The 56,293-nt window shown below is 67.8% G+C and carries 51 protein-coding genes and 1 tRNA gene (1 of these 52 cut by a window edge); 22 read left to right on the plus strand and 30 right to left on the minus strand.

Going from position 1 to position 56,293, the window contains the following annotated elements; translation table 11 throughout:
• Together DIE12_RS15720 and DIE12_RS15725 are read right to left on the minus strand one after the other, a co-directional pair.
• The coding region (locus DIE12_RS15720) for an efflux RND transporter permease subunit (RefSeq protein WP_124551297.1) at nt 1–2,684 on the minus strand (2,684 nt) is incomplete at its 3' end.
• 15 nt (nt 2,685–2,699) lie between these two features.
• On the minus strand, nt 2,700–3,977 hold the full coding sequence (locus tag DIE12_RS15725; protein ID WP_124486935.1) for an efflux RND transporter periplasmic adaptor subunit: 1,278 nt from the start codon (nt 3,975–3,977) through the stop codon (nt 2,700–2,702).
• A 398-nt stretch (nt 3,978–4,375) separates the two neighbouring features.
• Here DIE12_RS15725 and DIE12_RS15730 point away from each other — a divergent pair, with 398 nt between their 5' ends.
• Nucleotides 4,376–5,017: a TetR family transcriptional regulator gene (locus tag DIE12_RS15730; protein ID WP_124486934.1), complete on the plus strand. Its 642-nt coding sequence runs from the start codon at nt 4,376–4,378 to the stop codon at nt 5,015–5,017.
• A 5-nt stretch (nt 5,018–5,022) separates the two neighbouring features.
• Here DIE12_RS15730 and DIE12_RS15735 read toward each other — a convergent pair whose 3' ends face one another.
• Nucleotides 5,023–5,676 (minus strand): cysteine hydrolase family protein, encoded by a 654-nt coding sequence (locus DIE12_RS15735; RefSeq protein WP_124486933.1) that lies wholly within the window; start codon nt 5,674–5,676, stop codon nt 5,023–5,025.
• Between the two features lie 152 nt (nt 5,677–5,828).
• Here DIE12_RS15735 and DIE12_RS15740 point away from each other — a divergent pair, with 152 nt between their 5' ends.
• On the plus strand, nt 5,829–6,830 hold the full coding sequence (locus DIE12_RS15740) for a helix-turn-helix domain-containing protein (protein ID WP_124521101.1): 1,002 nt from the start codon (nt 5,829–5,831) through the stop codon (nt 6,828–6,830).
• 73 nt (nt 6,831–6,903) lie between these two features.
• Here the strand turns inward: DIE12_RS15740 and DIE12_RS15745 are convergent, their stop codons facing one another.
• The 6 genes from DIE12_RS15745 to DIE12_RS15770 form a co-directional block, all read right to left on the minus strand.
• Nucleotides 6,904–7,614, minus strand: coding sequence for a CoxG family protein (locus DIE12_RS15745; RefSeq protein WP_124521099.1), 711 nt, complete (start codon nt 7,612–7,614; stop codon nt 6,904–6,906).
• Nucleotides 7,615–7,642: 28 nt separating this feature from the next.
• The gene (locus DIE12_RS15750; RefSeq protein ID WP_044844491.1) at nt 7,643–8,002 is read right to left on the minus strand and encodes a DUF427 domain-containing protein; all 360 of its coding nucleotides are present in this window, start codon (nt 8,000–8,002) and stop codon (nt 7,643–7,645) included.
• Nucleotides 8,003–8,140: 138 nt separating this feature from the next.
• Nucleotides 8,141–8,578 carry a carboxypeptidase-like regulatory domain-containing protein gene (locus tag DIE12_RS15755; protein WP_124521097.1) on the minus strand — a complete coding sequence of 146 codons (438 nt, stop codon included), beginning with the start codon at nt 8,576–8,578 and terminating at the stop codon, nt 8,141–8,143.
• Between the two features lie 93 nt (nt 8,579–8,671).
• Nucleotides 8,672–10,156 (minus strand): DegQ family serine endoprotease, encoded by a 1,485-nt coding sequence (locus tag DIE12_RS15760; RefSeq protein WP_044844493.1) that lies wholly within the window; start codon nt 10,154–10,156, stop codon nt 8,672–8,674.
• A 120-nt stretch (nt 10,157–10,276) separates the two neighbouring features.
• The gene (locus tag DIE12_RS15765) at nt 10,277–11,623 is read right to left on the minus strand and encodes an ATP-binding protein (RefSeq protein ID WP_124486929.1); all 1,347 of its coding nucleotides are present in this window, start codon (nt 11,621–11,623) and stop codon (nt 10,277–10,279) included.
• 3 nt (nt 11,624–11,626) lie between these two features.
• Nucleotides 11,627–12,289 (minus strand): response regulator, encoded by a 663-nt coding sequence (locus DIE12_RS15770; RefSeq protein ID WP_044844495.1) that lies wholly within the window; start codon nt 12,287–12,289, stop codon nt 11,627–11,629.
• A 183-nt stretch (nt 12,290–12,472) separates the two neighbouring features.
• Here DIE12_RS15770 and dacB point away from each other — a divergent pair, with 183 nt between their 5' ends.
• The 3 genes from dacB to DIE12_RS15785 all read left to right on the plus strand — a co-directional run bounded on the left by dacB (nt 12,473) and on the right by DIE12_RS15785 (nt 16,605).
• Nucleotides 12,473–14,008 carry a D-alanyl-D-alanine carboxypeptidase/D-alanyl-D-alanine-endopeptidase gene (gene dacB / locus DIE12_RS15775; RefSeq protein ID WP_124486928.1) on the plus strand — a complete coding sequence of 512 codons (1,536 nt, stop codon included), beginning with the start codon at nt 12,473–12,475 and terminating at the stop codon, nt 14,006–14,008.
• A gap of 441 nt (nt 14,009–14,449) precedes the next feature.
• Complete coding sequence (locus DIE12_RS15780; protein ID WP_124521095.1) at nt 14,450–15,364, plus strand: sterol desaturase family protein; 915 nt, start codon at nt 14,450–14,452, stop codon at nt 15,362–15,364.
• Nucleotides 15,365–15,459: 95 nt separating this feature from the next.
• Nucleotides 15,460–16,605 carry an SGNH/GDSL hydrolase family protein gene (locus DIE12_RS15785; protein WP_124486926.1) on the plus strand — a complete coding sequence of 382 codons (1,146 nt, stop codon included), beginning with the start codon at nt 15,460–15,462 and terminating at the stop codon, nt 16,603–16,605.
• A gap of 91 nt (nt 16,606–16,696) precedes the next feature.
• Here DIE12_RS15785 and DIE12_RS15790 read toward each other — a convergent pair whose 3' ends face one another.
• From DIE12_RS15790 to pyk, 6 genes are all read right to left on the minus strand, one after another.
• Complete coding sequence (locus DIE12_RS15790; protein ID WP_044844499.1) at nt 16,697–17,725, minus strand: L-threonylcarbamoyladenylate synthase; 1,029 nt, start codon at nt 17,723–17,725, stop codon at nt 16,697–16,699.
• An 11-nt stretch (nt 17,726–17,736) separates the two neighbouring features.
• On the minus strand, nt 17,737–18,930 hold the full coding sequence (locus DIE12_RS15795; protein ID WP_044844500.1) for a 5-(carboxyamino)imidazole ribonucleotide synthase: 1,194 nt from the start codon (nt 18,928–18,930) through the stop codon (nt 17,737–17,739).
• An 88-nt stretch (nt 18,931–19,018) separates the two neighbouring features.
• Nucleotides 19,019–19,540 (minus strand): 5-(carboxyamino)imidazole ribonucleotide mutase, encoded by a 522-nt coding sequence (purE, locus tag DIE12_RS15800; RefSeq protein ID WP_044844501.1) that lies wholly within the window; start codon nt 19,538–19,540, stop codon nt 19,019–19,021.
• Nucleotides 19,541–19,557: 17 nt separating this feature from the next.
• Complete coding sequence (locus DIE12_RS15805) at nt 19,558–20,448, minus strand: phosphoribosylaminoimidazolesuccinocarboxamide synthase (RefSeq protein ID WP_124521093.1); 891 nt, start codon at nt 20,446–20,448, stop codon at nt 19,558–19,560.
• Between the two features lie 231 nt (nt 20,449–20,679).
• Nucleotides 20,680–21,744: a class II fructose-bisphosphate aldolase gene (gene fba / locus DIE12_RS15810; protein ID WP_044844503.1), complete on the minus strand. Its 1,065-nt coding sequence runs from the start codon at nt 21,742–21,744 to the stop codon at nt 20,680–20,682.
• Between the two features lie 312 nt (nt 21,745–22,056).
• Nucleotides 22,057–23,493, minus strand: coding sequence for a pyruvate kinase (gene pyk, locus DIE12_RS15815; RefSeq protein WP_044844504.1), 1,437 nt, complete (start codon nt 23,491–23,493; stop codon nt 22,057–22,059).
• On the opposite strand from pyk, the gene DIE12_RS38635 reads away from it, so the two are divergent.
• A complete protein-coding gene (locus DIE12_RS38635; protein ID WP_257773798.1) occupies nt 23,492–23,620 on the plus strand; it encodes a hypothetical protein in 129 nt (42 codons plus the stop codon). The genes pyk and DIE12_RS38635 overlap by 2 nt on opposite strands.
• 157 nt (nt 23,621–23,777) lie before the next feature.
• Here the strand turns inward: DIE12_RS38635 and DIE12_RS15820 are convergent, their stop codons facing one another.
• The 3 genes from DIE12_RS15820 to DIE12_RS15830 all read right to left on the minus strand — a co-directional run bounded on the left by DIE12_RS15820 (nt 23,778) and on the right by DIE12_RS15830 (nt 26,329).
• Nucleotides 23,778–24,974 carry a phosphoglycerate kinase gene (locus DIE12_RS15820; protein ID WP_124521091.1) on the minus strand — a complete coding sequence of 399 codons (1,197 nt, stop codon included), beginning with the start codon at nt 24,972–24,974 and terminating at the stop codon, nt 23,778–23,780.
• Between the two features lie 279 nt (nt 24,975–25,253).
• Nucleotides 25,254–25,577 carry an AzlD domain-containing protein gene (locus DIE12_RS15825; protein ID WP_124486924.1) on the minus strand — a complete coding sequence of 108 codons (324 nt, stop codon included), beginning with the start codon at nt 25,575–25,577 and terminating at the stop codon, nt 25,254–25,256.
• Nucleotides 25,574–26,329 carry an AzlC family ABC transporter permease gene (locus tag DIE12_RS15830; protein WP_124486923.1) on the minus strand — a complete coding sequence of 252 codons (756 nt, stop codon included), beginning with the start codon at nt 26,327–26,329 and terminating at the stop codon, nt 25,574–25,576. The genes DIE12_RS15825 and DIE12_RS15830 overlap by 4 nt, the downstream gene beginning before the upstream one ends.
• 207 nt (nt 26,330–26,536) lie before the next feature.
• On the opposite strand from DIE12_RS15830, the gene DIE12_RS15835 reads away from it, so the two are divergent.
• The 6 genes from DIE12_RS15835 to DIE12_RS15860 all read left to right on the plus strand — a co-directional run bounded on the left by DIE12_RS15835 (nt 26,537) and on the right by DIE12_RS15860 (nt 31,115).
• Nucleotides 26,537–27,460 carry a branched-chain amino acid transaminase gene (locus tag DIE12_RS15835; RefSeq protein ID WP_047898927.1) on the plus strand — a complete coding sequence of 308 codons (924 nt, stop codon included), beginning with the start codon at nt 26,537–26,539 and terminating at the stop codon, nt 27,458–27,460.
• 50 nt (nt 27,461–27,510) lie between these two features.
• A complete protein-coding gene (locus DIE12_RS15840) occupies nt 27,511–27,705 on the plus strand; it encodes a zinc-finger domain-containing protein (RefSeq protein WP_006749970.1) in 195 nt (64 codons plus the stop codon).
• 141 nt (nt 27,706–27,846) lie between these two features.
• Nucleotides 27,847–28,884, plus strand: coding sequence for a lipopolysaccharide heptosyltransferase II (gene waaF / locus DIE12_RS15845; protein WP_044844509.1), 1,038 nt, complete (start codon nt 27,847–27,849; stop codon nt 28,882–28,884).
• Between the two features lie 115 nt (nt 28,885–28,999).
• Nucleotides 29,000–29,446: a nuclear transport factor 2 family protein gene (locus DIE12_RS15850; protein WP_006749968.1), complete on the plus strand. Its 447-nt coding sequence runs from the start codon at nt 29,000–29,002 to the stop codon at nt 29,444–29,446.
• Nucleotides 29,447–29,479: 33 nt separating this feature from the next.
• Entirely contained in the window at nt 29,480–30,517 is a 1,038-nt protein-coding gene (locus DIE12_RS15855; protein WP_044844510.1) for a hydrolase, read from the plus strand.
• Nucleotides 30,510–31,115, plus strand: coding sequence for a DUF2946 family protein (locus DIE12_RS15860; protein WP_044844511.1), 606 nt, complete (start codon nt 30,510–30,512; stop codon nt 31,113–31,115). The genes DIE12_RS15855 and DIE12_RS15860 overlap by 8 nt, the downstream gene beginning before the upstream one ends.
• Nucleotides 31,116–31,145: 30 nt before the next feature.
• On the opposite strand, the gene DIE12_RS15865 is transcribed toward DIE12_RS15860, so the two are convergent.
• Nucleotides 31,146–32,840, minus strand: coding sequence for a M48 family metalloprotease (locus tag DIE12_RS15865; RefSeq protein WP_124521089.1), 1,695 nt, complete (start codon nt 32,838–32,840; stop codon nt 31,146–31,148).
• A 275-nt stretch (nt 32,841–33,115) separates the two neighbouring features.
• On the opposite strand from DIE12_RS15865, the gene moaC reads away from it, so the two are divergent.
• The 4 genes from moaC (at nt 33,116) to DIE12_RS15885 (ending at nt 38,597) form a co-directional block, all read left to right on the plus strand.
• Entirely contained in the window at nt 33,116–33,604 is a 489-nt protein-coding gene (gene moaC, locus DIE12_RS15870; protein ID WP_044844513.1) for a cyclic pyranopterin monophosphate synthase MoaC, read from the plus strand.
• 215 nt (nt 33,605–33,819) lie between these two features.
• A complete protein-coding gene (locus DIE12_RS15875; RefSeq protein WP_124521087.1) occupies nt 33,820–36,507 on the plus strand; it encodes a type VI secretion system Vgr family protein in 2,688 nt (895 codons plus the stop codon).
• Nucleotides 36,500–37,369 carry a hypothetical protein gene (locus tag DIE12_RS15880; RefSeq protein ID WP_124521085.1) on the plus strand — a complete coding sequence of 290 codons (870 nt, stop codon included), beginning with the start codon at nt 36,500–36,502 and terminating at the stop codon, nt 37,367–37,369. Before DIE12_RS15875 ends, DIE12_RS15880 begins: the two co-directional genes overlap by 8 nt.
• Before the next feature lie 79 nt (nt 37,370–37,448).
• Nucleotides 37,449–38,597, plus strand: coding sequence for a glycosyl hydrolase (locus DIE12_RS15885; RefSeq protein ID WP_124521107.1), 1,149 nt, complete (start codon nt 37,449–37,451; stop codon nt 38,595–38,597).
• Between the two features lie 82 nt (nt 38,598–38,679).
• On the opposite strand, the gene DIE12_RS15890 is transcribed toward DIE12_RS15885, so the two are convergent.
• The 9 genes from DIE12_RS15890 to recA form a co-directional block, all read right to left on the minus strand.
• Nucleotides 38,680–39,030, minus strand: a complete 351-nt coding sequence (locus DIE12_RS15890) for a TonB family protein (protein ID WP_124487000.1) — start codon at nt 39,028–39,030, stop codon at nt 38,680–38,682.
• A 416-nt stretch (nt 39,031–39,446) separates the two neighbouring features.
• Nucleotides 39,447–41,225, minus strand: coding sequence for a Wzy polymerase domain-containing protein (locus tag DIE12_RS15895; protein WP_124521083.1), 1,779 nt, complete (start codon nt 41,223–41,225; stop codon nt 39,447–39,449).
• 171 nt (nt 41,226–41,396) lie between these two features.
• Entirely contained in the window at nt 41,397–41,993 is a 597-nt protein-coding gene (locus DIE12_RS15900; RefSeq protein ID WP_124521081.1) for a pilin, read from the minus strand.
• Nucleotides 41,994–42,090: 97 nt separating this feature from the next.
• Nucleotides 42,091–42,795, minus strand: a complete 705-nt coding sequence (locus tag DIE12_RS15905) for a TerC family protein (RefSeq protein WP_044844520.1) — start codon at nt 42,793–42,795, stop codon at nt 42,091–42,093.
• Nucleotides 42,796–42,961: 166 nt separating this feature from the next.
• Nucleotides 42,962–43,843, minus strand: coding sequence for a succinate--CoA ligase subunit alpha (gene sucD / locus DIE12_RS15910; protein ID WP_006477916.1), 882 nt, complete (start codon nt 43,841–43,843; stop codon nt 42,962–42,964).
• Nucleotides 43,844–43,911: 68 nt separating this feature from the next.
• Nucleotides 43,912–45,078: an ADP-forming succinate--CoA ligase subunit beta gene (gene sucC, locus DIE12_RS15915; RefSeq protein ID WP_006755512.1), complete on the minus strand. Its 1,167-nt coding sequence runs from the start codon at nt 45,076–45,078 to the stop codon at nt 43,912–43,914.
• Nucleotides 45,079–45,146: 68 nt separating this feature from the next.
• Nucleotides 45,147–45,755, minus strand: coding sequence for a DUF2889 domain-containing protein (locus tag DIE12_RS15920; protein ID WP_044844521.1), 609 nt, complete (start codon nt 45,753–45,755; stop codon nt 45,147–45,149).
• 146 nt (nt 45,756–45,901) lie between these two features.
• Complete coding sequence (recX, locus tag DIE12_RS15925) at nt 45,902–46,771, minus strand: recombination regulator RecX (protein ID WP_124521079.1); 870 nt, start codon at nt 46,769–46,771, stop codon at nt 45,902–45,904.
• A complete protein-coding gene (gene recA, locus DIE12_RS15930) occupies nt 46,771–47,841 on the minus strand; it encodes a recombinase RecA (protein ID WP_044844523.1) in 1,071 nt (356 codons plus the stop codon). Before recA ends, recX begins: the two co-directional genes overlap by 1 nt.
• A 190-nt stretch (nt 47,842–48,031) precedes the next feature.
• Between recA and DIE12_RS15935 the strand changes: the two genes are divergently transcribed.
• From DIE12_RS15935 to DIE12_RS15955, 5 genes are all read left to right on the plus strand, one after another.
• Entirely contained in the window at nt 48,032–48,760 is a 729-nt protein-coding gene (locus tag DIE12_RS15935; RefSeq protein WP_124486916.1) for a response regulator transcription factor, read from the plus strand.
• Between the two features lie 17 nt (nt 48,761–48,777).
• Nucleotides 48,778–50,331, plus strand: a complete 1,554-nt coding sequence (locus tag DIE12_RS15940; protein ID WP_124486915.1) for a sensor histidine kinase — start codon at nt 48,778–48,780, stop codon at nt 50,329–50,331.
• A gap of 238 nt (nt 50,332–50,569) precedes the next feature.
• Complete coding sequence (locus DIE12_RS15945) at nt 50,570–52,228, plus strand: MFS transporter (RefSeq protein WP_124486914.1); 1,659 nt, start codon at nt 50,570–50,572, stop codon at nt 52,226–52,228.
• A gap of 124 nt (nt 52,229–52,352) precedes the next feature.
• Nucleotides 52,353–52,429, plus strand: a tRNA-Met gene (locus DIE12_RS15950).
• Nucleotides 52,430–52,846: 417 nt separating this feature from the next.
• Entirely contained in the window at nt 52,847–53,557 is a 711-nt protein-coding gene (locus DIE12_RS15955) for a hypothetical protein (protein ID WP_124521077.1), read from the plus strand.
• A gap of 110 nt (nt 53,558–53,667) precedes the next feature.
• On the opposite strand, the gene DIE12_RS15960 is transcribed toward DIE12_RS15955, so the two are convergent.
• Both DIE12_RS15960 and DIE12_RS15965 read right to left on the minus strand, forming a co-directional pair.
• Nucleotides 53,668–54,642, minus strand: coding sequence for a LysR family transcriptional regulator (locus DIE12_RS15960; protein ID WP_044844527.1), 975 nt, complete (start codon nt 54,640–54,642; stop codon nt 53,668–53,670).
• A 197-nt stretch (nt 54,643–54,839) separates the two neighbouring features.
• A complete protein-coding gene (locus DIE12_RS15965; RefSeq protein ID WP_124521075.1) occupies nt 54,840–55,808 on the minus strand; it encodes a GlxA family transcriptional regulator in 969 nt (322 codons plus the stop codon).
• A 116-nt stretch (nt 55,809–55,924) separates the two neighbouring features.
• Between DIE12_RS15965 and DIE12_RS15970 the strand changes: the two genes are divergently transcribed.
• A protein-coding gene (locus DIE12_RS15970; protein WP_124521073.1) for a DJ-1/PfpI family protein crosses the window boundary here: on the plus strand, nt 55,925–56,293 show its 5' portion. It continues 315 nt past the right edge of the window; the window shows 369 of its 684 coding nt (coding positions 1–369); it begins with the start codon at nt 55,925–55,927; its stop codon lies beyond the right edge, outside the window.

The raw sequence follows: 56,293 nt of genomic DNA on the forward strand, positions 1-56,293 counted from the left end.
GACCAGCTTTCATACAGTGCCGCGAGACACAGGAACACGACGAGGATCGAGATCGCGTACAGGATCGGCGCCTGCGAGCCGGACTGGATTTCCTGGAACGACAGGCCGGTCCACGAATAGCCGATACCGACCGGCAGCTTCTTCGCGAGCCCTTCCATCGCGGTCATCGCCTGACCGGTCGACTTGCCCGGTGCGGCCTGACCCTGGATTTCCATCGCCGACACGCCGTTGTAACGCTCGAGCTTCGGCGAACCGTACGTCCAGTGACCGGTCGCGAACGCGCTGAACGGCACCATCCCGCCCGACCCGTTGCGCACGTACCAGATGTTCATGTCCTCCGGCGTCATCCGGAACGGCGCATCCGACTGCACGTACACCTTCTTGATCCGGCCGTCGGTGTCGAGGAAGTTGTTCACGTACTTCGACGCCCACGCGATCGAGAACGTCTGGTCGATCGCATCCGCCGTCACGCCGAGCGCATTCGCCTTCTCGCGATCGATGTCGACCTTGTACTGCGGCGTATCGTTCAGCCCGTTCGGACGCACGCCCTGCAGCGTCGGATCCTTCGAGGCCATCCCGAGCAGCTGGTTACGTGCGGCCATCAGCGCGTCGTGGCCGAGACCGGCGTTGTCCGTCAGCTCGAAGTCGAAGCCGGCGGCGGTCCCGAGTTCCGGAATCGACGGCGGGTTGAACGGGATCACGATCGCGTCCTTGTAGCCCGAATAGCGCCCGAACATCCGGCCGATCAGCGCCTGGACCTTCTGGTTCGCGTGCTGGCGCTGCGAGTAGTCCTTCAGGCGCACGAACACGAGACCCGAGTTCTGGCCGCGGCCGGCGAAGCTGAAGCCGTTGACCGTGAACGCCGATTCGACGATTTCCTTCTCGTCCTTCAGCAGGTAGTCGGAAATGTTCGCGAGCGTCTTCGCGGTCGTTTCCTGCGTCGAGCCCGACGGCGTCTGCACGATCACGAACATCAGGCCCTGGTCTTCATCGGGCAGGAACGACTTCGGCAGGCGCACGAACAGCAGGCCGACCGCGACGATCACGACCAGGTAGATGATCAGCCAGCGGCCCGAGCGCTTGATCACGTGGTGCACGCCGACGTGGTACTTGTCGCGGCTGTTGTTGAACGTGCGGTTGAACCAGCCGAAGAAGCCCTTCTTCTCTTCGTGATGGCCCTGCGGGATCGGCTTGAGGATCGTCGCGCACAGGGCCGGCGTCAGAATCAACGCGACCAGCACCGACAGCACCATCGCCGACACGATCGTCAGCGAGAACTGACGATAGATCGCACCGACCGACCCGCCGGAGAACGCGACCGGCACGAACACCGCCGACAGCACGAGCGCGACGCCGACGAGTGCGCCGGTGATCTGGCCCATCGCCTTGCGGGTCGCCTCCTTCGGCGACAGCCCCTCTTCCGCCATCACGCGCTCGACGTTCTCCACCACCACGATCGCATCGTCCACCAGCAGGCCGATCGCGAGCACGAGGCCGAACATCGACAACGTGTTGATCGAGAAGCCCACCAGCGACATGATCGCGAACGTGCCGAGCAGCACGACCGGCACCGCGATCGTCGGGATGATCGTCGCCCGCAGGTTCTGCAGGAACAGATACATCACGAGGAACACGAGCACGATACCTTCGAGCAGCGTCTTGACCACTTCCTCGATCGACAGCTTCACGAACGGGGTCGTGTCGTACGGATACTTCACGACGAGGCCGTGCGGGAAGAACGGTGCGAGCTCGTCGATCTTCGCGCGCACGGCCTTCGCGGTCGCGAGCGCGTTCGCGTTGGTCGCGAGCTGGATACCGAGTGCCGCGGTCGGCTGACCGTTGTACTTCGTGTCGAAGTTGTAGTTTTCGCCGCCGAGGCCGATTTGCGCGACGTCCTTCAAGCGCACCTGCGAGCCGTCCTGGTTGACCTTCAGCAGGATGTTGCCGAACTGCTCGGGCGTCTGCAGCAGCGTCGATTCGGTGATCGTCGCCTGCAGCACGGTGCCCGGCTTGGCCGGCGTGCCGCCGATCTGGCCGCCCGCGATCTGCACGTTCTGCGCGGTGATCGCGCTCGTCACGTCGACCGGCGTGAGGCCGTAGTTCGTCAGGCGGGTCGGGTCGAGCCAGATCCGCATCGCGTACTGCGAGCCGAACAGCGTGACGGTACCGACGCCGTTCAACCGGCTGATCGGATCCTTCACGTGCGACGCCACGAAGTTCGCGAGGTCGTACTTGTTCATGCTGCCGTCTTCGGAGTTGAAGGCGAGCACCAGCAGGAAGCTGCTGCTCGACTTCGTCACCGACAGACCGAGCTGCTGCACGACCTGCGGCAGAACCGGCGTCGCGAGCGACAGCTTGTTCTGCACCTGGACCTGCGCGATGTCGGCGTTGGTGCCCGGCGCGAACGTCAGCGTGATCGTGGCGTTGCCCGAGTCGTCACTCGTCGACGACATGTACAGGAAGTTGTCGAGACCGCTCATCTGCTGCTCGATCACCTGCGTCACCGTGTCTTCCACCGTCTTCGCGGAAGCGCCCGGGTAGTTCGCGGTGATCTGGATCGATGGCGGCGCGATCGTCGGATACTGCGCGATCGGCAGCGTGAAGATCGCCGCAACCCCGGCCAGCATCAGGATGATGGCGATCACCCACGCGAAGATCGGGCGATCGATAAAAAACTTTGCCATGAAACAGGCTCCCTGTTATTGCGCGCTCGAAGCAGCGGCGGCGCTCGCCGGCGCTGCGCCCGATGCGGCGGCGCCGGACGCGGCGGCGGCGCCGGAACCGGCGGCAGCCGGCGCGGCGGTGGCAGCGGCGACACCCGATGCGGCACCGGCCGCCGGTGCGAGTTGTGCCTCCACCGACTTCACGGTCGCGCCCGGACGCACCTTCTCGCCCCCCTGCACGATCACGTGGTCGCCCGCCTGCAGACCGCCTTCGACGATCCAGTCCTGGCCGCGCATGCCCGCCGTCTTCAGCGGACGCGGCTCGACCTTGTTGCTCGCGTTCACCACCATCGCGATCGCCTGGCCCTTCTGGTCATGCGTGACGCCGATCTGCGGCACCAGGAACGCGTTCTCGTTCACGCCTTCCTCGATCCGTGCGCGCACGAACATCCCCGGCAGCAGCACGCGGCCCGGGTTCGGGAAGACCGCGCGGATCGTCACCGAGCCGGTGGCCTGGTCGACCGTCACGTCGGAGAACTGCAGCTTGCCGGCTTCGGAGTACGTCTTGCCGTCTTCCAGGATCAGCGACACCTTCGCCGCGCCCGGGCCGCTCGTCTTCAGGCGGCCGCTCTGCACGTCCTGGCGCAGCTTCAGCCCGTCGAGGCTCGACTGCGTCAGGTCGACATAGACCGGATCGAGCTGCTGCACCGTCGACATCAGCGTCGCCTGGCTCGCCTGCACGTACGCGCCCGGCGTCACCTGCGAAATGCCGACGCGGCCGGTGATCGGCGAGACCACATCCGTGTAGCCGAGATTGATCTGCGCGGTGTCGACCGCCGCCTTGCCGGCCGCGACGTCCGCCGCGGCCTGCCCTTGGGTGGCCACCGCGTTGTCGTAGTCCTGCTTGCTGACCGCGTTCGCGGCCACCAGCACCTTGTAGCGCGCGACCAGCGCGTTCTGCGTGACGAGGTTCGCCTGCGCCTTCGCGAGCGTCGCCTTCGCGCTGTTCAATGCAGCGAGGTACGGCGCCGGATCGATCTTGTACAGACGTTGGCCGGCCTTGACGTCGGTGCCTTCGGTGAATTCACGGCGCAGCACGATGCCGTCGACCCGCGCGCGGACCTGCGCAACGAGGAATGCGCTGGTACGGCCCGGCAGTTCGCTGTAGACCGGCACGGCTTGCGGCTGGACGGTGACGACGCCGACTTCCGGCGTTTGCGGCGGCGGTGCCGATTCTTTTTTTCCGCATGCAGCCAGGAAAACCGCGGCTGCCGCGACAGTGATCAAGCGGTATGGAACCCGTTCGACGCGCATGGAGCGACCTCTGTGTGTAACCAATGGAATGAGTGCGGCGCACGGACGGAGCGCCACACGGATGCGCCTCGCGGCGCAGATCGAACACCTGAATTACTGGACTACTGGATACAGCAAGTCGGCACGAGACCTCCATGCCGACGAGATGCCGCGAACTGCGGACTGGTACTTTGGCGGGAATCAGCAGAGTGGGATATTAACTGATTGCCACTTTGGTCATTCGATCGTAGGGTGGTATTGTATATACATTCACGAATGTATGTAAAAAGCCCGCTCGTCCGTCGCCAACCGCCAAGTCTTACGAATTATTACCAGTCGCAAGCATAGCCCGTCCGCACAGCCGCGACGAGGGTTACGGACCCTATATTCACCTACGATCGATCCATTCAGGCCTGCACATGGTCAGACGCACCAAGGAGGAGGCGCTCGAGACGCGCAACCGCATTCTCGACGCCGCCGAACACGTGTTCTTCGAGAAGGGCGTGTCGCACACGTCGCTCGCGGACATCGCCCATCACGCCGGCGTGACGCGCGGCGCGATCTACTGGCATTTCGCGAACAAGAGCGAGCTGTTCGACGCGATGTTCGACCGCGTGTTCCTGCCGATCGACGAACTCAAGCGGATGCCGCTCGATGCGCCCGGCGGCAATCCGCTGGAGAAGATCCGCAAGATCCTGATCTGGTGCCTGCTCGGCGTGCAGCGCGACTCGCAGTTGCGGCGCGTGTTCAGCATCCTGTTCATGAAGTGCGAGTACGTCGCGGACATGGAGCCGCTGCTGCAGCGCAACCGCGCGGGGATGAGCGAGGCGCTGCACGCGATCGATGCCGATCTCGCGGGCGCCGTGCGGCTCAAGCTGCTGCCCGAGCGGCTCGACACGTGGCGCGCGACGCTGATGCTGCACACGCTCGTCAGCGGTTTCGTGCGCGACATGCTGATGCTGCCCGACGAGATCGACGCCGAGCAGCATGCGGAACAGCTCGTCGACGGCTGCTTCGACATGATGCGTTACAGCCCGGCGATGCTGAAGACGGGCGACTGACCGGCTCAGGCCGCCTTCGCGCGTTGCGCGCGGGCCCGCCGGTTCGACGCGGCCACCGAATCGCGCGTCGGCATCGCCGCGCCGCCGAGTCCCGCGATCCATGCGTCGGTCGACATCACGGCCGCGAAATTCGACTGGAACACCACCGTGTACGCGCGGTGAATCTCTTCGGCGCTCGCCGCGCCCGCTTCGTTCGCGTACGGCAACGCGCCGGTCGCGTCCGCCAGGTATTCGACGGCGAGCCCCGCGTGGGCCGCGTGATAGACCGTCGACGCATTGCAGTTGTGCGTCATGTAGCCGGCGACCGCGAGCGTATCGATGCCGTGCGCGTCGAGCCACGCGGCGAGATCGGTGCCGGCGAACGAACTGGCCTGCGCCTTCACGACGAGGTGCGCATACGGCCGGTCGGCGACGACCGGATGCAGCGCGACACCGTCGGTGCCCGGTGCGAAGATCGGCGCGCCCGCCGGCGCGACGTGCTGGACGACGATCACCGGCACGCCGGCCGCGTGCGCGGCGTCGATCGCGCGGCCGATGTTCGCCAGCGACGCGTCGACGGGCGGATATTCGATCGGCAGGTTGCCGGTCACGTATTCGTTCTGGACATCGATCACGATCAGGGCACGGCGGGAAGCGGAAGACGATACGGCGTTCGACATGGCAGGCTCCGGGTTCGGCCGCGCCGCCCCGCTCCGGAACGGGGCGGACAGCAGCGCGATGCGATGCATTGTCGGATTGCATCGCGCCGGCGGACAGTGGCCCGATAGCCATTCTTCGATAGAATCGGGCCATCGCCACCCCGGAGCCCGTCATGCGCGCCGCTGCGTCGTCCGTTGCCCCCGCCTCGACCGTCGTCGCCGTGATCGCGTACGACGGCATCAGCCCGTTCCACCTGTCGGTGCCGTCCGTCGTGTTCGGCAAGGAGCGCGATGCGGCCGCGATGCCCGCGTTCGAGTGCCGCGTGTGCTCGGCCGAGCGCGGCCCGCTGTCGACGACGGGCGGCTTCACGATCACCGCGCCTTACGGGCTCGACGCGCTCGACGACGCGGACATCGTGATCGTGCCGGCATGGCGCGATCCCGACGAAGCGCCGCCGGACGTGCTGGTCGATGCGGTACGCGCGGCCGCCGCGCGCGGCGCGCAGGTGGTCGGCCTGTGCCTCGGCGCGTACGTGCTCGCCGCGGCCGGGCTGCTCGACGGGCGCCCGGCCACGACACACTGGGCGTGGGCCGACGACTTCGCGCAGCGCTTTCCGCGCGTGAAGCTCGACCCCGACGTGCTGTACGTCGACGACGGCAACCTGATGACGTCGGCCGGCACGGCCGCGGGGCTCGACTGCTGCCTGCACGTCGTGCGGCGGCGCTTCGGCTCGGACGCCGCGAACCGGATCGCGCGGCGTCTCGTGATCCCGCCGCACCGCCAGGGCGGCCAGGCGCAATACGTGCCGCAGCCGGTCGCCGCGCATCCGCGCGACGCGCGCCTCGCGGGCCTGCTCGACTGGGTGCGCGCGCATCTCGACGTCGCGCACAGTGTGGATTCGCTCGCAGAACGCGTGCTGATGAGCCGGCGCACCTTCACGCGCCACTTCCGCCAGGCGACGGGCACGACCGTCACCGCGTGGCTGCAGGCCGAGCGGCTCACGCGCGCGCAGCATCTGCTGGAAACCACCGGACAATCGATCGACGCGATCGCGCAAGCGGCCGGCTACGGCTCGAGCGTGTCGCTGCGCCAGCATTTCGCGGGCGCGCTCGGCACGTCGCCGTCGGCATATCGGCGGGAATTTCGCGGCGCCGGGCCCGACGCCCGACGCTAGCGGCGGCCGCACCGCCGACGAACGGCCGGCGACCGGCCGGACAATGAGACAGCGCGGCGGCGCGCGCAGGCGCTCAGGTGCCGTTGATCCAGCGCGCCGCGTACAGCAGCAGCGCCACGAACACGACGATCGCGGCCCACGCCCAGACGGGCAGCGGACCCGATTCGCGATGATGCACGGCGCTCGCGGCGCGGCCGCCGAGCGCCCCGCCGAGGTGCGGCGGCAGCGGACGCTTCGCCGCGGCCATCAGCGACGCCGGCCGCAGGAACACATGCTGGCGACGCTGCGGGCTCGAGCGCGCGCGGTTCGGCACGAGACCGTGCTTCGCCTGCACGACCGCGCAGAATTCGCGGAAGAAATCGTCCGTCCACTCGTGCAGCGCGTTCTCGATCTGCCGCGCCGGCAGCTCGGCGAGCGGCCCGCTCGCCGTCGCCCACACCACGTATTCGATGCACGTCTCGGCCGTGTCGTCATCGTCCGGCCGCAGCACGAGCTCGACCTGCCCGCGCAGCGCGCCGAGGCCGTCGGCCCGCGCCTTGAAGTTGAGCACGCGGCGCGGCTGCCCTTCCGCGTCGCCCTGCTCGCTCGCCGAATGCGCACGCACGTCGTAGCGCGCGCGCAGCGGGCCGAGCGGCACCGTGATGGTCAGCGCGAACTCGCCGCGCGCGAGCTTCACGAACGATTCGCAATGATCGAAGCTCGCCCGCAGCAGCGCGAGATCCTCGAGCGCCGCCCGCACGACGGCCGGCGCGAGCGGTACGCGTAACGTGTCGTTCAGTTCCATGATGCCTCCCCGATGAACACGCGCCGCATCAGGACGTCTCGACGAGACTGTCGACCCGTGCGACGTCGAAGGCGACGTAGTGCGCAAGCGCGGACGCGGTCGCCCCCGGTTCCTCGTAACTCCATGCGGCGTTCTCGATCACGCCGTCTTCGGTCTGCAGGTCGAAATACACGGCCCGGCCCCTCAGCGGACAGTCCGTCGTGACGCTCGACTTCACGAGCCGGTGCATGTTCACGTCGCCGCGCGGCAGGTAATGGATATCCGGCAGGCCCGTTTCGCGCACGGTCAGCGCGCCGTGCGAATCGGCATACGTGATGCCGCGATGGATCACGCGCACGCGATGGCGGTTCGGCACGATTTCGAGGCGAGGGTCGGCGGCATCGGACATCGTTTCTCCTCCGGGCGGCGGTCCCGGCGCGCAAGCCGCGGGCCGGAAACGAAAAAGCCACGGCACAAGTGCCGTGGCCTTCATTATGGGCGAAACTGGGCCCGATTGCGCGGCCCGGCCGGGCCTGCGCGCGACGCGCTACTGCGCACTCCACTGAAACGCGACCTTCGCGCCGCCCTTCGCGCCGACCGTGACCGCGCGCGATTCGTCGCTGCCCTGGTACGACGCGTGCACGGTGTAGCGCCCCGGCGGCAGCTTCACGAGCATGTACGGCCCGCGCGCGTCCGTCGCCAGCAGCTCGGTGCCCTTGCCGTCGACGATCCGCACATGGACGTCGGCCAGGTATTCGCCGCCCTTGCCGGTGAACCGCAGCGCCAGCGGCCACGCCGCCTCGTTGCTCTCGAATGCCGTCGATTGATCCTTGCCGATGCCGCCCGACACGTAGCTGACATCGCCCTGCTGGCTCGCCGCGGGCAAGCCGTCCGATTGCGCGTACGCGCCGGGCACGGCGGCGGCGAAGCCGGCGGCCAGCGCCGCCGCGACGGCAAATCGGGACACGTTGCGTAGATATTGCATGGCTCCCTCCTTTCGGGTCGGAACACAGCACCACGGGCCGAACGCCGGCGACGCCCGTCGGGGCCGGCCAGGCCGGCCCGCAACGGCCGCCGGTCAGCTCAGGTCGACCGGCACGAAGATCTGTGCATTATCCCGCTGGATCAGGAGAGCAAGACTGTTGCCTGCTCCCTTGACCGCGTCGCGCAACTGCTCGGGGCTCGTGACCGGGCGGCCGTTGACCGCGAGGATCACGTCGCCGGGCTGGATGCCCGCGCTGGCTGCCGGCCCACCGGCCTGCTGCACGATCAGCCCGTGCGACAGGTTGGCGGCACTGCGCTCCTGCGGCGTGAGCGGACGCACCGCGACGCCGAGGCGCCCCTGCTCGACGGGGCCGCCGTCGTTCGATGCCAGCTTCGCGTCGGTCATCGCGCCGAGCGTCACGCTGATCGACTTCGTCGACTTGTCGCGCCACACCTGCAGGTCGGCCTTCGAGCCCGGCTTCAGGTTCGCGATCTGCGCGGGCAGCGACGTGGAGTCGGCCACCGGCGAGCCGTTGACCGCGAGGATCACGTCGCCCGGCTGCAGGCCGGCCTTCGCGGCCGGGCCATTCGGGTCGACCGAGCTGACGAGCGCGCCGTCCGGCTTCTGCAGTCCGAACGAGCTCGCGAGCGTCTGGTTCAGCCCCTGCACGGCGACGCCGAGGCGACCGCGGCTCACGTGGCCGGTCTTCACGAGCTCGTCCTTGACCTTGATCGCCTCGTTGATCGGGATCGCGAACGACAGGCCCTGGAAGCCGCCCGTCTGCGAGTAGATCATCGAGTTGATGCCGATCACCTCGCCCTGCAGGTTGAACAGCGGGCCGCCCGAGTTGCCGGGGTTCACCGGCACGTCGGTCTGGATGAACGGCGTGTAGTTCTCGTCGGGCAGCGCGCGCGATTTCGCGCTGATGATGCCGGACGTGACCGTGTTGTCGAAGCCGTACGGCGAACCGATCGCGACGACCCACTGGCCGACCTTGCTCTGTGCCGGGTCACCGATCTTCACGGTCGGCAGGCCGCTCGCGTCGATCTTCAGCACCGCCACGTCGGACTGCTTGTCGGCGCCGACGACCTTCGCCTTGTACTCGCGCTTGTCGGTCAGCTTGACCGTAACGACGTTCGCGCCGTCGATCACGTGCGCATTGGTGAGGATGTACCCGTCCGAGCTGACGATGAATCCCGACCCGAGGCTCGCGCTCGGCTGGTCGTCCGGCTGCGTGTCGCCGCCCATGCCCGGCACCTGGCCGTAGAAGTGCTTGAAGAACTGGTAGAACGGATCGCTCGGATCCATCGGCAGCTGCGGCTGCGGCACGCGCCGCGACACCTGCTTCACGACGTGCTTTGCGCTGATGTTCACGACCGCCGGGCCGTAGGTTTCGACCAGCCCGGAGAAATCGGGAATGCCGGTCTTCGCCGCGGCCTCGGCCGGCATCAGCGCGGCGGCCTGCGCGGGCGTGATGATCTGCGGATCGGCGCGGCGGGTGCCCGCGACATAACCGGCGGACAGGGCGGCCGCCACGGCGACCGCGACGGCGCCGCGCGCAAGGAATCGGGTGTTCATCGTAGGACCTCCTCGTTGTTAGGACGCAGCGTAACGACGCTGACTTAAAGGAGGCTTAATCGACCTTAAGCGGGGCTTAGGCCGCCGCTACCGCGCGGCGCCCGCGCGGTGTGCCGTTCGTCATACGGATTCGGACGCCTGCGGCGCCGGCTGCGGCAGCTCGGCATCGCGGAACACGACGCTCACGAGCAGGCCGCCCGCGGCCGCGTCGCCGAGCGTCACGGTCGCGCCCTGCTGAGCCGCCACGCGCTTGACGATCGCGAGCCCCAGCCCGCTGCCCGACACGTCGGCCCGCGCCCGCGCGGAGCTGTCGCGGTAGAAGCGGTCGAACACGCGCTCGCGCTCTTCGGCCGGGATGCCGGGGCCGCTGTCGCCGATCTGCACGCACGCGCGGCCGGCCGCGTCGCGCGTCAGCGACACGTCGATGCGGCCGCCGTCCGGCGTGTACTTCACCGCGTTGTCGAGCAGGTTGCCGAACATCACGCGCAGCGCGCCGACGTCCGCGACGACGGTCGCCGCGCGCGTCTCCTCGAAGCCGAGATCGATGCTGTGCCGTTGCGCGAGTGGTGCATGCGCGGCCACGCATTCGACCAGCAGCGCCTGCAGGTCGACCGGCTCGCGCATCGTCGCGCCGTCCGGTTCGGCGCGCGCCAGCGCGAGCAGTTGCTCGGCGAGGCGCGTCGCGCGCGTGACGCCGTCCTGCAGATCGGCGAGCGCCTCGCGGCGCGAAGCGTCGTCCTTCGCGCGCGCGACGAGCTGCGCCTGGATCTGCACGGCCGCGAGCGGCGTGCGCAGCTCGTGCGCGGCATCGGCGACGAAGGCCTTCTGCGTGTCGAGCGCGGCCGCGAGCCGCGCGAGCAGCCCGTTCAGCGCGCGCACAAGCGGCTGCACCTCGAGCGGCAGGCGCGCATCGGGCAACGGATCGAGCGCTTCCGGCCGGCGCGCCTCGACCGCGCGCGTGAGGCGCTCGAGCGGCGCGAGCCCTTGCCCGACGATCATCCAGACCGCCGCGCCGAGAAACGGCAGCAGCACGATCAGCGGCCACAGCGTGCGCAGCGCGACGTTCGCCGCGAGCCGGTTGCGCACCGACAGCGGCTGCGCGAGCTGCACGACGTTGTCGCCGACGATCGCGCCGTACACGCGCCATTCGCCGCGATCGGTGCGCTCGGTCGAGAAGCCGAGTTCCGCGCGCGGCGCGATCGGCGCGCGCGGATGCGAGAAGTACATCAGCACGCCGTTGCGGTTCCAGATCTGGATCACGATGCCTTCGTCGCCGTTGGTGCGCGAACCGAACACCTGCGAAAACGGCTCGGACGGCAGCGCCGCGGCGATTTCCTGCAGCTGGTAGTCGAACAGCTCGTTCGCTTCGGCGAGCGCCTGCCGGTAGATCAGCCAGCCCGCGGCGCCCACGCCCGCGACGACGATCGCGAGCAGCCAGATCAGTAGTTGATGACGAATCGACCGCACGCGTCAGCTTTCCTTGACGACCATGTAGCCGAGCCCGCGCACGTTGCGGATCAGGTCCGAGCCGAGCTTCTTGCGCAGCGCGTGGATGTAGACCTCGACCGTGTTGCTGCCGATCTCCTCGCCCCAGCCGTACATCTTTTCCTCGAGCTGGCTTTTCGACAGCACCGCGCCGGGCCGCGCGAGCAGCGCCTCGAGCAGCGCGAACTCGCGCGCGGACAGCGCGACGGGCGCGCCGTCGAGCGTCACCTGGTGCGACGCGGGGTCGAGCGTCAGCGCGCCGTGGCGGATCAGCGACTCGCTGCGCCCCGCCTGGCGGCGGATCAGCGCGCGCATCCGCGCGCCCAGTTCGTCGAGGTCGAACGGCTTGACGAGGTAGTCGTCGGCGCCCGCGTCGAGCCCCTTCACGCGATCGGCCACCGCATCGCGCGCGGTGACGATCAGCACCGGCAGCGACTGCCCGCGCGCGCGCAGCGTGCGCAGCACGTCGATGCCGTCGCGCTTCGGCAGGCCGAGGTCGAGCAGCAGCAGGTCGTACGTCTCGCCGCCGAGCGCCGTGAGCGCGGCGTCGCCGTCCTGCACCCAGTCGACCGCGAAGCCGTCGGCGCGCAACGCCTTGCGTACGCCCTCGGCGATCATTCGATCGTCTTCAACAAGCAGAATCCGCATCGGAACCGGAACCCATCTGACGAGTAAGACATGGCGACCATTGTAGCGCCGCGAATCGGGTGCGCCGCCTGCAATGCAACAGAAAGGCGGATTGCAAGGGGCGTGTGCGCACTTGTCTCTACAATGTGCGCTCCGGCGCCGCGCGCGCCCTGCCCGAGCCCGATGCTTTTCCCGTATTCGCCCATGCCGATTTCCGATTTTTCCGCCCGGTTCGCCCCCCGCGCCCGCCCCTTCCTGCGGGCGGCCGCCGTCGTCGCCACCTGCACGGCCCTTGCGTTCGCACCGTCCGCGCAGGCCCGCAAGAAGTCCCACAAGGAAGCGCGCAAGACCGCCGTGGTGTCGCCCGCCGCGCGGGCGGCCGGCCTGCCGGCGTCCGTGCTCGTCGCACTGCAGCGGGCGAAGGTGCCGGCCTCGGCGATGAGCGTCGTCGTCGAGCGCGTCGGCGATCCCGAGCCGCTGATCGCGTGGAACGCGAGCCGGCCGATGATGCCGGCGTCGACGATGAAGCTCGTCACGACCTTCTCGGGGCTGTCGATCCTCGGCCCCGACTTCCGCTGGCGCACCACCGCGTACGCGGACGGCCCGGTCGATCCGGACGGCACGCTGCAGGGCAACCTCTACATCAAGGGCACCGGCGATCCGAAGCTCGTACCGGAGGAACTGATCGACCTCGTCGACAAGATCCGCAAGGCGGGCATCAAGCGCGTGGCCGGCGGCCTCGTGCTCGACAAGAGCTATTTCGCCGCGTCGACACGCGACCTGCCGTCGTTCGACGACGACGTGAGCGCGCCGTACAACGTCGGCCCCGATCCGCTGTTGTATGCGTTCAAGGCCGTGTCGTTCACGGTGACGCCGGGCGACGACGGCAAGATCGCCGTCGACGTGCTGCCGCCGCTCGCGAACCTGTCGATCGACAACCAGCTGGTCGAAGGCACCGGGTCGTGCGGCGCGGCGGCCGCGGCCGCGCGTCCGACGTTGTCGGCGGGCGGCGGCGGCATAATGACCGCCTCGTTCGCCGGCGACTATCCGCTGCGCTGCGGCGCGCACACCACGAACCTCGCGATCCTCGATCACACGACGTTCTTCGCACGCGGCTTCCTCGCGCTGTGGCAGCAGGACGGCGGCACGATCGCGGGCCCCGTCAGCGAAGGCAAGGTGCCAACCACCGCACGGCCGCTCGCGGTCCATCACAGCCCCGTGCTCGGCAGCATCGTCTACGACATCAACAAGTTCAGCAACAACGTGATGGCGCGCAACCTGTTCCTGACGATCGGCGCGGTCGCCGGCAAGCCGCCCGCGACGCCCGAGCAGTCGAGTCGCGCGATTCGCGCGTTCCTGCAGAAGAGCGGGATCGCGATGCCCGACCTCGACCTCGAGAACGGCTCGGGCCTGTCGCGCGAAGAACACGTGAGCGCGCAGTCGCTCGCCGCGCTGCTGCAGGCGGCGAACGCGAGCCCCGTCGCGCAGGCGTTCATCGATTCGCTGCCGATCGCCGGCATCGACGGCACGATGAAGAACCGTCTCACCAACGCCGGCGTGCTCGGCAACGCGCACATCAAGACCGGCACGCTGCGCGACGTGCGCGCGATCGCGGGCTACGTCGCGGGCGCCGACGGGCAGAGCTACATCGTCGTCAGCTTCATCAACGACGATCGCGCCGAAGGCGCGCGTGCCGCGCACGACACGCTGCTCGAATGGATCTACGCGGGCGCGCACTGACGACGCACGCGCCGCGAAGCGGCGCACGCATGCCGCGCTGCCGGCTTGCGTCGATCGCGGGCGGCGCCACATGTCGGGGCGCCCCGCACCCCGGGCGTTCTCGCCGCGCGGTTTGAAACGGTCCCGGCCGCCGGCGCGCCGCGCAGCGCCCGCCAGCCGTGCCCATGAAACGGGGCCGCACCGCGCGGCCCCGTTCCGCATGGCTTCCGTAGAAACCCTGTCCTCAAGAAAACGCCGGGCCGCCCCCAGGTTTTCCGCCCCGCACGACGCCCCCTCGGCGGCCTGGCGCGAAGCGACCGGTTTGGGCCGCTCAGAGGGAACCCTCTACGCTACCCCCTCGCCTAGCGCGTGCCGATTGCGTAGGCTGTTGGCCTGACCGATATCTACAACGGGCCATACGCCCGGCCTCACGGCTTGCAGGGGAAAGGAGGAGACACGTCCATGCGATTCGACGTCGAATTGCTTCTGCTCGCGCTGGCGCCCGTCTTCCTGCTCTGCATCGCGTGGGAGGCCTGGCACCTCGCCCGCACGCGCGCGCAGGATCATCTCTATGCGTGGGGCGACACGCTGTGCAATGCGGCGCTCGCGCTGATGCACCAGGCCGCCGACAAGCTCGCGTGGCTGTTCGTGATCCCCGTTTATGCGTACTGCTACGCACATTTCCGGCTGTTCACGTGGCACGACGGCTGGCTGTCGTTCGCCGTGCTGTTCGTCGGCCAGGATCTCCTCTACTACGGGTTCCATCGCGCGAGCCATCGCGTGCGCTGGCTGTGGGCCGCGCACGTCGTGCACCACTCGTCCGAGCGGATGAATTTCTCGACCGCGTTCCGGCAGAGCCTGATGTATCCCGTCGCGGGCATGTGGGCGTTCTGGCTGCCGCTCGCGTTCCTCGGCTTTCCGCCGCAGCAGATCGTCGGCGTCGTGCTGATCAACCTCGCGTTCCAGTTCTTCGTGCATACGCAGGCGATCGGCAAGCTCGGCTGGCTCGAATACGTGCTCAACACGCCGTCGATCCATCGCGCGCACCATGCACGCAACCCGCGCTACATCGACCGCAATTACGCAGGTGTGCTCGTGATCTGGGATCGCCTGTTCGGCAGCTACGTCGAGGAGTCGCCCGACGATCCGCCGCAATTCGGAATCGTCGAGCCGCTCGGCTCGAACAACCCGCTCGTCGCGACGTTTCACGAGTGGGTGTCGATGGCGGCCGACGCGTTGCGCGTCCATGGATGGCGCAACAAGCTGCGCGCGATTTTCGGCCCGCCCGAATGGGCGAGCGCTTATCATGCGCAGATCGCCGAGGCCGCAAACCACGATCCGCGCACCACGCCGCTCGCGGCCGTGCGCGACCAATAATCCGCTTCAGCCAACGGCCGCCGCGCAGCCAGTACCGGAGGAGACGCGCGGCAGATGCACAATACATCAGGCCATATCTACGAGGAGATCCATCGATGCAGTCACGACAACACACTCCGTCGCGCAACCGCCAACGCCTGCTGCGCACCGCGCAAGTCGCGATCGCGGGCGCCGCGCTCGCCTTGCTCGCCGCATGCGGCGGCGGTGACGACAACAACAGCAGCAGCGCGTCGAACACGCCGCCGTCCGGCGTGAAGATGCAGATCGTATCGTTCGGCGACAGCCTGTCGGACGCCGGCACCTACTCGCAGATCAAGCTCGGCTTCGGCGGCGGCCGCTTCACGACCAACCCCGGCCAGGTGTGGACCCAGGATGTCGCGCAGTACTACGGCGACACGCTGCAGCCCGCGAACCAGGGCGGCTTCGGCATTCCGCTGCAGGCGACGGGCGGCCTCGGCTATGCACAGGGCGGCTCGCGCGTGACGCTGCAGCCGGGCATCGGCCACGCGGACGCGAGCGTGCCGAACGCCGACTACGCGCAGGCGACCACGACGCCGATCGCCGATCAGGTCAAGCAGTACCTGACGCAGCACGGCAGCTTCAACGCCGGCCAGATCGTGCTGGTCAACGGCGGCGCGAACGACATCTTCTACCAGGCGCAGGTCGCGCAGGCGCAAGGCAACACGCCGGCCGCGCAACTCGCGGCGGCGCAGGCGATCGGCCTGGCCGCGCAGCAGCTCGGCGGGATCGTCCAGCAGATCGTCGCGGCGGGCGCGGCGCACGTGTACGTGTCGAACGTGCCGGACATCGGCGGCACGCCGCTCGCGCTGCAGGGCGGCGCGCAGACGCAGGCCGCGTTCACGCAACTGTCGGGGCTGTTCAACCAGACGCTCGCCGGCACGCTGGCTGCGCTGAAGGTCGACACGACGAAGGTCGCGTTGCTCGACACGTTCACGTGGCAGGACGGCATCGCGGCCAACTACCAGGCGAACGGCTTCAGCGTGTCGAACACCGACACCGCGTGCAACCTGAAGGCGATGGTCGCGGCCGCGACGCAGTACGGCGTCGCGAACGCGACCGCATTCGGCTCGTCGCTGTTCTGCTCGCCGCAGACCTACACGGTCCCGAACGCGGACCAGACCTACATGTTCGCCGACACGGTCCACCCGACGACGCGCCTGCACGCGCTGTTCGCACAGTTCGTGGAGAAGCAGATCGCGGCTTCGGGCGTCGGCAAATAAGCCGCCCGCCACGCGCGCAAACAATAACGCCCGACCGGTTCGCCGGTCGGGCGTTGTTTCATTCCGGAGCGGACGGCGTCGGAAAGCCGCGTCAGTCGCGCGCTTCGAACGCCGCGGCCGCACGACCGAGACGATCGTTGACCGCGATCCACTCGACGGTCTCGGGCAGCTTCTCGACGAGAATGCGGGCGACCTGCGCACGATCGAGCGCGCGCAGCATCCCGTACAGATCGCGCGCATATGCCTGCGGATCTTCCGGCGCCGCGACGAAATGCACGCCGTCGGCCTGCGCCCAGCGTCCCGCGCGCGACGCGCGCGCGACGAGCGCGACGCGTTCGCCGTCGGTCTGCGCGGCCGCGAGCAGCGGCTCGAGCGCGTCGAACGGCAGCAGCGCGAGCGGCGTGCGCGGCGCGTAATGCGCCTTCAGCGTGCCGGACGCGCGCGGCGCGGTCGCATCGCTGCCGTCGGGCAGGCGCGGCGCGCGGCCGAGCACGTCGGCGATCTGCTGCGGCGTCACGTGGCCCGGGCGCAGCAGCGCCGGAAAACCGCGCGACAGGTCGAGGATCGTCGATTCGATGCCGACTTCCGACGGACCGCCGTCGAGCACGTGCACGGTGTCGCCGAATTCTTCGCGCACATGTTGAGCGGTGGTCGGGCTCACGTGGCCGAAGCGGTTCGCGGACGGCGCGGCGACGCCGCCGTGGCCGCCGCGCCGCGCGCTGAATGCGGCCAGCAGCGCCTGCGCGACCGGATGCGACGGACAGCGCAGGCCGACCGAATCCTGGCCGCCGCTCACGGCATCCGGAATGCGCGCATGACGCTTCAGGATCAGCGTCAGCGGGCCCGGCCAGAATGCATCGATCAGCGCCTGCGCATCGGCCGGCAGGTCGTCGGCCCAGTAGCCCGGGTCGCCGCCGGGCGGCAGATGCACGATCACCGGATGGTTCGCCGGCCGCCCTTTCGCCGCATAGATGCGCGCGACGGCCTCGGGATTCGCCGCGTCGCCGCCGAGCCCGTACACGGTTTCGGTCGGGAATGCGACGAGTTGCCCCGCGTCGAGCAGCGCGGCAGCCGCGTCGATCTGCGCGGGCGTCACGGTGTTCGGGAGATCGATGGACATCGGCCGGTGCCTCAGTCGAGCGGCACGCGCAGCAGCTGCGCGCACGCGGTGGCCGCGGCAACCGCGTCGTCGCGCGTCTCGGCCGTGAAGTTCACATGACCCATCTTGCGGCCGACGCGCGCTTCTTCCTTGCCGTACAGGTGCAGGTGCGCGGCCGGCATCGCGGCGACCGTGTCCCACGGCGGCGTGACTGCCTCGGCCGCACCGTTCGGAAACCACACGTCGCCGAGGATGTTCAGCATCGCGGCGGGCGAATGCTGGCGCGGGTTGCCGAGCGGCATGCGCGTCATCGCGCGCACCTGCTGCTCGAACTGGCTCGTTGCGCACGCATCGACCGTGTAGTGGCCGGAGTTGTGCGGGCGCGGCGCCATTTCGTTCGCGACGAACGAGCCGTCTTCCAGCACGAAGAATTCGACGCACAGCACGCCGACGTAGCCGAGCGTATCGGCGATCCGCACGGCTGCCTGCTGCGCCTCCTCGACGCGCGCGGCATCGGCGGCCGGCGCCGGCACGACCGTCAGCGCGAGGATGCCATTGTGATGCACGTTCTGCGCGAGCGGGAACGCGGCCGAGCGGCCGTCCGCGCCGCGCGCGATCAGCGCGGACACTTCGTATTTCAGCGGCAGGCGCTTCTCGAGCACGCACGGCACGCCGCCGAGCGACGCATGCGCGTCGCGCGCTTCCCGCGCGGTGCTCACGCGCACCTGGCCCTTGCCGTCGTAGCCGAGGCGCGCCGTCTTCAGGATGCCCGGCAGCACCGCGTCGAGCGCGGCATCGTCGAGCGCGGCGAGCGCCGCCGCCGATTCGATCACGACGTGCGGCGCGACCGGCACGCCCGACGCCTCGATGAAACGCTTCTCCGCGATCCGGTCCTGTGCGACCGCGACGCAGCGGCCGGCCGGCGCGACGAACGTCGTGCGTGCGAGGAAATCGAGGCTCGCGGCCGGCACGTTCTCGAATTCCGTCGACACGGCATCGCACAGTTCGGCCAGTTCGGCGAGCGCGGCTTCGTCGTCGTAGGCCGCGCGCAGGTGACGGTCGGCGACCGCGCCGGCGGGGCTCGTCGGATCGGGATCGAGCACGGCGACGCGATAGCCCATCGACTGGGCGGCAAAGCAGAACATGCGGCCGAGCTGGCCGCCGCCGACCATGCCCAGCCACGCGCCGGGCAGGATCGGGGAAACGGAATCAGGAGTTGCGGTCATGTCAGTGGTCGGTCGCAGCGGGCAACGCCCGCCGCAGTGGGGAGGATCAGGCGGCCGCTGGCATCGCAGTGCGGCCGCCGGTGCGCCGTCACGCGAGCGGCGGCAGCACCATCGCGTGCGCGGCTTCGTTCTGGCGCACGCGGAACGCGGCGAGCCGGTTCGCGTAGTCGACCGAGTTGCCGGACAGGATCGACACCGCGAACAGCGCGGCATTCGCGGCGCCGGCCTCGCCGATCGCGAACGTCGCGACCGGCACGCCCTTCGGCATCTGCACGATCGAGTGCAGCGAATCGACGCCCTTCAGGTACTTGCTCGCGACCGGCACGCCGAGCACCGGCACCGTGGTTTTCGCGGCCAGCATGCCGGGCAGGTGCGCGGCACCACCGGCGCCCGCGATGATCGCGCGCAGCCCGCGCTCGCGCGCCTTCTCCGCGTAGTCGAACATCTCGTCGGGCATCCGGTGCGCGGACACGACCTTCGCTTCGTACGGCACGCCGAATTCCTGCAGGATCGCGACCGCGTTCTTCATCACGTCCCAGTCGGAACTCGAACCCATCAGCACGCCGACGAGCGGCGCGCTGTGCGTGTGGGCAGTCTGGACTTCACTCATTTCGTGCGTTCCTTCGTTCAGGCGAGCGGCTGGCCGGTGATGCGCTCGAGCGCTTCCTGGTACTTCGCGGCCGTCTTCTCGACGACGTCGGCCGGCAATGCCGGTGCCGGCGCGGTCTTGCCCCACGGCTGCGCCTCGAGCCAGTCGCGCACGAACTGCTTGTCGAACGACGGCGGGTTGGTGCCGACCTGGTACTGGTCGGCCGGCCAGAAGCGCGACGAATCGGCCGTCAGCACTTCGTCCATCAGGTACAGCTTGCCGTGGTTGTCGAGGCCGAATTCGAACTTCGTGTCGGCGATGATGATGCCGCGCGTCGCCGCGTAGTCAGCTGCTTCCTTGTACAGACGGATCGAGATGTCGCGGATCGTCGCGGCCAGCTCGGTGCCGATGCGGCGCTCGGTTTCCTCGAACGTGATGTTCTCGTCGTGCTCGCCGAGCTCGGCCTTCGCGGCCGGCGTGAAGATCGGCTCGGGCAGCTTCTGCGCGTTCTGCAGGCCTTCCGGCAGCTTGACGCCGCACACGGCGCCCGACGCCTGGTATTCCTTCCAGCCGCTGCCGGCCAGGTAGCCGCGCACGACCGCCTCGATCATGATCGGCTCGAGGCGCTTGACGACCACGGCGCGGCCCTTGACCTGCTCGACCTCGTCGGCCGCGACGACCGCTTCCGGCGTGTCGCCCGTCAGGTGGTTCGGCACGATGTGCGCGAGCTTGTCGAACCAGAAGTTCGCCATCTGGTTCAGCACGCGGCCCTTGTTCGGAATCGGCTCGCCCATGATCACGTCGAATGCCGACAGGCGATCGGTCGTGACGATCAGGAGCTTGTCGTTGCCGACCGCGTAGTTGTCGCGGACCTTGCCGCGACCGAGGAGCGGCAGCGAGCGGAGCGTGGATTCGTAAAGGGTAGACATCGTCTTTTCGCAGATAAGGAGCCAAACAAAAAGGGAAACGCCGTTCCCCGCGGCAGGCGGGAACGGCGGTCTTGCAATGCGTCGGCGAACCGCCGGGAGATCACGCCCGTCGGTTGCCGGCCGGCCCTTGTTCGGCCGGACGGAACGGCTGCCGGAGCCGGATCCGATCCGGCCCCAAGGCAGTCAGCCCCGGCCCGGCGCGAAACCGGGCGGGGCAATCGTACTACAGTCTCAGCGCACGACCTGCGCGAGCGCGCCGGACTTGTACTGTTCGGCGATCTTGTCGAGCGACACCGGCTTGATCTTCGCGGCCTGGCCTTCGCAGCCGAACGCGAGGTAGCGGTCGACGCAGACCTGCTTCGCCGCTTCGCGCGCGGGCTTCAGGTAGTCGCGCGGATCGAACTTGCCCGGGTTCTCGAACAGGTAGCGGCGGATCGCGCCGGTGATCGCGAGACGCAGGTCGGTGTCGATGTTGATCTTGCGCACGCCGTGCTTGATGCCTTCCTGGATTTCCTCGACCGGCACGCCGTAGGTTTCCTTCATGTCGCCGCCGAATTCGCGGATCTCGGCCAGCAGTTCCTGCGGCACCGACGACGAACCGTGCATCACGAGGTGCGTGTTCGGGATGCGTGCGTGGATTTCCTTGATGCGCTGGATCGACAGGATGTCGCCCGTCGGCTTCTTCGAGAACTTGTACGCGCCGTGCGAGGTACCGATCGCGATCGCGAGCGCGTCGCACTGCGTGAGCTTCACGAAGTCGGCGGCCTGCTCCGGATCGGTCAGCAGCTGCTCGCGGGTCATCGTGCCTTCCGCGCCGTGGCCGTCTTCCTTGTCGCCCTTCATCGTCTCGAGCGAGCCGAGCACGCCGAGTTCGGCTTCGACCGTCACGCCGATCGAGTGCGCCATCTCGACGACCTTGCGCGACACGTCGACGTTGTATTCGTACGAGGCGACCGTCTTGCCGTCGGCTTCGAGCGAACCGTCCATCATCACGCTGGTGAAACCGCTGCGGATCGCGGCCGTACAGACCGCCGGCGACTGGCCGTGATCCTGGTGCATCACGACCGGGATGTGCGGATACGACTCGACCGCCGCTTCGATCAGGTGGCGCAGGAACGGCTCGCCCGCGTACTTACGCGCACCGGCCGATGCCTGCATGATCACGGGCGCGCCGACCTGGTCCGCTGCCGCCATGATCGCCTGGACCTGCTCCAGGTTGTTCACGTTGAAGGCCGGCAGGCCGTAACCGTGCTCTGCCGCGTGGTCCAGCAATTGACGCATTGATACGAGAGGCATTGTGGAACTCCTTGGAATGAAAACCGGTGCGCCCTGACGCCGGCGCGGCGCTCGCTCCCCGTCGAATCCGGGGCGGCACAGCGCGGCTGAGCGTCGAATAGCCGCATTTTATCGCGAAGCGCCTCCGATTCCGACCGCCCGGTGGCGCGTACTCGCATTTTGTTACCTTCGCACGGCACAATGCGGCCAAAAAACAGAAAAAAAGCCGCGCGGGGCATCGAACCCCACGCGGCTTTCGTCGAATAAACGGTGCCCGATCAGTTCGGGCGGCCGTCGGACCGGTCGACGGACCGGCCCGGTGCACGCCGGCGCTCAATAATGTTCGCCGACCCGCACGATCTTCAGCGTGTTGGTGCCGCCCGCCTGCCCCATCGGCTCGCCGACGGTCAGCACGACCATGTCGCCGTGCTGCACGTAGCCCTGCTTGACGACGATCTCGAGCGCCGCCTGCAGCGCCGAGTCGCGGTCGCTGTTGAAGTCGACGTGCAGCGGCGTCACGTTACGGTACAGCGCCATCGTGCGCTCGCTGCCGACGCGCGGCGTCAGCGCGAAGATCGGCACGTGCGTGTAGTGACGCGACATCCACAGCGCGGTCGCGCCCGATTCGGTCAGCGCGACGATCGCCTTGGCACCCAGGTGATAGGCGGTAAACAACGCGCCCATCGCGATCGACTGGTCGATCCGCGTGAACGTGCGGTCGAGGAAATCCTTGTCGAGTTCGACGTGCTCCGACTTTTCCGCCTCGACGCACACGGCCGCCATCGTCTCGATCGTGACGACCGGGTACTTGCCGGCGGCCGTCTCGGCCGACAGCATCACCGCGTCGGTGCCGTCGAGCACCGCGTTCGCGACGTCCGACACTTCCGCGCGGGTCGGCACGGGCGCGTGGATCATCGATTCCATCATCTGCGTCGCGGTGATCACGAGCTTGTTCGACTCGCGCGCCATCCGGATCATGCGCTTCTGCAGCGCCGGCACGGCCGCGTTGCCGACTTCCACCGCGAGGTCGCCGCGCGCGACCATGATGCCGTCGGACGCGTCGAGGATGCTCTGCAGCGCCGGAATCGCTTCCGCGCGCTCGATCTTCGCGATCATCTTCGGCTTGATGCCGTACGGCGCGCCCGCGATGTTCGCGAGCTGGCGCGCCATTTCCATGTCGGTCGCGTTCTTCGGGAACGACACCGCGACGAGATCCGCGCCGAGCGACATCGCCGTGCGGATGTCTTCCATGTCCTTCGCGGTCAGCGCGGGCGCCGACAGGCCGCCGCCCTGGCGGTTGATCCCCTTGTTGTTCGACAGCTCGCCGCCCACCTTGACGATCGTGTGAATCTCGTCGCCGAGCACGCGCTCGACGGTCAGCACGATCAGGCCGTCGTTCAGCAGCAGCAGGTCGCCCGGCTTCAGGTCGCGCGGCAGCTCCTTGTAGTCGAGGCCGACCCGCTCGTCGTTGCCGAGCTCGCAGCCCGCGTCGAGGATGAAGGCCTGACCCGGCACGAGCGTCGTCTTGCCGTTCTCGAACTTGCCAACGCGGATCTTCGGGCCCTGGAGGTCGGCCATGATCGCGATCTCGCGGCCGACCCTGCGGGCGGCCTCGCGCACCATCTCGGCGCGCTGGCGGTGATCGTCGGCCGTGCCGTGCGAAAAATTGAGCCGCACGACGTCGAGGCCCGCCTGCATCATCTGCAGCAGAATCTCCGGCGAACTGGAAGCCGGGCCGATCGTGGCGACTATCTTGGTGGCGCGCTGCATGAAACTCCTCATCTGGATCAAGGTGGATGCGCTGGGTGAAACGCTGCGAGAGCCGGAATCGGCGAGCCCAGCGGCGGCCGTTCCGGGGGGCGTGCCGGTGCTTGCGCCCGGCATCGCTTTGTTCTGAATCTCGTGGTGCTGCATGGCCGCGTCGCCGGCGGCCGCCGGTGCGCGCGGGGTGGAGTTCGCCCGCGCGGGCGCGCGTTTGCGCTTGCCCGCGCCGGCCGGCTGCTCCGCTTTCGCGGAGCGCGCGGCCTTCGTCACCCCTGCGCGCGCCACCACGCTCAGGCCGCCCGCGTTTCGAGCACTTCCACGGCCGGCAGCTTCTTCCCCTCGAGGAACTCGAGGAAGGCGCCGCCGCCCGTCGAGATGTAGCTGACCTGGTCGTGGATGCCGTACTTCGCGATGGCCGCGAGCGTGTCGCCGCCGCCCGCGATCGAGAACGCGGACGATTTGGCGATCGCTTCGGCGAGCGTCTTGGTGCCGTTGCCGAACTGGTCGAACTCGAACACGCCGACCGGGCCGTTCCACACGATCGTGCCGGCCTTCTCGAGCTGGCTGGCGAGCGCGCGGGCCGTATCCGGGCCGATGTCGAGGATCATGTCGTCCGCTTCGATGTCGGCGACCTGCTTCACCGTGGCTGCTGCCGTCGGCGAGAATTCCTTGGCGGTGACGACGTCGCTCGGGATCGGCACCGACGCGCCGCGCTCGCGCGCCTCGTCGATGATCGCCTTCGCCTCGGCGACGAGATCGGCTTCCGCGAGCGACTTGCCGATCGACAGGCCGGCCGCAAGCATGAACGTGTTCGCGATGCCGCCGCCGACGATCAGCTGGTCGACCTTGCCGGCCAGCGACTTGAGAATGGTCAGCTTGGTCGACACCTTGGAACCGGCGACGATCGCGACCAGCGGACGCGCCGGGTTGCCGAGCGCCTTGCCGAGCGCGTCGAGTTCGGCGGCCAGCAGCGGGCCCGCGCATGCGACGGGCGCGTACTTCGCGATCCCGTGGGTGGTCGCTTCCGCGCGGTGCGCGGTGCCGAACGCGTCGTTCACGTACACGTCGCAGAGCTTCGCCATCTTCTGGGCGAGCTCGTCCGAATTCTTCTTCTCGCCCTTGTTCACGCGGCAGTTCTCGAGCAGCACGACCTGGCCCGGCGCGACGTTCACGCCGTTCTCGACCCAGTTCGAGACGAGCGGCACGTCGCGGCCGAGCAGTTCGGCGAGTCGCTTCGCGACCGGCGCGAGCGAGTCTTCCGGCTTGAATTCGCCTTCGGTCGGACGACCGAGGTGCGACGTGACCATCACGGCCGCGCCGGCGTCGAGCGCGGCCTGGATGGCCGGCACGGACGCGCGCACGCGCGTGTCTTCGGTGATGTTGCCTTGATCGTCCTGCGGGACGTTCAGGTCGGCGCGGATGAACACCCGCTTGCCGGCGAGCTGGCCGGCGGCGATCAGGTCGGTAAGACGCTTGACTTGGCTCATGTTGAACAGATTGAAGTAGTGGATGGGGAAAGGGGGTTCACGCTGGACGTGCGCGGGCTGCCGCGAAAGGGCGCCGGATGCGGCCGTGGCTGGCGGTTCGCATGACGCGCACGGGTAAAAAATCTCGAACGGGCATTCTAGCCGATCCATCCGGCAGACTGACCCGTGCGGCGGCGAATTCCGCCTATTTGGGATCGCGCGTGGCCATCGACACATTGCCGCAACGCAGCAATGCGCGCGCGCCAGCGGCCGGCCCCGGCCGGCCGGCGCGGCGATTCGTCAGAAGATCAGGCGCAGCACGGTGAAGACGAGCATCCCGATGACGATCGTACCGAGCATGCTGCGCCGCCACAAGAACCAGCCGAGGCCGGCGAGCGCCGCGTAGAACGGGTGATTGGACAGCGCGAACGACAGCCCGGCCGGCGTTTCGAGCACGTCGGGCAGCACGACCGCGACGAGCGCGGCGGCCGGCGCGTAGCGCAGCGCGCGCTGGGCGCGCTCGGGCAGCACGGTGCGTTCGCCGCCGAGCAGGAACAGCGCGCGCGTGACGGCCGTGACGACCGTCATCCCGACGATGACGATCCAGATCTCGGTCGCGCTCATTCGATCTCCTTCTCGTGCACGGTTTCGGTACGGATGCGCCGCCAGTCGGCCCGTTCGACGAAGAAATCGGCCATGCTGCCCGCCGCGAGCGCGGCCAGCACCGCGATCGGCAGCGCGAGCCGGTACGGCAGGTCGAACGCGACGAGCGACACGATGCCGGCGACCGCGACGGCCGCGAGCGTCGAGCGGTTCGCGACCGCCGACACCATGATCGGGATCAGCGCGAGCGTGCCGGCCAGCTCCAGCCCCCAGCTCGCGGGAACGAAGCTCGCGAGCAGGATGCCGGCGAGCGACGACGCCTGCCACGACGCCCAGCTCGCGAGCGCCATCCCCCAGAAATACGCCTCCTTGCCCGGCACGTGGCCGTTCGCGAAGCCCTGTTTCTGGAACAGCAGGTAGATCACGTCGCCGTTGAAATAGCCGATCGCGAGGCGCCGCCACAGCGGCAGGTAGGAAAAATGGGGAGCAAGCCCGGCGCTGAAGATCACGAAGCGCAGGTTGACCATCGTGGCCGTGAGCAGGATCGTCCAGATCGGCAGCTTCGCGACGAGGAGCGGCAGCACCGCGAGCTGCGACGAGCCCGCGTAGACGAAGATCGACATCGCGCTCGCCTGCCCGAGCGTCATCACCGACTTGCTCATCGCGACGCCGGTGACGAGCCCCCAGGACAGGATCGCCATCAGGGTCGGGGAATAGTCACGCGCGCCCTGGATCAGCGCGAAGCGGTCGGTGGCGGACAATCGAGCGAGCATGGGAAAGCGGGCCGCAGCGGGCGGTTCGTCCGGGCTCCGGCGTCTCCCGCCGGCACGGCCCGTCGTCATTGGAATCGGTGCCGGACGATTATAGCCCCGGCCCTCGGCCGACCGACCGGCTCGACGCCAAATGACGCTAAAATATGCGTCTTTCCGGCTCAACGCTGCACACAACCCGCAGCACCTCACCGCTTCCAGGAGAATCCTATGTCAATGGCCGACCGCGACGGCAAGATCTGGATGGACGGCAAGCTGATCGACTGGCGCGACGCCAAGATCCACGTCCTGACCCATACGCTGCACTACGGCATGGGCGTCTTCGAGGGCGTGCGTGCGTACAAGACGGCCGACGGCAGCACCGCGATCTTCCGTCTGCGCGAGCACACCAAACGTCTGCTGAATTCGGCGAAGATCTTCCAGATGGACGTGCCGTTCGACCGGGAAACGCTCGAAGCCGCGCAGCTCGAAGTCGTGCGCGAGAACAAGCTCGAGTCGTGCTACCTGCGCCCGATCATCTGGGTCGGCTCGGAAAAGCTCGGCGTGTCGGCGAAGGGCAACACGATCCACGTCGCGATCGCCGCATGGCCGTGGGGCGCGTACCTCGGCGAGGAAGGCCTCGCGAAGGGCATCCGCGTGAAGACGTCGTCGTTCACGCGCCACCACGTGAACGTGTCGATGGTGCGCGCGAAGGCGTCGGGCTGGTACGTGAACTCGATCCTCGCGAACCAGGAAGCGACCGCCGACGGCTACGACGAAGCGCTGCTGCTCGACGTCGACGGCTACGTGTCGGAAGGCTCCGGCGAGAACTTCTTCCTGGTGAACAACGGCAAGCTGTACACGCCCGACCTGTCGTCGTGCCTCGACGGCATCACGCGCGACACGGTCATCACGCTCGCGAAGGACGCCGGCATCGAGGTGATCGAGAAGCGCATCACGCGCGACGAGGTCTACACGGCCGACGAGGCGTTCTTCACGGGCACGGCCGCCGAAGTCACGCCGATCCGCGAACTCGACAACCGCACGATCGGCAGCGGCGCGCGCGGCCCGGTCACGGAAAAGCTCCAGTCGGCGTTTTTCGATATCGTGTCGGGCAAGAACGCGAAGTACGCGCACTGGCTGACGAAGGTCTGAGTGCGCTGCGCCACCGACCGCCCCACAAAAGAGTGATAAGAGAAAGTCTCATGAGCGAAATCAAGGAAATGCCGCTGGTCGAGCTGACGGCCAAGGATCTCCCCGCCTACTGCCCGAACCCGGCCATGGCGCGCTGGAGCGCGCACCCGCGCGTGTTCATCGACGTCTCGCACGGCGAGGCGCGCTGCCCGTACTGCGGCACGCGCTACAAGCTGCGCGACGGCGAGGTGGTCAAAGGCCACTGAGCCCCGGCCGGCCGGGCCCGCGGGCCCGCCGCACGCAAGGCGGCGCAGCCGGAATCCCGGCGCGCCGCCCTTTTCCTGTTCTGACAACCCGAACGCGGTGCCTGTGCGCCGTGCTTCATTACGACATCGGAAGTCGACCTGATGCGTCGAGCGCTGGTTATCGCACCGAACTGGATCGGTGACGCATTGATGGCGCAGCCGCTTTTTGCGCTGCTGAAGAAGCTCCATCCCCGCATCGCGATCGATGCCGTCGCGCCCACCTGGGTCGCGCCCGTGCTCGAGCGGATGCCCGAGATCCACGATGTCTACGCGACCGACCTCGCGCACGGCAAGCTGCAGCTGCTGCGCCGCTGGCAGCTCGCGAGCGACCTGCGCGACGTCGGCTACGACGCGGCGTACGTGCTGCCGAATTCGCTGAAGTCCGCGGTGATCCCGTGGCTCGCGAACATCCCGCTGCGGATCGGCTACACGGGCGAGCATCGCTACGGCCTGCTGAACGTGCGGCACGCGAACCCGGACAAATCGGCCGAGCGAGCGCCGATGACGACCCACTACGCGGCGCTCGCGTATGCGCCGGGCGCGAAGCTGCCCGAGTCGATGAAGACGCTGCCCGCGCCGCGCCTCGACGCCGACCTGAACGAGACGGCGCGCGTGTCCGCGCGTTTCAATCTCGATACGCGCAAGCCGCTCGTCGTGTTCTGCCCGGGCGCGGAATACGGCCCGGCCAAGCGCTGGCCGCCCGAACATTTCGCGACGCTCGCGACGATCGTCCACCAGTCGTTCCCGTACACGCAGATCGTCGCACTCGGCTCGCAGAAGGACGCCGCCGCCGCGCAGGCGATCGCCGACCACGCGCCGAACGTGCGCAACCTGTGCGGGCAGACGTCGCTGTCCGAGGCATGTGCGCTGATCGCGCGCGCGAACGCGGTCGTGACCAACGATTCGGGGCTGATGCACGTCGCGGCCGCGTTGCGCCGGCCGCTCGTCGCGCTGTACGGATCGACCGATCCGCGCCACACTCCTCCGCTGTCTGACCTGGCGAAGGTACAATGGCTGCATCTCGAATGCAGTCCCTGCTTCGAACGCGAGTGCCCGCTCGGCCATCTGAAGTGCCTGCGCGAACTCGGTCCCGAGCAGGTATTCGGCGATTTGCGCGGCATGCTCGTCGGGCAGCGCTGACCCTGGCCGGCAGCGTCGCACGACGCGCCGGGCAATCCGATTCACCGGTGTACGGCGGCTCCATCCGGGCCGCCGTGCTGAATACGGCGCGCGACGCGCGCGAGAGATAACCCCGATGCCACGTTTTGCCCGCCTTTTCGAAGCCGCTGCCGATACGCTGAACGCCTACTACCAGGCCGTCGCCGATGCCAATCTCGACGCGCTGCTGGGGTTGTGGATCGACGAGGACTTCGCCAGCTGCGTCTGGGCCGACGGCGAGCATCTGCACGGCCTCGACCAGATCCGCAGCGGGCTGGCCAACCGGCTCGCGACGCGCCCCGTGACGATCGAACCGCTCGACATCCGCGTATACGACAGCCTCGGCACCGTCGTCTACACGATCGCCGAAGCGCATCAGCAGGCCGACCTGACGGCCGAACCCGACATGGTTTTCGCCACGTACGTGATGATTCACGAACGCGGCGAGTGGCGCATCGCGCATATTCACGCGAGCCCGATTCCCGAACAAGCGGCCGGACAATTCGCCGCGAAGATCCGTCACGGGCAGGGTCCGCTGCACTGACGAAGAACGAAGCAACGCATTAGCGGGGCGATCATGAGTACGGCTTCTCCGCCCACCTCGCCGCTGACAGGGGCCCCGGCCCCCGACGACGATTCACTGCGCTATCGCGCACCGCGCTGGCTGCCGAACAGCCATGCCCAAACCATCGTGCCCGCGCTGTTCGCACGGCGTCCGGCGGTCGCGTACCGACGCGAGCGATGGGAAACCCCCGACCACGACTTCATCGATCTCGACTGGGTCGCGCATCTCGACAGTGCCGCGCCGCCGCCCGACGCGCCGCTGTTCGTGCTGTTCCACGGCCTCGAAGGCAGTTCCGGCTCGCACTACGCGCTGGCAATGATGGCCGCCGCGCGCGCGAAGGGCTGGCACGCCGTCGTCCCGCACTTTCGCAGCTGCAGCGGCGAACTCAACCGGCAGCCGCGCTTCTACCATCTCGCCGACAGCGCCGAGGTCGACTGGATCCTGCGCCGGCTCGCCGCGCGGCATCGCGGGCCGATCGTCGCGGCCGGCGTGTCGCTCGGCGGCAACGTGCTGCTGCGCTGGCTCGGCGAGCACCGCAGCGACACGTCGATCGTGCACGCGGCCGCCGCGATCTCGACGCCGATCGACGTGCACGCGGGCGGCCGCGCGCTGTCGCAGGGCTTCGCGATGGTCTATACGCGCAGCTTCCTGAAGACGCTGAAACGCAAGGCGCTCGCGAAGCTCGACCAGTATCCGGGGCTGTTCGACCGCGACGCGATGCTGCGGGCCGTGACGATGCGCGACTTCGACGAAGTCGTGACCGCACCGCTGCACGGCTTCGCCGACGCCGACGACTACTGGACCCAGGCCACGACGCGCCCGCTGCTGCCCGCGATCGACGTGCCCACCCTGATCCTCAACGCCCGCAACGATCCGTTCCTGCCCGAATCCGCGCTGCCGAGTGCCGCCGACGTGTCGCCGGCCGTCGAGCTCGACCAGCCGGCGGACGGCGGCCATGCGGGATTCATGACCGGGCCGTTCCCCGGCCGCCTCGACTGGCTGTCGGCGCGGGTGTTCGGCTATTGCTCGAAATTCGTCGACCATGGATGACATCGTCAGGCAGGCCCTCGCCAAGTGGCCGAACGTGCCGCACTGCACCGGCTGGCTGCTGCTCGACCGGCGCGGCGAATGGCGGCTGCGCGACGACGCCGCGCAGGCCGCCGGCGAGCTCGGCTCGCCGGTCCGGCATGCGGCGCTGAACGCGTTCATCGGGCGCAACTACGAATGCGATGCGCACGGCCAGTGGTTCTTCCAGAACGGGCCGCAACGCGTGTATGTCGAGCTCGCCTATACGCCGTGGGTCGTGCGCCTGGCCGAGCGCGACGGGCAGCTCACGCTGGCCGACCAGACCGGCGCGCCGTTCGAGCCGGACGCCGCGTGGCTCGACGATGCGGGCGGCGTGCTGTTGCGCGCGCCCGGCACGCCGCCGCGCATCGCGGCGTTGCACGACCACGACCTCGGCCTGTTCGCCGATCACGCGGACTTCGACGCGACGCCGCCCGTGCTGCGCTGGCGCGACGGGCGCACGCTGCCGCTCGGCAGTCTCGCCCGTGCCGACGTGCCGGCGACGTTCGGCTTCGTCGCGAGTCCCGCGCAGCGGGCGCACGATACGTCGGGCGCGCCGAACGGCGGCAGCACCGGAAGCTGAAGCGCAAGCGCCCTGCCCGTCTGACGGCCGTCATCCGCGGCCGTTCTTCTCGTCCTCGCGCTCCTCCTTGTAGCGCGCCTCGAATTCCAGCAGCCGCGCGCCGATGATCGACTGGTCGTAGAACGACACGTCCTTCGCGTCGCGCGCCTCCTTCAGCTGGCGAATCGCCGACGGCCACGCGCCGTCGAGCGCCAGCTTCTCCGCGAGCGCGCGGCGCCGCGCGAGCACGTCGCCACGGCCGTCGCTCGCCTTCGCGAGGTAATCCCACCAGTCCGGCTGCTCGGGGTCCGCCTGCGCCTGGTTGCGCGCGAGCGCCTGTGCGTCGGCGAAGCGGCGTTCGGCGATCAGCGCCTGCAGGTGCGCGACGATCGCCGCATGCGACGCCGGCCAGCGCCGCTGCGCGAGCGCCGCGAGCCGCACCGCGTCGTCGGTCCGTCCCGCGCGGCGGGCGATGTCGGCCGCAAGCACGTCGAGGCTCGGCGAACTCGTCGCCGGATCGTCCGCGCGCCGCTCGCGCGCGTCGAACGCGGCGCGCGCCGACGCGAGCGCCTTGTCGGCCGCATCGTACTGGCCGAGCAGCGTGTTCGCGAGCGCGATCCCGTACGCGTTCGCCGCGACGTTCGGTGCCGTCCGATCGTCGAGCTCGAGCTGCATCCGGCGCACCTCGGCCGCGATGTCGTTCGGCGCGCGGTTCTGCAGAATGCGCAACCGCGCGCGCACGAAGCCATATTCGGCCGACTGGTGCGGCTGCCGATACGGCGCGCGGCGTGCGCGATCCTCCATGTCGGCGATCCGCTCGCCCGTCAGCGGGTGCGTGCGCGCATAGGCCGGCACGCCCGCGTCGCCCATCGACGTGCGCTCGAGCCGTTCGAAGAAGCCCGGCATCCCGTACGGGTCGTAGCCGGCACCGGCGAGCAGCTGGAACCCGACGCGGTCGGCTTCGCGCTCGGCCGACCGCGAGAAGCGCAGCTGATTGTCGACCGCATAGGCCTGCCCGCCCATCGCGATCGCGCTGCCGAGATCGCCGCTGCGCGCGAGCACGCCTGCCAGCACGCCGAGCAGCATCGTCGCGAGCGCCGTGTAGCCGGTCTTCTCGTTCGCGCCGATCATCCGCGCGATGTGCCGCTGCAGCACGTGGCCCATCTCGTGGCCGACCACCGATGCGAGTTCGGATTCCGTCTGCGTCGTGACGACCAGCCCGCTGTTGATGCCGATGAAGCCGCCCGGCATCGAGAACGCGTTGATCTGCGGATCGCGCACCGGGAACAGTTCGAAGTCCGGCATGTAGCCGCCGATGTAGCGCGCCGCCGCAGCCGCCGCGAGCCGCTTCGCGATCGCGTTCAGGTAATCGCGTGCGAGCCAGTCGTCGAGATAGTCCGGATCGCGCCGCACCTCGCGCATCACGCGCTCGCCGAGACGGCGTTCGGCCTGCGGCGTGAGCGAACCGCCGGAGCCGTCGCCGAGGTCGGGCAGCTCCAGCGTGCGCAGCGGCGCGCGCAGGCTCGCGCCGGGCGCGGACGCGCCGTCGGCGCCGGCAAACCGGCTTTCCGCGCCGCCGTAGGTGCCGAACACGCCGGTCGCGATGCCCGACGGCACCGTGGAGATCGACGGCGAGGCGCCGGTCGCCGGCTCGAGCGGCAGCGCGGAGGTGCGCTGTGCATGGCCGCTCGGCGGCAGCGCGAGCGCCGCCGAAAGCAGCACGGCAAGCAACTGTTTGACACGCATGGCAGGATGAAAGCGACGCCGCACCGCGCGCCGGGCGCGCATTGCGGCGTGTGGTCTGAATATTCGGGTCATTGTACCGGCGACATCGCAACTGTCCCGTGCGGCAAGTGCGCCATCTGCGCGCCCGGTGCCGCGAAGGCCACTGCTATGATAGGCGCCCGTTGAAACGTTGGATCGGATCGGGGTGCAGAGAGGGATTCGGCGCCCCAGCCGGTCACGAAGCAGGATCGGGTGACGTGCTCGCGCGTGCGCACGCCGTTCCACTGGAGCAAGACATGTCAGGACTGACCCATTTCGACGCCGCCGGCCACGCACACATGGTCGACGTCGGCGGCAAGCAGGAAACGCAACGCATCGCGATCGCGCGCGGCACGATCCGGATGCTGCCGGCGACCTTCGCGCTGATCCGCGACGGCAAGGCGAAGAAAGGCGACGTGCTCGGCGTCGCGCGGATCGCCGCGATCCAGGGCGCGAAGCGCACCGCCGACCTCATTCCGCTGTGTCACCCGCTCGCGCTGACGCGCGTGGCCGTCGACTTCGAACTCGACGATGCGCTGCCGGGCGTGCACTGCGTCGCGCAGGTCGAGACGTTCGGGCGGACCGGCGTCGAGATGGAAGCGCTGACGGCCGTGCAGGTCGGGTTGCTCACCGTGTACGACATGTGCAAGGCGGTGGATCGCGGGATGGTGATCACCGAGGTGAGCGTGCGGGAAAAGCGCGGCGGGAAGTCGGGGGACTGGAAGGCGGAGGATGTCGCGGGCTGAGCGGCCCGGGCCTGGTCGATCCGGCCTGAACCACCCACGCCCGACCATTGCCCGACCGGGTGACGTGCACGCCCTGCCCCGTCAGGCCGACGCGCCGACCGCATTTGAAATGTCGTTGAAAGGCAAATTCGAGATAGCTGACGTTTATCTCATACAATTGGCGGATTCCGCACGGGAGAGCGTGCGACCCAGCACAAAAAAAGCGAGCACGGGTGATGAATTCGCAAGCATTGAGAAACGCACGGCTGGCCGGGCCGATCCAGGACGAACGACTCGTCCAGCTAGAGACGCCGCTCGGCCCTGACGTCCTGCTGCCCCATCGCGTCAAGGGACGCTCCCGGCTCGGGCGTCATTTCGAGTTCACCGTCGACGCCGTGTCGGTGTCCGACGACATCGAGCTCAAGAAGCTGATCGCGCAGCCCGTCACGCTGCGAATCCAGCAGGCCGACAAGTCGTACGCGCCGCACCACGGGTACGTGCACGCTGCCCGCCGGCTCGGGTCGGACAGCGGCCTCACGCACTACCAGATCGTCTTCGCGTCGTTCCTGCACTTCCTGAAGTTCCGCCGCGACCAGCGCATCTGGCAGGACAAACCCGCCGACGAGATCATCGCCGACGTCCTGAACCAGCACCCGCAAGCCAGGGGCTGCTTCGAATTCAGGCTCTACCAGCCGCTGCCGTCCCGCTCGTTCTGCATGCAATACGAGGACGACTGGAACTTCGTGCACCGCCTGCTGGAATCGGAAGGCCTGTACGGTTTCTGGGAGCAGGCGCAAGACGGCAAGTCGCACACGCTCGTCGTCGTCGACCGGATCGACGCGCTGCCCGCGCTGTCGCCGCCGACCGTGCGCTTTCATCACGCCGGCGCACGCGACGAGGCCGACACGCTCGTCCAGTTCTCCGGCACGCGCACGCTGCGCAGCGTCGAGCGTACGACGCGCACGTTCGACTACAAGCAGCCGCCCACCGCGTCGAATCCGAAGGCGACTCATTTGCCGACGATCGCGAACCAGGGCGACCTGCCGCAGCAGCTCGAAGTCTACGAATACACCGGTGCCTACACGTACCCCGAACAGTCTCGCGGCGACCATCTGTCGAAGCTCTGGATGGAGCAGCAGGAGTCGCTTGCGAAGCGTTTTCACGGCATCGGCGGCGTCCGGCGCATGGATGCGGGACGCACGTTCGAGCTCGCCGATCACCCCGAACACGACAAGGACGACGCGGGCCAGCGCCGCTTCGCGGTGATCGAGACGGCCTGGCTGATCGCCAACAACCTGCCCGTCGCCGACCGACAGGCCGGGTTCCCGCACAGCCTGCAGGCCGACATCGGCGAGCTCGTGCGGGCCGGCGGTGCGGACCTGTCGTACGTCCGGCATCCGGACGGCAGCGAGGGTATTTTCCAGGTCAGCATCGAGGCGCAGCGCACGACGGTGCCGTTCCGCAGCCCATTCGAGCACGCGAAACCGCCGATGCATCTGCAATCCGCGATCGTCGTCGCACCGCAGGGCGAAGAAGTCCACACCGACGCGCTCAACCGGGTCAAGGTCCGATTCCATTGGGATCGCCTGAACGACGGCGACGAGAAGGCGTCGTGCTGGCTGCGTGCCACGGCATCGGATTCCGGAAACGGCTATGGCGCCGTTCATCCGCATCGCAGCGGCGAGGAAGTGCTGGTCGACTTCCTCGGCGGCGACTGCGATCGTCCGATCATCGTCGGCAAGGTCTACAACGGTGCGACGAGCCCGCAATGGCACAGCAACGGCATCCTGTCCGGTTACCGGTCGAAGGAATATGCGGGTGCCGGCTACAACCAGCTGGTGCTCGACGACGCGACGTCGCAGAACCGCGTACACCTGTACAGCAGCCAGGCCAACACGCACCTGCACCTGGGCTACCTGATCGACCACACGGGCAACGATCGCGGCGGCTATCTCGGCAGCGGCTTCGACCTGCGCTCGGATGCATACGGCGCGGTGCGCGCGAACCGCGGGCTGTACGTCACGACGCACCCGAAGCAGCCGGCAAGCCAGCCGCTCGACGTGAAGGAAACGCAACAGCAGCTCGTCCGCGCGGAAGGCCTGATGGAAACGATGTCGGAGGTCAGCGCGCAGCATCAGGGGGAGTCGCTCGACCCCGGCCACACGGCGCTGAAGCAGTTCAGCGACGCGACGCAGAACAGCGTGAGCGGCAGCACCGCGGGCGGCAGGACCGCCGGCGGCGGCACCGGCACGGCCAACGCGTTCAAGGAGCCCGTGATGCTGTTCGGCAGCCCGGCCGGCATCGCGCTGTCGACGCAGCAGTCCGTGCAGTTCGCCGCGGACCGGCACGTCAACCTCGTCAGCGGACAAAGCACACACGTCGCGGCCGGCAAGTCGCTGATCGCGAGCGTCCTCGACCGGATCAGCCTGTTCGCGCAAAACGCAGGCATGAAGCTGTTCGCCGGCAAGGGCAAGGTGGAAATCCAGGCGCAGGCGGACAACATCGAACTGACCGCGCAGAAGGCGCTGAAACTGGTGGCGGCCACGCAGTCGATCGAAGGCGCGGCAGCGAAAGAAATCCTGCTGACTTCCGGCGGCGCCTACATCCGCATCGCGGACGGCAACATCGAGGTGCACGCGCCCGGCAAGATCGACATCAAGGGTGCGCAGCACCTGTTCAACGGCCCCACGCACCTGTCGCAAACCATGCCGACGCTGCCGAACTCGAGCGGCAACTACGACCAGGCGTTCATCGCGCACTGGGCCGGCACCGACATTCCGGTCGCGAATACGCGATACCAAATGTTCTCGAACGGCACGCTGATCTCGGAAGGCGTCACCAACGCGGCAGGCGAGACCGGGCTCACGCAGAGCCACGTGCCGCACGACGTCGTCGTCAAGTTCTTGGGGAAATCGAATGGCTGACGTGCAACAGAAGGACAACGTGCTGGGTACCGGCGCGGGGATGCTGACGCCGACGGGGTACAAGGATCGGCCGAAGGTGGCGATCAATATCTGCGACAAGCATGTGACGCCGGCACCGAAATGGATCGTCGGCACATGTCCGTTCTACTATCGGCCACTTCACGGGGCCTATATGGAGACGGTCGAGAAGGTCAGCATGTCGAGCATCTGGTCGACCATCAAGGGTTTCGCGCTGTCGTGGGATCCGTGGACCGACTCGAACGTGGCGCACCGACTCCTGCACCGGCGCGAGGAACTGATCAAGATAGACAGCACGAATTCCGACTGGTCTCGTCACGGCAACTTCATGATGCGTCACGTCGGATGCGGACATAAGCCGCCGGATTACTACATCAGCTACGGCTACTACTATTGCTCCGACTATGGCAAGAATCTTTACCCTCGACTCAGCCCCCAGGGAAAAGCGTGGTTGAACAAAGCGCGAAAACTGCTTCAGGTCAACATGGAAGACGGCCTGAATCAAAACATGGTGGGCAACACGATCCAGATGGCCAGCCCGACGCCAGGAAACGGTAGCGTCGATATGACGTGGCCACAGTTCGAGTTGGAAATGGACACCGAAAAGTTCAAGGAATTCGCATTCAAGACGCACCCGATGGCCTACCTCGACGGCGGCTTGGCGGATCTGCCGATCATGGATCTCGTCAGGATCGGAATGCGCCCGAACATTCAGGAATGGGGCGACGGAAGAACGTGGGGACAGGCGCGCGACTCGGCCATCCCCGTTCTGAGGAACAAGGCCGAGGAATGGGACGTCGATGATCCGGTCGGCAAGGCACTCGGAAGACTGCTGGTGAAGTGACATGCGAAAAAGCAAACGATGGCTTTTGATCGCGGGATGCGTTCTTGTTCTGCCGATCGCTATTTACGGATATACGGAAATGACTTCAGGGTGGGAAACGGTATCGACCGAATTCATGCGCAACGACAAGCCGTACGGCGCAGGCGCATTTCGCGTACAGCGCAACGACTTCATGTCGTTGAAGGTTGCAAGACCGGAACTCACGTTCAAGCCGGAAAGCGAGCAGAAGAACCCGGACGTCGCGGAGTTCGCCGAACCGTGGATGGACGATTCAAACGAGCGGCTGAACCGGTCCACCGTCAGTTTCCTGCGCGGCACGCTGGGCGGCAGCGTCGTGCGCCACTTCCAGCAACCGGGCCAGACCGCGTCATGGTGGTACTCGCCCGACTGGCGGGTCCTGTACGTCAGTACCGGCTGGATGGACTACAAGGCACCTCGCCCCGACGACGGCGCGGTCCTCCAGACTACGAGGCTTTGGAAATCGAGCGACGGCGGCCAGCACTGGTCCCAACTCCAATGGCCTGCGGATCACAACATCAGCCGATTGCTGTTCATCGATGCCCAGCGTGGTTACGCGATCGGCTGGGGACCGCGCGTCTGGCGAACGACAGACGGCGGCCAATCGTGGCAGGAAATCAAGGCGCCTCCGGGCGCAATCATCCCAGGCAAGCCGCGCAGATCATTCGATGGAGTCGCCCTCGGCCCGGACGGTACATTGCGCGTCGCCTATCTGGCCAACGAGCCCGGTTATCCGCAACCGACCAGCGTCGTCAGCAGGCTCGACCGGGATCAGCCGGACTTCGCCCATGAAGCCGAGCTACCCGGCCACGTCGTCGGCCTCGAAGCACCGCCAGCACCGTATCGAGACTACCCGCTGTATGTGCTGTCACGCGCGGCCAATGCATCCGGCAACAACCGCGATACAGGAGGCATTTCGACCTGGACCAGCGAGCATCCTGATCGCATCCGGCAGTTGCACACGTTCGAGGACCGCTTGACGCTCAACGGGCTGAGTGTCGGGCGCAACGGCGTTCTGCTTGTTCACGCAACCGATCCAAACACCGCAAACGGCGGCGGCTCGCCCATCGACGTGACCATCAGCAGCACCGATGGCGGCAAGACCTGGCAGCAAACCACCGACAAGGCCTCGCAGGGCGGCTACTTCGACCCGGAAACGAATACGCTCTATTCGGTGTTCGCCTACACCCTGCGGAAGCGACAATTCTGATTGCCAACTGACGCGCTTGCCGCGGGCCACGTCCGCAGAATCGGACAGTGCCCGCGGCACGACCGGCCGCGTCGCCCGCCCATCACTCGCCGCGACGCGGCTCGAACACGAACGGTTGCGTGAGCAGGAACGGATTCGCGGTGGCGCCGGTCTGCGCGCAGGTCGCATGCGTCATCGCGTCGACGGCCGCGCGGTCTGCCGCGGCATTGCGGCTGCTGGTCGTCACGGTGACGTTCTGGGCTTCGCCCGAGGTCGTCATCAGCGCGCGCACGAGCACGGTGACGGGACGCGTGAGCGGCTTCGCGCCATCCGGGTAGACGGCGCGCGGAATGCGGCAGGTCAGCTTGCTTTCCTGCGACGACGACAGCATCGCGCAGCCGGAAAGCAGCACGGCGACGGCAGGCAGGATCAGGATGGTCGAGCGAAGAGCCATGGTCGAATATCGTTCTTGAGTACTGTTGCGGACGATTGCCGCGCCGGCCGACATCGTCCGGCCGCATCGCGTGCATCGCCCCGCGCCGCGGCCATCGGACCGGCGCCCCGTTGCGGCCGCACGACCGATGGTTGCCCGGTCGCGATCCTGCTTCGCGGGTTCCCGGAGATCCGGGGGCAGCGTTCGTGCCGGCAACCCGCTCCGGGCGGCCATGCACGCGAACGCTTTCGCGCATTGTGCACGCGCCGCCTCGCGCGTGGCGGCGATTTGACAATGGTTGACGCGAATCGCGCCGTATCCGGCCGGCATCCATTCTTCGCGGGAAGCAATCGCCGCACCGTCCCGGGCCGCCATCGCTCCCCTGCTCCACCGCAATCCGACCGACGCCGGGATTCCCCGCCCGGCGCCGCGCGGCGTCACTCCGAATCGTCGTCCGAGTCGTCGTCGTCCGCGTCGGCCGGGACTTCTCCGTACTTCGCGACCACCGCCGCCTTGAACGCCTTCAGCGCCGGCTGCTGGTCGCACAGCTTGTACAGCAACCCAAGCTGCTGCGGCCAATCCTTCAACTCCTTCGCGAACACATGCAGGCGCGCAACCGTATCGAACGCGTCGGCGTCGCGGCCGGCCAGCGCCTGCAGCGCCGCATAGCGGCGCAGCACCGTCTCGCCGGGCAGCAGCGCGATCGCGCGCTCGTGCGCGATGAGCTTGAGCGGCAGGTTGTCCGGCGAAATCGTCAGCAGCGTGGCCGCGCCGTAATCGCCCCACGCGCCGAACAGCAGCGACGGCGCGTCGCGGTACTGCGCGGCCGGTTCGCTGCCGTAGTACAGCACTTCCGCGCGCTGGTAGTCGCGCAGCACGGGCACTGCCGCCAGCACGCCGCCGACCGACAGCACCGCGAACAACCCGAACGCCGCGCGGCCCGGCAGGATACGCAGCGGCTTCACGTCGAGCAGGCCGATCACGAACATCGCCGGCAGCAGGAAGAACATGTATTGCTGCGGATATTCGACGAGCGCATGCATCAGCAGGATGCCGATCAGCGCGAGGCCGAACACGCGCGTGCTCGACTGCGGCGCGCGCACCGCGCGCACGAACCATGTGACGAGCGCGACGACGAGCACGCCGAGGCCGACGAGGCCTGACTTCGCGAGCAGGTCGATGAAGATGTCGTGCGAGTTGTTCGCGATCTCGACACCGCCGAGCGTACGCACGAGCGCGAACTGATGCGACGGGAATTCGCCCCAGCCGACGCCGAGCAACGGATGCTCGCGGAACATCGCAAGCCCGTACTTCCACAGCGCGAGGCGCGGCGCGATCTGCCCCGCGTCGCGCATCCTGTCGGCCGCCGACTCGGCGAGCCCCAGGTGGAAGTGCACGTTGGCCCAGCGCACCGCGACGTTCACCGCGACGAAGATCACCGCGAGCGCGACCGGCATCAGCCATGCGCGGCGGTTGCCCGGCGCGCGGCGCGACTCGAGCCATGCCATCCAGAAACCCGCGACGACCAGCACCGCGACCTGCAGCCACGGGCCGCGCGACACCGTCAGCGCGAGCCCGACCGACAGCGCGATCGACAGCGCGAGCCACGCCCATGCCGCGAGCCGGCGCGTCTGCGCCAGATACAGCGCGCCCGCGAGCGCGAACGCGATGTAGGTCGCCAGGTGGTTCGCCTGCGCCATGTTGCCGTACGGGCGGCGATCGACCGCGATGTTGTACACGACGACGAACGGCGACACCGCGGACTCGAGATGGAACAGCTGAACGATCTGGCTCGCGACCGCGAACACCCCGCCGACGAGCAGCGCGCCGGACATCATTCGCGCGACGGCTTCGGCGAGCCCCTCGCGCGCGAGCGTGTAGCCGGCCTGCATCGCGACCAGCGCGGCGGCCAGATAGCCGACCGCCAGCCAGTTCATCGACGGCACCTTCAGCGGCATCAGCGCGACCTGCGCGATCAGCACCGCCGCGAACCCGAGCGGCGCGACGAACGCGGCCGGCGCGGCGAACGGCTCGGCCGGGCGGCCCGTGCGCGCGAGCAGGACGACGGAGAGCCCCACCAGCAGATACAGCACCAGCGCGGCAAATTCTGAATAGAAGGTTGGAATCGGATACGTGTGATTCGTGATCGAGTACGGCACGATCAGGGCGACAGCCAGCGCAACGAGCGGCAACGAACGGGAAAAAGTAGAAGGCATGAGCGAACCGGATGTCAGCAACCGGCGCACTATACAAAACTTTCCCCGCTCTGTGCGGGCCCGTCGCACCGTCACCCGACGCGGCGCGACCGGTGCGACCGGCGCAACCCGCCGGCACGGCGGGCGCCGTGCCGTGCACGCGGCCCCGCACTGGCCGGCATGCCCCCGCCCCTACGCGCGGCATTCCGCCGGCGCATATTTCGCGGGCAACGTCGCGGCCTCCGCCGGTAGCGGGCCCGCTCCCGGCGCCGGGAGCGACGACGCAGCCTTGCCGGCGGCAAAGCACTCCCATGCGATCGCCCCGGCCTGCATCGTGCCCTTTTTCAGCGGTACGCGCGCGGTCGGCGTATCGGCCTTGTCCGGCGCGGACGGCACGAGGACGAGCGTATTCGCGCCGGCCGCGGCGACGCGGGCGGTAAACGCCACCGTGATCTGGCCCGTGTCGCCGTCGATGACGACGGATTCGACGTTGCGGGTGGCGGCCGGCGGGCTGTAGCCGCCGTCGAGGCCCGCGCCGCTCGCGGCATTGTCGGCGACCGCGAGCCGCGCGGACGACGCGAGCGCGAGCCCCTCGCCGACGCGCGAGCGCGCGAGGTAATCCTGGTACGCGGGAATCGCGTAGGCCGCGATCACGCCGACGATCGCGAGCACGATCATCAGTTCAATCAGCGTGAAGCCGGCCGGCCGCCAGCGCGGCGCCGACCGGCGCGCGCGCCGCAGATCGGCGGCGATGCGACGGAACAGGGAAACGGAAAAGGCTTCGAACATGACTGGCTCCGGAAACGAAAAACGCCTGCCGGATCAGGCAGGCGTTTCGATCGTAGCCAGCGGGCCGCGGCCCCGGCAGTCGGCCGGACGGCCAACGTCAATGCGCGCGCGGGACGCCGCGGCGGCGCCGGAGCGCGTAACCCGCGGTGACGACGAACAGCGCGCCGGCGATGCTCGCGCCGTAGATCGCGGCCTGCGTATCGAGTACCGGCCAGCGGTCGCCGACCGGGTCGTGCACCATCAGCCCGCCGGCGATCCAGCCCAGCAGCCCGGCGCCCAGCGCGACGACGACCGGAAAGCGGTCGAGCAGCTTCAGCACCAGCGTGCTGCCCCACACGATGATCGGCACGCTGACGACGAGCCCGAAGATCACCAGCGCCAGCCGGTGCGACGGATCGGCCTGCTCGGCCGCGCCGGCGATCGCGATCACGTTGTCGAGGCTCATCACGGCGTCGGCGATCACGATCGTCTTCACCGCGTCCCACAGCCGGTCGGCCGGCTTCACGTTGTCGTGCGCATCGGCGTCCGGCGCCATCAGCTTGACGCCGATCCACAGCAGCAGCAGGCCGCCGCCGAACTTCAGGAACGGCACGTCGAGCAGCACGACCGCGAATGCGATCAGCGCGACCCGCAGCAGGATCGCGCCGGCCGTGCCCCACACGACGCCGCGCAGCCGCTGGTTGGCGGGCAGGTTGCGGCATGCGAGCGCGATCACGACCGCGTTGTCGCCGCCGAGGAGAATGTCGATGATGACGATCTGAAACACCGCGCCCCAGTGGAGCGACGTCAGGAATTCAAGCATGAGCAGTATCGGGTGATCGGGTGCGGGGCAACGGCTGTCGAACAGGCGGCCCGGGTCAATGCCGGAACATGCATCGCGCAGCCCCGGGGCTTACAAATTCATTGCGCGAGCATAACAAAAAACGCCGGCGAAGCCGGCGTTTTTTGCAGGATGAACCACGCGGAAATTACAGCGCCTTCTTCAGCAGGCGACCCATTTCCGACGGGTTGCGCGTGACGGTGATGCCGCACGCTTCCATGATTTCCAGCTTCGCTTCGGCCGTATCCGCACCGCCCGAGATCAGCGCGCCGGCGTGGCCCATGCGCTTGCCCGGAGGCGCCGTGACGCCAGCGATGAAGCCGACGACCGGCTTCTTCATGTTGTCCTTGATCCACTCGGCGGCATTGGCTTCGTCCGGACCGCCAATTTCGCCGATCATCACGACCGCATCCGTATCCGGATCGTCGTTGAACATCTTCATCACGTCGATGTGCTTCAGACCGTTGATCGGGTCGCCGCCGATACCGACTGCCGACGACTGGCCGAGGCCCAGTGCCGTCAGCTGCGCAACCGCTTCATACGTCAGCGTGCCCGAACGCGACACGACGCCGATGCGGCCCTTGCGGTGGATGTGACCCGGCATGATGCCGATCTTCAGTTCGTCCGGCGTGATCGTGCCCGGGCAGTTCGGCCCGAGCAGCAGCGTCTTGCGGCCTTCGCGACGCATGCGGTCCTTCACTTCGATCATGTCGCGAACCGGAATGCCTTCCGTGATGCAGATCGCGAGATCGAGGTCGGCTTCGACCGCTTCCCAGATCGCAGCAGCAGCACCTGCCGGCGGAACGTAGATGACCGACACGGTCGCGCCGGTTTCGGCCTTCGCTTCCTTGACGCTCGCGTAGATCGGAATGCCTTCGAAATCTTCGCCGGCCTTCTTCGGGTTCACGCCCGCGACGAATGCTTCGCGGCCGTTTGCGTATTCACGGCAGGCGCGCGTGTGGAATTGACCGGTCTTGCCGGTAATGCCCTGCGTGATGACCTTCGTGTCCTTGTTGATCAGAATCGACATGTATTTTGACCTCTGTTCGATTGGCGTCGCGTGCAAACCGCGCCGCCATACCTATTCATTGAGCGCGCTTACTTGCCTGCGGCAGCCGCGACAACCTTCTGCGCAGCCTCTTCCATGCTGTCAGCCGAGATGATCGGCAGGCCCGAATCGGCCAGCATCTTCTTGCCGAGGTCTTCGTTCGTGCCCTTCATGCGCACGACGAGCGGCACGTTCAGGTTCACGGCCTTCGAACCGGCGATCACGCCTTCCGCGATCACGTCGCAGCGCATGATGCCGCCGAAGATGTTCACGAGGATCGCCTTCAGGTCCGGGTTCTTCAGCATCAGCTTGAACGCTTCCGTGACCTTCTCGGTCGTCGCGCCACCGCCGACGTCCAGGAAGTTCGCCGGCTCGCCGCCGAACAGCTTGATCGTGTCCATCGTCGCCATCGCGAGGCCTGCGCCGTTCACGAGGCAGCCGATGTTGCCGTCGAGCGAGATGTACGCGAGGTCGAACTTCGACGCTTCGATTTCAGCCGGATCTTCTTCGTCCAGGTCGCGGTACGCGACGATTTCCGGGTGACGGAACAGCGCGTTCGAGTCGAAGTTGAACTTCGCGTCGAGTGCGATGACCTTGCCGTCGCCGGAGACGTTCAGCGGGTTGATTTCAGCCAGCGATGCGTCGGTTTCCCAGAATGCCTTGTACAGGCCTTGCAGGATCGCGCGTGCTTGCGGAATCGAAGCGGCCGGCACGCCGATCTTCGCGGCCAGGTCGTCGGCTTGCGCGTCGAGCAGGCCCGTCGACGGCTCGACGATGACCTTGTGGATCAGTTCCGGGTGCTTTTCGGCAACTTCCTCGATGTCCATGCCGCCTTCGCTCGAACCCATCAGCACGATCTTCTGCGAGATGCGGTCGACGACGAGGCTGACATACAGTTCCTGCTTGATGTCGGCGCCTTCTTCGATCATCAGGCGGTTGACCTTCTGGCCTTCCGGACCGGTCTGGTGCGTGACGAGCTGCATGCCGAGGATCTGGTTCGCGTATTCGCGGACCTGCTCGATCGACTTCGCCACCTTCACGCCGCCGCCCTTGCCACGGCCACCCGCGTGAATCTGAGCCTTCACGACCCATACCGGGCCGCCGAGCTCTTCTGCCACCTTGACGGCCTCGTCAACCGAGAACGCCGGCTTGCCGCGCGGTACCGCGACTCCGAATTTCCGCAGGATTTCCTTACCCTGGTACTCGTGAATCTTCATGCGTGATTCCCTTCAGTCTGAGAGTTGGATGAAATGTCGCTTAAGACGCTTCTTCGAATGATTTCCGTTCATTCCTTCGTGCTGCCCTCACCGGGCAGATCCGGCCGAAGCGGGCCGTACCACCGCGGGTAGTACTGCCGCACGACCTCGCCGTCGAACCGCAATGCCCGGCAGCGGCCGAGCTGGAAAGGCGGCTCGACGTGCTCGCCGTCATGGTCCGGCCCTTCGCCGCCCTCTTCGCGCACGTTCCACACGTCACCGGCGAACGCCTGGATCGCTGCCGTCGGCAGCACGGCGCACAGTTCGGTCAGATGGGAACAGCCCGCGACGCCGGCGAGCAGCCGGTTCGCGTTGCGGCGGAAATTGCGGAAGAGGTTGAGCCCGATGAGGGCCCGATAGGCGGGAGGGGCGGATTGACAGTGACCGGGATAGGGAACCCACTCCGAAGACGCTTCGGCGTCGACGACATTGAGGTCACGATCGATGGTCACGCGCAGCCAGAGTTCGTGGATCGGCAGGCCCTGGGGCCGGATGCCCGACGCAAGCGCGACATCGCGCGGCTTGTGGTCGGTCAGGCAGGCTTCGATGTCCCACAAGCCGTCGTCGCGCTCGTAGGCTTCCGCTCGGATTGCGCGTCGATGTCGCAACTGACGGGGCACGGGCTCGGATAGCGGCATGCTGGAGGTTGAGGCCGAAGAGGAAAACCCGTGGATTTTAGCATATTGGGTATTTGAGGCATCCGGCCGCGACGGCGGGTATTCCCGCCTGTCCGGAAACGGTTGCATTGCAGCAAAATCGCGCGCAGCGCGCGCGACCGAAGCGGTCAGTCGTCGATCGGGAAATCGTCGCCGACCTTCAGCAACTTCACGATGGTCGCGCTCGAAAAGCCGCGCGCGGCAAGGAAGCGCGCCTGCTTCGCGCGCTCGGCGGGCGTTTGCGGCAGTGCACCGAATTTCTTGCGCCAGACGGCCTGCGCGCGGGTCCACTCGGTCTCGCGCAACTGCGCATTCACTTCCTCGACGAGGTTGTCGCCGACCGCATGGCGCTTCAGTTCGCTGACGATGCGTGCGACGCCGACGCGCGATGCGCGGCGATGCACGAGGCTCTCGGCAAAGCGTGCATCGGACAGCCAGCCTTCCTGTTCCAGCGCATCGAGCACCGGCTCGACCGATTCGTCCTCGCCGACGTACGGCGCGAGCTTGCGCGCGAGTTCGGCGCGGCTGTATTCGCGCCGTGACAGATAGCCGAGTGCGCGGCCCTTCAGCGAACGTGGCGGTTTCGACGACTTGCGCCCGGTGGCGCCGGCCTCGTCGCCGGAAGCAGCGCTGCCTGAACCGCCGGCCGCACGGCGTGTGCGACTCGGATGCTGGCTGCTGCGCGTATACACATCTTCCTTGACCGACGCCGCCGCATCGGCTGCGCGCTCGCCCGGGAAGCCGACACCGGACACGCGACGGCGCGACCGGTCGTGCGCGTCGAACGATTCGTCGTCGTCGAACGGATCGACCGGTGCGGTGATCTCAAACGAAACGAGGGCATCGTCGGATGCCCTCGTCGCGGTGCGGTGCGCGGACTGACTGCCCGCGCCCCGCCGGTCGGCACCCGAGGATGCGGCTCGCCGGCCGGAGCGGCCCGCCGTGTCGGGCGCGTCGCTCGGGTCCGGTTCGCCAGCGTGACCTCGGCGCCCGACCATCACTCTTCTTCGTCCATCGCCTCGGCTTCGTCGACTACGCCATCGGGCATCGCGGCAACGCCGAGCGACTCGCGAATGCGGTTTTCGATCTCGCGGGCGATTTCCGGGTTCTCGCGCAGGAATTCACGCGCGTTGTCCTTGCCTTGGCCGATCTTCTCGCCGTTGTAGCTGTACCAGGCGCCGGCCTTGTCGACGATCTTCGCCTGCACGCCGAGATCGATGATCTCGCCCTGGCGCGAAATGCCTTCGCCGTACAGGATGTCGAAGATCGCTTCGCGGAACGGCGGCGACACCTTGTTCTTGACGACCTTAACGCGGGTTTCGTTGCCGATCACCTCGTCGTTCTTCTTGATCGAGCCGATCCGGCGGATATCCAGACGCACCGACGAGTAGAACTTCAGCGCGTTGCCGCCCGTCGTGGTTTCCGGGTTGCCGAACATCACGCCGATCTTCATCCGGATCTGGTTGATGAAGATCACGAGGCAGTTCGTGCGCTTGATCGTGCCGGTCAGCTTGCGCAGCGCCTGCGACATCAGGCGAGCCTGCAGGCCCGGCAGCGAATCGCCCATCTCGCCTTCGATTTCCGCCTTCGGCACGAGCGCCGCGACCGAGTCGATGACGATCATGTCGATCGAGCCCGAGCGCACCAGCGCGTCGGTGATTTCGAGCGCCTGCTCGCCGGTGTCCGGCTGCGAGATCAGCAGCTCCGGCACGTTCACGCCGAGCTTCGCTGCATATTGGACGTCGAGCGCGTGCTCGGCGTCGATGAACGCTGCGGTGCCGCCCAGCTTCTGCAGCTCGGCGATGACCTGCAGCGTGAGCGTGGTTTTACCCGACGATTCCGGACCGTAGATCTCGACCACCCGGCCGCGCGGCAGACCGCCGACGCCGAGCGCGATATCGAGACCCAGCGAGCCCGTGGAGACGACCTGGATGTCTTCGGCCGCTTCGCCGTCGCCCATCCGCATGATCGACCCTTTGCCGAACTGCTTCTCGATCTGCGCGAGTGCGGCCGCCAGCGCCTTGCTCTTCTCGGCGGTCATCCCGGAGCCCTTCTTGCTATCTTCCATGAATCGTCCTTTGCTATGATGAGCAGCGTCTGTCAGAGGCGCGCCCGCTTTCAAGCGCTGCCCACGAATGCAGACACTGTATAAAAAAACAGTGTTTTATGCAAGCCCGCAATGCAGGCTGCGTTGTACACGGATAACTTCGGAGACAGCCGCGCCGGCGCGCACGCCCCGCCGGCCATCGGTCAGCAACATGCGAATTCTCATCGCCGAAGACGACAGCATACTCGCGGACGGCCTCACCCGATCACTCCGCCAATCGGGCTATGCGGTCGACCACGTGAAGAACGGCATCGAGGCCGATACCGCGCTGTCGATGCAGTCCTTCGACCTGCTGATCCTCGATCTCGGGCTGCCCAAGATGTCCGGGCTCGACGTGCTGAAGCGCCTGCGCGCGCGCAATTCCAACCTCCCCGTGCTGATCCTGACCGCCGCCGACAGCGTCGACGAGCGCGTGAAGGGGCTCGACCTCGGCGCGGACGACTACATGGCCAAGCCGTTCGCGCTCAACGAGCTCGAGGCGCGCGTGCGCGCGCTGACCCGGCGCGGCGCGGGCGGCGGCCCGACCGTCGTGCGCCACGGCTCGCTCGCGTTCGACCAGGTCGGCCGCATCGCGTATGCGAACGAACGCGTGCTCGATCTGTCCGCGCGCGAGCTCGGGCTGCTCGAGGTGCTGCTGCAGCGCATCGGCCGGCTCGTGTCGAAGGAGCAGCTCGTCGACCATCTGTGCGAATGGGGCGAGGAAGTCAGCAACAACGCGATCGAAGTGTACGTGCACCGGCTGCGCAAGAAGATCGAGCCGAGCGGCGTGCGGATTTCCACCGTGCGCGGCCTCGGCTACTGCCTCGAGAAAGTCGCGCCCGCGGCGCCAGCCGACCCGGCCGCGCCCCAGCCCGCGGCGGCCGGCACGCCGCTGCGCTGAACCCGGCCGTCGCCGCGATGGCCACGCCGGCCCATTCCCGCCATCCGACCGGCGAGCCATCGTCCGCCGCCGACGCCGTGCGCGACGCACGCTACGAGAACCCGTTCGCGCCGCCCGACGAAACCGATACGCCCGAGGCCGCACGCCCGCGCTCGCTGTTCGGCGAAATCCTCGACTGGATGCTCGCGCCGCTCCTGCTGCTGTGGCCGATGAGCATCGCCGTTACCTATCTCGTCGCGAAAACGATCGCGAACGGCCCGTTCGACCGCGCGCTCGAGACCAACGCGTACGTGCTCGCGCGGCAGATCCATCCGGTCAACGGCGTCGCCGAGCTGACGCTGCCGCAGCAGACGCGCGACTTCCTGCGCGCGGACAACGTCGACAGCGTTTACTTCCAGGTGCTCGGCACGCGCGGCGAGCTGGTCGCGGGCGAGGCCGACATGCCGCTGCCGCGCGACGAGGACCGCCCGCCGCCGGGCGTCGTCGTGTTCCGCGACGACCTGCTGCGCGGCAACGACGTGCGCGTCGCGTATACGACCGTCGCGCTGCCGGAGTCGAGCAGCACGCAGCCCGTGCTCGTGCAGGTCGGCGAGACGCTCGACAAGCGCAACGCGCTCGCGAACGACATCATCAAGGGCGTGATCCTGCCGCAATTCGTGATCCTGCCGCTCGCGATCCTGCTCGTGTGGTTCGGGCTGTCGCGCGGGCTCGCGCCGCTCAACGCGCTGCAGGCGCACATCCGCGCGCGGCGGCCCGACGACCTGTCGCCCGTCGAGGCGCAGCGCGCGCCGCCCGAGATCGAGCCGCTCGTCACGTCGTTCAACGACCTGCTCGCGCGCCTCGAACAGAACATGGCGCTGCAGAAGCGCTTCATCGCCGACGCCGCGCACCAGATGAAGACGCCGCTCGCGGGGCTGCGCACGCAGGCCGAGTTCGCGTTGCGCCATCCCGTGCCGCCCGACGTCCAACGTTCGCTCGAGCAGATCGCGACGAGCTCCGAGCAGGCCGCCCGGCTCGTCACGCAGTTGCTCGCGCTCGCGCGCGCCGAGAACCGCGCGAGCGGGCTGACCTTCGAGCCGGTCGAGATCGGGGCGCTCGCGCGCCGCACGGTGCGCGACTGGGTGCAGGCCGCGCTCGCGAAGCGCATGGACCTCGGCTACGAAGGCCCGGAGGACGACACGCCGCTCGACGTCGACGGCAATCCCGTGATGCTGCGCGAGATGCTCGGCAACCTGGTCGACAACGCGATCCGCTACACGCCCGAAGGCGGCCGCATCACGGTGCGCGTGCGGGCCGAGCCTGCGGCGCGGCGCGTGCATCTCGAAGTGGAGGATACGGGCCCCGGCATCCCGGCCGGCGAACGCGAGCGCGTGGTCGAGCGCTTCTACCGGATCCTCGGCCGCGAAGGCGACGGCAGCGGCCTCGGGCTCGCGATCGTGCGCGAGATCGCCGCGCAGCACGGCGGCACGCTGACGCTCGACGATCACGTCTATCAGAGCGCACCGCGCCTCGCTGGCACGCTCGTGCGCGTCAGCCTGCCGTTGTCGGACACCGCCGCGGATCGATCCTGATACGGGCGGATCCGAACCGCATACCGCCGCATACGCGCTGCGATCGCATCGAAACCGGCGTTTTACCGCCCTGCCGCGACACGATCGGGGCACGAAACGGCCGATTCGGCGCGGGTTAACGTGCAGTCGTTTTGCGCCCGCGAGTCAGTGCGCCGTAAGTTTCCGTGCCAATAATCGTCGACAGGCCCGCCCACCCAAGGCGGCCACACATCTATATCAAGGGACTTGGAGACGATTCATGGCAACGTTAGGCGGGCAAATTTCGCACTCGCCGATGACGGGCGAAGAGAAGAAGGTGATCTTCGCGTCGTCGCTCGGCACCGTGTTCGAGTGGTACGACTTTTACCTGGCCGGCTCACTCGCGGCCTACATCAGCAAGAGCTTCTTCTCCGGAGTCAATCCGACCGCGGCATTCATCTTCACGCTGCTCGGCTTCGCGGCCGGGTTCGCCGTGCGTCCGTTCGGCGCGATCGTGTTCGGCCGGCTCGGCGACCTCGTCGGCCGCAAGCACACGTTCCTCGTGACGATCGTGATCATGGGCATCTCGACCTTCGTGGTCGGCTTCCTGCCCGGCTACGCATCGATCGGCATCGCGGCGCCCGTGATCTTCATCGCGATGCGGCTGCTGCAGGGCCTCGCGCTCGGCGGCGAGTACGGCGGCGCGGCGACCTACGTCGCCGAGCATGCGCCGGCGAACCGCCGCGGCTTCTACACCGCGTGGATCCAGACGACCGCGACGCTCGGCCTGTTCCTGTCGCTGCTCGTGATCCTCGGCGTGCGCACCTTCATCGGCGAGGAAGCGTTCGGCAGCTGGGGCTGGCGCGTGCCGTTCGTCGCATCGATCGCGCTGCTCGCGGTGTCGGTGTGGATCCGGCTGCAGCTGAACGAATCGCCGGTGTTCCTGCGCATCAAGGCGGAAGGCAAGACGTCGAAGGCGCCGCTGACCGAAGCGTTCGGCCAGTGGAAGAACCTGAAGCTCGTGATCCTCGCGCTCGTCGGCCTGACCGCCGGCCAGGCCGTCGTGTGGTACACGGGCCAGTTCTACGCGCTGTTCTTCCTCACGCAGACGCTGAAGGTCGACGGCGCCAGCGCGAACATCCTGATCGCGATCGCCCTCCTGATCGGCACGCCGTTCTTCCTGTTCTTCGGCTCGCTGTCGGACAAGATCGGCCGCAAGCCGATCATCCTCGCGGGCTGCCTGATCGCGGCGCTCACCTACTTCCCGCTGTTCAAGGCGCTTACGCACTACGCGAACCCGCAACTCGAACTCGCGACGCAGAAGGCGCCGATCACGGTCCTCGCCGATCCGGCCGCCTGCTCGTTCCAGTTCAACCCGGTGGGCACGTCGAAGTTCACGAACTCGTGCGACATCGCGAAGAGCGCGCTCGCGAAGGCCGGCCTGAACTACGAGAACGTCGCGGCACCGGCTGGCACGACCGCGCAGATCAAGGTCGGCGATACGGTGATCCCCGCGTATGACGGCAAGGCGGCCGACGCGAAGGCGCAAGGCGCGGCGTTCGACAAGACGCTCGCGTCGACGCTGAAGGCGGCCGGCTACCCGGCCAAGGCCGACCCGGCGCAGCTCAACTGGCCGATGACGATCGTGATCCTGACGATCCTCGTGATCTACGTGACGATGGTCTACGGCCCGATCGCGGCGATGCTGGTCGAGATGTTCCCGACGCGGATCCGCTATACGTCGATGTCGCTGCCGTATCACATCGGCAACGGCTGGTTCGGCGGCTTCCTGCCGGCGACCGCATTCGCGATCGTCGCGGCGAAGGGCAACATCTACTCGGGGCTCTGGTATCCGATCGTGATCGCGCTGGCCACGTTCGTGATCGGTGTGCTGTTCGTCAAGGAGACGAAGGACTCCAATATCTACGCGCAGGATTGAGGTCGGGTAGCGGGCGGCCACCGCGCCCGCTACACTGCCCGAACGGGCCGCCGGCAACTTTTTTCAGGGAAGATGAAAAAAGGTGTTGACAGCCCGGCGGCACATCAGCATAATTCAAGTCTTCGGCGAATTAGCTCAGTCGGTTAGAGCGACGGAATCATAATCCGCAGGTCCGGGGTTCGAGTCCCTGATTCGCCACCAAATGCGAAAAGCCGCTGTTCCGCAAGGATCAGCGGCTTTTTTCATTGCTCCGCGATCCGCGCGCGGCATCCATCGCCCTCCAGCCGACCACGCGGCGCCACGCACGCGACATCCAGCATCCGGTTCGCCCGAGTCGCGCATAGGCACGAGCGACCTCCGTCCTCCTCCTGCCAACCGAAATCCAGCGCCATTCATCACGCCGGGCCCATCCGTTCGGCCTCGCGAATCATCGTCGTCGACTACGTGCGTTACAGTGCGGTTCGAACGCCGAGCACCGACGGGCTCGCGGCCATCCCGATTTGATTCGAACCGAGGCAATCGGATCCGGTCGGCAACACAGATAACAACAATCCCATGACTGAACACAACGAATCGAAGCACGACCAGTCCGTTCGACGTACGCGAAAACCGTGGCTGGTGGCGGGCGTCGCGATCGCGGTCGCCGCATTTTTCGGCGCGCGCTTCATGACGACGCGAGACGATCTGGACAAGCGCACGATCGACGACATCCTGAAAGTCGCGCTCGCGGACAAGAACACCGCGCCAACGGACGCCTGCGTCGGCCTGGCCGGCGCCGAACTACCCGCGGACGTGAACGCGAAGGAATTGCTGAGAGTCGACGGTGTGGTGAGAAAGGACGTGCAGGCGTTGATCAACCGTGGCCTGATTACCGTGAAATTCAACGCGGGCCGGGGCAAGCCGACGATCAGAAATCCGGACTACGAGCCGCATGACACGAATGTCCCGCTGAGCCATATCGAGCTCACGCCGGCCGGCAAGGCGTTCTATCGGTACAGGGAATTCGAGAGCAAGGACGCGTCCGCTCCCGGCGGGAGTGTCCTGTACATGATCAATTTGTTCTGCGCGCACGTGACCTACGGCGGCGTCGAGAAATTCATCGAGCCGATGAAGAATCCGTTCGACGGCAATCCGCACCTGGTTTCGTGGGTCAACTTCCTGTGGAAACCGGATCAGCATGCCACGCCGTGGCTGGCAGACCCGGACCTCATGGACTCCCTGTCGTTCTACCCCGAAAAGGATGGCTGGGCGCACAAGGGGATTCTCATCGAACGGGACGACAACGGACACTGGGCGCTCGGCGACAATCCGTACGCGATCCGCTGGTAGACGCACCATTGCGCGGCACGGCTCACCAGCCTGACGACCGATGAAGACGAGACGAGGCGTTCACGACCTCACTCATCTTCATCGTCAACGCCCGGCAGCGTACCGCCGCCCTAAGCGACCACCGCCCCGCGCTGGGCGTCGGGCACCTCCGCCCGCACCTTCCCCCGCCAGTTCTCCCCGCCCTCCAGCGCCGGCGTCGACTCGAACAGCTCCGCGATCCAGTCCGCGAACACGCGAACCTTCTGCGACAGATGCCGGTTGTGCGGATACACGATCGAGATCGGCTTGGGCTTCGGATTGCAATCGGGCAGCACCTCGACCAGCGTGCCGTCGCGCAGGTTCGGCAGCACCATGAACAGCGTCGGCTGGATCATCCCGAACCCTTCGACCCCGCACGTCACGTACGCATCCGAATCGTTCACGGTGACACTGCCGTTCATCCGCACCTCGACCGGCTTGCCCTCGATCATGAACACCCACGGAATCGCCCGCGCGCCGTGGCTCGCGCGGAAATTCACCGCATGATGGTCTGCCAGGTCGGCGATCTCCTGCGGCTCGCCGTGACGCGCGAGATAGTCGGGCGACGCGCAGGTCACGCGCTTGAGCATGCCGATCCGCCGCGCGACCATCGACGAATCTTCTAGCGGCCCGACCCGGATCATGCAGTCGATACCCTCCTCGACCGGATCCACGTAGCGGTCCGCCAGGCCGAGGTCGAGCGTGATGTCCGGATAGCGCTGCCGGAAGATCGACAGCGCCGGCAGCACGACGCGCCGCCCGAGCGAACTCGGCATGTGGACGCGCAGCACGCCGCTCGGCTTGCGGTTGCCGGTCTGGAAACTCGCGTCGGCTTCCGCGATCTCCGAGATGATCTTCACGCAGTGCTCGTAATACGCGGCGCCCTCCGGCGTCAGCGACAGCCGGCGCGTCGTCCGGTGCATCAGGCGCACGCCGAGCAGCGCCTCGAGATTCTGGATGATGGTCGTGACCGACGCGCGCGGCATCGCGAGCGTGTCGGCCGCGCGCGTGAAGCTGTTCGCGTCGACCACGCGGGTGAAAACTTCCATTGCCTGGATGCGGTCCATGCTGCGCCCCCTTCGAATCGCCAACGGAACAGAATAGAGCGCGCAACGCGCGCGGCACAAGCCCCCGCCCATTGTTCTCCTCGCCCGAATAGTCGCAGCGTTTCGGACTCGAAAGTGATCGCGATTCGCGCAGTTCCGAACGTCGACGGCTCCGTCCCCGGTTGCCACGCGCGGCATGCTCGCCGCGCACCGGCACGTTATCGCACGAACCGCTCGCGATAGCCCTGCGGCGACACGCCGAGCACGCGCACGAAACTGCGCCGCAGCGTCTCTTCCGAACCGAAGCCGCACCGCGTGGCGATCCGTTTGACGGGCCACGCGGTTTCGCCGAGCAAGCGCTGCGCGGCCTCGACGCGAATCTGTTCGACCGCGCGCGCGGGCGTGCGGCCGGTCCCCGCGCGGTAGTGCCGCACGAAGCTGCGTTCGCTCATGCTGACGCGCTCGGCGAGCGCCGGCACCGACAGGTCGGCCGTCAGGTGCTCGGCGATCCACGCATGCAGTTCGCCGAAACGGTCGTCGGTGCGCTGCATCGACAGCATCGCGCTGAACTGCGCCTGCCCGCCCGGCCGCTTCAGGAACACGACGAGTTCGCGCGCGACATCGAGCGCGATCGCCCGCCCGAGATCCTCCTCGACCAGCGCGAGCGCGAGATCGATGCCGGCCGTCACGCCGGCCGACGTCCACAGCGCGCCTTCGCGGATGAAGATCGGATCGGGCTCGACGCGCACGTTCGGATAGCGCGCGGCGAATTCGTCGCAGCGCGCCCAGTGCGTGACCGCGCGCCGCCCGTCGAGCAGGCCGGCCTCGGCGAGCAGGAACGCACCGGTGCAGACCGACGCGACACGTCGTGCGCGCTGCGCCTGCTGCCGGACCCAGCGCACCGTGCGCGCATCGCGCGACGCGGCCTGCACGCCCTTGCCGCCGGCCACGATCACCGTGTCGGGCCGCCCGGCCGAGCGCAGCGAATCGGCCATCACGACGAGCCCCGACGACGTCTCGACCGGCCCCGCCTCGGCGGCCACGACGCGCGGCGCATACGGCGCGGGCCGGCCGCACCCCTGCGCGAGTTCGTTGACGGAGGCGAACACCTGTAGCGGCCCGGTCACGTCGAGCAACTGCGCACGGGGGAACGCGAGGATCAGGATCGAGCGCGGAGCGGCTGGCATGGCGATTGGCTGAAAACGTGGGCGATCTGGCAATTTCGCCAAACACTACGCGCCTAGAATCGATCTGTCCATCGTGCGCCGGCCGCGGCGCCGCCCCTTCCCTTCGGAGTGTTCGCATGACCCTGCATATCGGCTTTCTCGTGTTTCCGGGTGTCCAGCAACTCGATCTCACCGGCCCGCACGACGTGCTCGCATCGCTGCCCGACGCGGCGGTTCATCTGGTCTGGAAATCGCGCGACACCGTCGCGTCGAGCAGCGGCCTCGCGCTCGCGCCGACCTGCACGTTCGACGACTGCCCGCCGCTCGACGTCATGTGCGTGCCCGGCGGAATCGGGATCAACGAGCTGCTGCTCGATGCCGAAACGATCGCGTTCGTGCAGCAGCGCGCGGCCGCCGCGCGCTACGTGACGTCGGTCTGCACGGGCGCGCTGCTGCTCGGCGTGGCCGGCCTGCTGCGCGGCCGCCGCGCGACGACGCACTGGGCG

It is taken from the genome of Burkholderia sp. Bp9015, from assembly GCF_003853505.1.
In the GTDB taxonomy this organism is placed as follows: domain Bacteria; phylum Pseudomonadota; class Gammaproteobacteria; order Burkholderiales; family Burkholderiaceae; genus Burkholderia.

Bases quoted from the DNA above. Each gene is read 5' to 3' on its own strand.
- DIE12_RS15730 (WP_124486934.1), top strand. From the start codon at position 4,376: ATGGTCAGACGCACCAAGGAGGAGGCGCTCGAGACGCGCAACCGCATT.
- sucC (WP_006755512.1), bottom strand. From the start codon at position 45,078: ATGAAGATTCACGAGTACCAGGGTAAGGAAATCCTGCGGAAATTCGGA.
- DIE12_RS15760 (WP_044844493.1), bottom strand. From the start codon at position 10,156: ATGAACACCCGATTCCTTGCGCGCGGCGCCGTCGCGGTCGCCGTGGCG.
- purE (WP_044844501.1), bottom strand. From the start codon at position 19,540: ATGAGTGAAGTCCAGACTGCCCACACGCACAGCGCGCCGCTCGTCGGC.
- DIE12_RS15790 (WP_044844499.1), bottom strand. From the start codon at position 17,725: ATGTCCATCGATCTCCCGAACACCGTGACGCCCGCGCAGATCGACGCG.
- DIE12_RS15865 (WP_124521089.1), bottom strand. From the start codon at position 32,840: ATGCGTGTCAAACAGTTGCTTGCCGTGCTGCTTTCGGCGGCGCTCGCG.
- DIE12_RS15945 (WP_124486914.1), top strand. From the start codon at position 50,570: ATGGCAACGTTAGGCGGGCAAATTTCGCACTCGCCGATGACGGGCGAA.
- DIE12_RS15755 (WP_124521097.1), bottom strand. From the start codon at position 8,578: ATGCAATATCTACGCAACGTGTCCCGATTTGCCGTCGCGGCGGCGCTG.
- DIE12_RS15735 (WP_124486933.1), bottom strand. From the start codon at position 5,676: ATGTCGAACGCCGTATCGTCTTCCGCTTCCCGCCGTGCCCTGATCGTG.
- moaC (WP_044844513.1), top strand. From the start codon at position 33,116: ATGTCAGGACTGACCCATTTCGACGCCGCCGGCCACGCACACATGGTC.
- DIE12_RS15965 (WP_124521075.1), bottom strand. From the start codon at position 55,808: ATGCCAGCCGCTCCGCGCTCGATCCTGATCCTCGCGTTCCCCCGTGCG.
- DIE12_RS15785 (WP_124486926.1), top strand. From the start codon at position 15,460: ATGCAGTCACGACAACACACTCCGTCGCGCAACCGCCAACGCCTGCTG.
- DIE12_RS15835 (WP_047898927.1), top strand. From the start codon at position 26,537: ATGTCAATGGCCGACCGCGACGGCAAGATCTGGATGGACGGCAAGCTG.
- DIE12_RS15890 (WP_124487000.1), bottom strand. From the start codon at position 39,030: ATGGCTCTTCGCTCGACCATCCTGATCCTGCCTGCCGTCGCCGTGCTG.
- DIE12_RS15840 (WP_006749970.1), top strand. From the start codon at position 27,511: ATGAGCGAAATCAAGGAAATGCCGCTGGTCGAGCTGACGGCCAAGGAT.
- DIE12_RS15745 (WP_124521099.1), bottom strand. From the start codon at position 7,614: ATGGAACTGAACGACACGTTACGCGTACCGCTCGCGCCGGCCGTCGTG.
- DIE12_RS15900 (WP_124521081.1), bottom strand. From the start codon at position 41,993: ATGTTCGAAGCCTTTTCCGTTTCCCTGTTCCGTCGCATCGCCGCCGAT.
- DIE12_RS15855 (WP_044844510.1), top strand. From the start codon at position 29,480: ATGAGTACGGCTTCTCCGCCCACCTCGCCGCTGACAGGGGCCCCGGCC.
- DIE12_RS15725 (WP_124486935.1), bottom strand. From the start codon at position 3,977: ATGCGCGTCGAACGGGTTCCATACCGCTTGATCACTGTCGCGGCAGCC.
- DIE12_RS15885 (WP_124521107.1), top strand. From the start codon at position 37,449: ATGACTTCAGGGTGGGAAACGGTATCGACCGAATTCATGCGCAACGAC.
- waaF (WP_044844509.1), top strand. From the start codon at position 27,847: ATGCGTCGAGCGCTGGTTATCGCACCGAACTGGATCGGTGACGCATTG.
- DIE12_RS15940 (WP_124486915.1), top strand. From the start codon at position 48,778: ATGGCCACGCCGGCCCATTCCCGCCATCCGACCGGCGAGCCATCGTCC.
- DIE12_RS15920 (WP_044844521.1), bottom strand. From the start codon at position 45,755: ATGCCGCTATCCGAGCCCGTGCCCCGTCAGTTGCGACATCGACGCGCA.
- dacB (WP_124486928.1), top strand. From the start codon at position 12,473: ATGCCGATTTCCGATTTTTCCGCCCGGTTCGCCCCCCGCGCCCGCCCC.
- DIE12_RS15830 (WP_124486923.1), bottom strand. From the start codon at position 26,329: ATGCTCGCTCGATTGTCCGCCACCGACCGCTTCGCGCTGATCCAGGGC.
- recA (WP_044844523.1), bottom strand. From the start codon at position 47,841: ATGGAAGATAGCAAGAAGGGCTCCGGGATGACCGCCGAGAAGAGCAAG.
- DIE12_RS15935 (WP_124486916.1), top strand. From the start codon at position 48,032: ATGCGAATTCTCATCGCCGAAGACGACAGCATACTCGCGGACGGCCTC.
- DIE12_RS15780 (WP_124521095.1), top strand. From the start codon at position 14,450: ATGCGATTCGACGTCGAATTGCTTCTGCTCGCGCTGGCGCCCGTCTTC.
- fba (WP_044844503.1), bottom strand. From the start codon at position 21,744: ATGCCTCTCGTATCAATGCGTCAATTGCTGGACCACGCGGCAGAGCAC.
- DIE12_RS15805 (WP_124521093.1), bottom strand. From the start codon at position 20,448: ATGTCTACCCTTTACGAATCCACGCTCCGCTCGCTGCCGCTCCTCGGT.
- DIE12_RS15905 (WP_044844520.1), bottom strand. From the start codon at position 42,795: ATGCTTGAATTCCTGACGTCGCTCCACTGGGGCGCGGTGTTTCAGATC.
- DIE12_RS15825 (WP_124486924.1), bottom strand. From the start codon at position 25,577: ATGAGCGCGACCGAGATCTGGATCGTCATCGTCGGGATGACGGTCGTC.
- DIE12_RS15750 (WP_044844491.1), bottom strand. From the start codon at position 8,002: ATGTCCGATGCCGCCGACCCTCGCCTCGAAATCGTGCCGAACCGCCAT.
- DIE12_RS15895 (WP_124521083.1), bottom strand. From the start codon at position 41,225: ATGCCTTCTACTTTTTCCCGTTCGTTGCCGCTCGTTGCGCTGGCTGTC.
- DIE12_RS15860 (WP_044844511.1), top strand. From the start codon at position 30,510: ATGGATGACATCGTCAGGCAGGCCCTCGCCAAGTGGCCGAACGTGCCG.
- DIE12_RS15880 (WP_124521085.1), top strand. From the start codon at position 36,500: ATGGCTGACGTGCAACAGAAGGACAACGTGCTGGGTACCGGCGCGGGG.
- DIE12_RS15795 (WP_044844500.1), bottom strand. From the start codon at position 18,930: ATGACCGCAACTCCTGATTCCGTTTCCCCGATCCTGCCCGGCGCGTGG.
- DIE12_RS15960 (WP_044844527.1), bottom strand. From the start codon at position 54,642: ATGGACCGCATCCAGGCAATGGAAGTTTTCACCCGCGTGGTCGACGCG.
- recX (WP_124521079.1), bottom strand. From the start codon at position 46,771: ATGGTCGGGCGCCGAGGTCACGCTGGCGAACCGGACCCGAGCGACGCG.
- sucD (WP_006477916.1), bottom strand. From the start codon at position 43,843: ATGTCGATTCTGATCAACAAGGACACGAAGGTCATCACGCAGGGCATT.
- DIE12_RS38635 (WP_257773798.1), top strand. From the start codon at position 23,492: ATGAAACTCCTCATCTGGATCAAGGTGGATGCGCTGGGTGAAACGCTG.
- DIE12_RS15770 (WP_044844495.1), bottom strand. From the start codon at position 12,289: ATGCGGATTCTGCTTGTTGAAGACGATCGAATGATCGCCGAGGGCGTA.
- DIE12_RS15875 (WP_124521087.1), top strand. From the start codon at position 33,820: ATGAATTCGCAAGCATTGAGAAACGCACGGCTGGCCGGGCCGATCCAG.
- pyk (WP_044844504.1), bottom strand. From the start codon at position 23,493: ATGCAGCGCGCCACCAAGATAGTCGCCACGATCGGCCCGGCTTCCAGT.
- DIE12_RS15740 (WP_124521101.1), top strand. From the start codon at position 5,829: ATGCGCGCCGCTGCGTCGTCCGTTGCCCCCGCCTCGACCGTCGTCGCC.
- DIE12_RS15820 (WP_124521091.1), bottom strand. From the start codon at position 24,974: ATGAGCCAAGTCAAGCGTCTTACCGACCTGATCGCCGCCGGCCAGCTC.
- DIE12_RS15850 (WP_006749968.1), top strand. From the start codon at position 29,000: ATGCCACGTTTTGCCCGCCTTTTCGAAGCCGCTGCCGATACGCTGAAC.